Source organism: Harryflintia acetispora, assembly GCA_004340125.1.
GTDB lineage: Bacteria > Bacillota > Clostridia > Oscillospirales > Ruminococcaceae > Harryflintia > Harryflintia acetispora.
In genome coordinates this window covers 53,398-110,147 of sequence record SLUK01000002.1, presented here as the reverse complement: position 1 = coordinate 110,147, position 56,750 = coordinate 53,398, and the positions used below count along the sequence as shown (strand labels likewise).

The following is a 56,750-nucleotide window of genomic DNA, read 5'->3' as shown; positions in this document are numbered from 1 at the left end:
GGGCACGGCCTGGAGCTTGGGCTCGATCAGGCAGTCCAGCGAGATCTCCGCCCCGCGCACCGCCTTCATCAGCGCCGCCTCGAAGGTGTGGGCGATGGCCATCACCTCGCCGGTGGCCTTCATCTGGGTACCGAGGCGCCGGTCGGCGTAGACGAACTTGTCGAACGGCCACTTGGGGAACTTGACCACCACATAGTCGAGCGCCGGCTCGAAGCAGGCGCAGGTCTTTCCGGTGACGGCGTTTTGGATCTCGTCGAGGTTGTAGCCGATAGCGATCTTGGCCGCCACCTTGGCGATCGGGTAGCCGGTCGCCTTGGAGGCCAGGGCCGACGAGCGCGAGACGCGGGGATTGACCTCGATGACCGCGTATTCCATCGACTCCGGATGCAGGGCAAACTGGCAGTTGCAGCCGCCCTCGACCCCCAGCGCGGAGATGATGTGGAGCGCCGCCGAGCGCAGCATCTGGTATTCCTTATCCGCCAGGGTCACCGCCGGGGCGATGACGATACTGTCCCCGGTGTGCACCCCGACGGGGTCGAAGTTCTCCATCGAGCAGACGGTGATCACGCTGCCGCTGCGGTCGCGCATCACCTCGAACTCGATCTCCTTCCAGCCCGAAACACACTTTTCGACCAGCACCTGGCTGATCGGCGAGAGGCGCAGCCCGTTTTGGGCAATCTCCCCCAGCTGCTCCGGATCCTGTGCGATCCCGCCGCCGCTGCCGCCCATGGTAAACGCCGGGCGCACGATCACCGGATAGCCGATCTCCCCGGCAATCCGCAGGGCGTGCTCCAGATCGTGGGCGACCTCGGAGGGGATCACCGGCTCCCCGATCGAGAGCATGGTGTCCCTAAAAAGCTGGCGGTCCTCGGCCCTGTCGATCGTCTCGACCCGCGCGCCCAGCAGCCGCACGCCCTGGGCTTCGAGGAAGCCCTCCTTGGCAAGCTGCATCGAGAGGGTCAGCCCGGTCTGCCCGCCCAAAGTGGACAGGAGGCTGTCCGGACGCTCCTTTAAAATGATCCTCTTGACGGTTTCGACCGTCAGCGGTTCGAGGTAGATTTCGTCGGCCATCTCCCGGTCGGTCATGATGGTGGCGGGATTGGAATTGCACAGCACCACCTGCAGCCCCTCCTCCTTGAGCGCGCGGCAGGCCTGGGTGCCCGCATAGTCGAACTCGGCCGCCTGGCCGATCACGATCGGCCCCGAGCCGATCACCAGCACCTTCTTGATGGCAGGATCGAGCGGCATGTCACTTCACCTCCAATCGTTTGATGAACGCGTCGAATAAAAAACCGGTGTCCAGCGGCCCGCTTGCCGCCTCGGGATGGTACTGCACCGAAAAGGCCGGGATGTCCTGATAGAGGATCCCCTCGCAGGTGCCGTCGTTGGCGTTGCAAAACCAGAGCTTCGCACCCTTCGGCAGGGTGTCGTTTTGTACCGCGTAGCCATGGTTCTGGCTGGTGATATAGACCCGGCCGCTCTGCAGGTCCTTGACCGGCTGGTTGGCGCCCCGGTGCCCGTATTTGAGCTTTTCGGTCCCGGCCCCCCGGCTCAGCGCCAGCAGCTGGTGCCCAAGGCAGATTCCCATCATCGGGAGCTTATGCTCACAGAGCTTCTGCAGCTCCCGGATAGTCCCCGTGTTCTCGGCCGGATCGCCCGGGCCGTTCGAGAGCACCACCCCTTCGGGGCGCAGCGCCAGGATATCCGCCGCCGAGGCCCCGGCCGGGACGTGGACCACCTCGCACCCCCGGCGCAGTAGCTCCCTTGCGATATTCGCCTTGGCGCCGAAGTCCCAGAGCACCACCCGGTATTTCGTCTCCTGCGGGCGCTCGGTGAAGGCGGCCTTCGGCGTGACCGCCGCGACCGCGCCCTCGAGCAGGGCCCCCTGTAAGTCGGACGGGTCGAGCCGCTCTTTGGAAGAGACGAGCTTTGCGTTCATCACCCCGTGCTCGCGGATGATCTTGACAAGCTCCCTGGTGTCGATCCCGCACAGGGCGGGCAGCGAGCACCTCATAAAAAAGGTGTCAAGATCACCCTCGCTGCGGAAGTTGGAGGGATGCTGACACCACTGGCGGACGATATAGGCTTTTGGATGCACTTTTATGCTTTCAAAGTCGGCGGGGATGACGCCGTAGTTCCCGATGAGCGGGAAGGTCTGTACCACAATCTGCCCGTGGTAGCTCGGGTCGGTCAGGGTCTCTAAATACCCGGTCATCCCGGTGGTAAAGACGAGCTCCCCGTTCACGTCCCCCGGAGCGCCGAAGCCGACTCCCTCGAACACCCGTCCGTTTTCCAGCACCAAATATCTCTTTTCACCCGACATAACAGGCTTCCTCCTACTGTTCAAACTGCGTTTTGCTCTGCTCTGCCGCATCCAGCGGGTACCGTCCGGTGAAGCAGCCGTCGCAAAACGGCAGGCTGCACCCACTGCAGGCCGACTTGAGCCCCTCTATGCTAATATACCCAAGGCTGTCGGCTCCCATGCTTGTTGTGATCTCGTCGTGGGAAAGCCGGTTGGCAATCAGGTTCTCCTCGTCCCCGATGTCGGTGCCGAAATAGCAGGTATGGTAAAAGGGCGGGGAGGAAATCCGCAGGTGCACTTCCCTCGCACCCGCCGCCTTGAGGCTGCTCACGATCTTTGCGCCGGTGGTCCCCCGCACGATCGAATCGTCCACCAGTACCACCCGCTTGCCCGCGACGTTCACGCGCAGGGGGCTCAGCTTGAGGCGCACCGCCATGTCCCGCTGCGCCTGGGAGGGGAAGATGAAGCTGCGCCCGATATAGCGGTTCTTGACAAACCCCGGCACGCAGGGCAGCCCGCTCTGGGCGGCGTAGCCCATGGCGGCTTCCAGGCCGCTGTCCGGCACGCCGCAGACGACGTCCGCCTTTGCCGGGTGCTCCCGCGCCAATACCTCTCCCATGCGGTAGCGCGCCTCATAGACGCTCAGCGAGTCGATGACCGAGTCGGTGCGCGCAAAGTAGACATACTCGAACAGGCACATCCCCAGCTTTGTCGGGCCCAGCGCCATCCGGCTGGACATCCGCCCGCGCCCGTCAATGGTGATCAGCTCCCCCGGCTGCACGTCCCGCAGAAAGTCGAACCCCGCGCTGTCCAGCGCACAGCTCTCGCTGGCGACGGCCCAGCCGTGATTGCTCCTCCCCAGGCAGAGCGGGCGAAAGCCGCTCGGGTCGCGCAGCGCGCACAGCCTGTCCCCGCTGCCGAGCACGAGCAGCGTGTAAGCGCCACGCAGCTGCTTTGCCGCTTTCACGATCGCCTCCTCGAAGCCGCCACCCTGCAAAATTTCGTAGGCGATCAAGGAGGAGACCACCTCGCTGTCGGTGGTGGCATTGAAGTCGCATCCCGCACGCCGCAGCTTCTCGCGCAGCGCGGCGGCGTTGATGATGTTGCCGTTGTGGGAGATGGCGATCCGCCCTTTCAGGTACTCGGTGACCACCGGCTGGGTGTTTTCTTTGCGGTTGCCCCCCGTTGTGGAATAGCGCACGTGCCCGATGGCCAAGTGCGCCGCGGGAATCTTATTCAGCACCTGGGGAGTGAACACCTCGCTGACCAGCCCCACATCCTTGTGATAGAGGATGGCCTGGTCCCGCAGCACGGCGATCCCGGCGCCCTCCTGCCCGCGGTGCTGCAGCGCCAGCAGGGCGTTGTAGGTGATTCCGGCCGCCTCGTCGTGGGTGGTGCGTATCCCGAACACCCCGCACTCCTCATGAAGTTTCCTGTCCACACCGGTCCCTCCCTCAGCTCTCATAGGTTTTGAGTATCCGCTCGGAGATCTCCCGCCTGGTCAGGCGCAGGTCCATCGCCTGCTTCTCGATGTAGCGGTGCGCCTGCGGCTCGGTCATGCCCAGGTACCGGATCAGCGCGCACTTGGCCCGGTCCACCAAGCGGATCTCCTCGATCTTTTGCCGCAGCCTGACGTTTTCGCTTTTGAGCCCGAGCATCCTGCGGCGCGTGGCGGCAACCAGCTTGAGAGATTGGTAGAACATCTGGCGGCTGACCGGCTTCGGGATTACGAAGACGCCGCAGTCCTCCACCCTGGCCGAGACCTCGTCGGCCTGCTCGCCGCGAACGATCAGCAGCACCCCGGCGCCGGTACCGGTCGCGGCGCCGACCGCCAGCTCATGCCCGAACTCGTCGGAAAGCGGGGTGTTGATCAGCACCAAATCGAAGTCGCCCCCGAGGAGCAGCCTGCGCGCATCCGCGCCGCTCTGGACGCTGGCGGACACCGCATAGCCCGAGGGGCGCAGCAGCTGGACGAGGGCGCTTTGCGCCTTGCCCCCGGCCGATACGATCAACACGCTGTCCATCCCGTCACCGCCCTTTCCAATCGCCCTATGCCGCCGTCAAATCCGCTCGAAATAGCGCTCCCGCTCGAATTCACGCTTGTCGGGAGCTGCCACGTATTCGGCAAATTCCCGCTCCTTTTGCCCGATATACTGGTGAAACACCTTTTGCGGCAATATCCGTTTTACGAACGCGCTCTCCTTCGCCTCCGCCAGCGCCTCGCCCAAATTGGCCGGCAGGGTGGAAATCCCCGCAAGCTCACGCGGCGAAGCCTCGTAAAGGTTTAAGTTTTTCGGCTCGCAGAGTACCCGCTTTTCCTCGATCCCGTCGAGCCCCGCGTGCAGCAGCAGCGCAAAGGCAAGATAGGGATTGCAGGACGCATCGGCGCTGCGCAGCTCGAGGCGGCTGTACTCCCCGCTGGCCGCCGGAACACGGATCAGCTGAGAACGGTTCTGGTGCGACCAGGTGACGTAGCGCGGCGCCTCGAAGCTGCCGAAGCGGGCATAGGAATTGGTCAGGGGATTTAGGAAGGCCGTGACCTCCCCCACCCGCTCGAGGATTCCCTGCAAAAAACTCTCCGCCTCGCCCGAATGCCCATCGCGCGGGGTGCGGAAGATGTTCAGCCCGTTTTTCTGTAATGACAGGTTGATGTGCAGCCCGCTGCCGCTCCTGTCCGGGAAGGGCTTGGGCAGGAAGGAGGCGTAAAGCCCGTTGCGCGCGGCGATCGCCTTGACCACCGAGCGGAAGGTGATCAGCTCGTCGGCAGCGGTGAGCGCGTCGGAATATTTGAAGTCGATCTCGTTTTGCCCCGGTCCCTGCTCGTGGTGGGAGCTCTCGGGCAAAATCCCCATCTCCTCGAGGGTCAGGCAGATTTCCCGGCGCACGTTCTCCCCCTTGTCCAGGGGGGCCAAATCGAAGTAGCCCGCCCTGTCGTGCGGGATCATGGTCGGACTGCCGTGTTCGTCCATCTCGAAGAGATAGAACTCGCACTCCGCCCCCACCTTGCAGACATAGCCGAGGTCCGCCGCGCGTTTGATTGCCGCCTTTAGCACATCCCGCGTGCTCCCCTCGAAGGGCTCCCCGTCCGGGCGGCGGATGTCGCAGAAGAGCCGCACCACCCGCCCCTGAGCGGGACGCCAGGGCAGCAGCGAGAGGGTAGCCGGGTCGGGCACCAAAAAGAGATCGCTCTCCTCGACGTTCATAAATCCCCGGATGGCCGAGGCATCAAAGGAGATCCCGCTCTCAAAGGCGCGGGGCAGCTCCCCCGGCATGATGGACACATTTTTTTGTATGCCGAAGATGTCGCAGAACGCCAGGCGGATGAACTTGACGTCGTTCTCCCCGACGAACTGCAGCACCTCATTCATGGTGGTTTTCATCGTACTCTCCTTTCGTTGGCCCAATCCCGGGTGTAAAACCGCCGGTAGGGGCCGACCTCCGGCCGCTCCCTTTCGTCTTTCGCGGGCCCCGCCCACACAAATAAAGGGCGCTCATCAAAGGGTACGCCCAGTCCGGCATATCCTTTGATGAACGCCTTTGTTCATGCTGTTATTATACCCGCATGGTGGAGCCTTTGTCAACGTATTTTGCAGGATTTTAATCCAAGCGCTGCAAGATTGTGGAATTTAAATAGTAGAACTCTGGTAACATGTTTTATTTTGCAGCAAGATTTTACAAATGCTGCAAATACACAAAACACATGCTTGACAAGGCCGCCCGTCCGGGACTATAATGGCCGCAGGACGGCAAAGGCGCCGCAGGGATATTCCTGCGGCGCCTTTTCATTTTGCAACCGCGTAAAGGAGGAATCCAAGTATGGCCGACACCCCGCAGATTTTCGGCAGCATGGTCTTTTCGGACAGCGTGATGAAGGAGCGCCTGCCGCGCGAAACCTATCAGGCGCTGCGGCGCACCATGCAGACCGGCAAGAAGCTCGACCCGGCACTCGCCAATGTGGTCGCCAACGCCATGAAGGATTGGGCGGTGGAGAAGGGCGCGACCCATTTCACCCACTGGTTCCAGCCGATGACCGGGATCACCGCCGAGAAGCACGACAGCTTCATCTCCCCCACCGCAGAGGGCAATGTGATCATGGAGTTCTCCGGCAAGGAGCTCGTCAAAGGCGAGCCGGACGCCTCCTCCTTCCCCTCGGGCGGACTGCGCGCCACCTTTGAGGCGCGGGGCTACACCGCCTGGGACCCCACCTCCTATGCGTTCATCAAGGACGGCACCCTGTGCATCCCCACCGTTTTCTATTCCTACGGCGGCGAGGCTCTGGACAAAAAGACCCCCCTGCTACGTTCGATGGAGGTCTTCAGCAAACAGGCCATGCGCATCTTGCGGCTCTTCGGCACCGAGGCGGGCCGGGTCAACACCACCGTCGGGTGCGAGCAGGAATATTTCCTCATCGACCGCGCGCTTTATGAGCAGCGCAAGGACCTGGTCTTCTGCGGGCGCACCCTCTTCGGTGCCAGACCTCCGAAGGGCCAGGAGCTTGAGGACCACTACTTCGGGGCGATCAAGCCGCGGGTCAAGGAGTTCATGCGGGATCTGGACGAAGAGCTCTGGAAGCTCGGCATCTCGGCCAAGACCGAGCACAACGAGGTCGCCCCCGCCCAGCACGAGCTGGCCCCCATCTTCACCACCACCAACATCGCCGCCGACCACAACCAGCTGACCATGGAGATGATGAAGAAGGTCGCCCGCCGCCACGGCATGGCCTGTCTGCTGCATGAAAAGCCCTTCGCCGGGGTCAACGGCTCGGGCAAGCACAACAACTGGTCGATCTGCACCGACACCGGACTCAACCTCCTCGAGCCGGGCGACTCCCCCGGCGAGAACGCGCAGTTTCTGCTTTTCCTGTGCGCCGTCATCAAGGCGGTGGACGAATACCAGGACCTGCTGCGCGTCTCGGTCGCCGGGGCGGGCAACGACCACCGCCTGGGCGCCAGCGAGGCGCCGCCGGCCATCGTGTCGATGTTTTTGGGCGATGAGCTGACCGGGGTGCTCGATTCGATCGAGCAGGGCTCCAGCTGCGACCCCAAGACCAAGGAGGAGCTGCGCGTGGGGGTCCATGTGCTGCCCCGCTTCCCACGGGACGCCACCGACCGCAACCGCACCTCGCCCTTCGCCTTCACCGGCAACAAGTTCGAGTTCCGCATGCTCGGCTCGACCCATTCGATCTCCGGGCCCAACACCGTGCTCAACACCATCGTCGCCGAGGCGCTCTGTCAGTTTGCGGACATCCTTGAAGGGGCCGGGGATTTCCCCTCGGAGCTGCACAACCTCATCCGGGACACCTACCGTCAGCACAAGCGGATCGTCTTCAACGGCAACAACTATTCCGATGAGTGGGCGGCCGAGGCCAAGCGCCGGGGGCTTCTAAACCTCAAGACCACGGTGGACGCGCTGCCCTATTTGGTCACAGAAAAAAATATCGCGCTCTTCCAAAAGCATCATATTTTCAGTGGAGCGGAGATGCATTCCCGCTATGAGATCCTGCTCGAAAACTACTGCAAGACGCTGAACATCGAAGCCCTTGCCATGCTGGATATGGTCAAAAAGGACATTATCCCCGCGGTCTGCGCCTATTCCAAGGACCTGTGCGAGGGAGCCGCGGCCAAAAAGGCACTGGACGCCGACCTTGACTGTGACCTCGAATGGGAGCTTGTTTCGGAGCTCTCGTCACTGGGGAGCGGTTTATACAAAAAGGCCAGGAAGTTGGAAAGCGACCTGCTGGGCGTCAAAAGCCGCGGGGACCTGAAGGCGCAGGCCGACTGCTACAAGGACGTGGTCTTCTGCGACATGCGGGAGCTGCGCGCCGCGGCCGACGAGCTGGAGCTCCTCGTCGGCGAGGGGTACTGGCCCTTCCCGACCTATGGCAGGCTGCTCTTTGGCATCTGAGCCGCCTGCCGCCCCGCTCCGGTCCGCTCAATCAAACCAGCGACATGGCGACGGACATGAAGATGATGGACAGGATGATAGCCACCGGGTTGAGCGTGCTCGCGACCGACGAATTGCTGTCGATCTTGTGCGAATAGATCATGCACAGGTTCGGGATCGGCGCAAAGACGCAGACGGCCAGCACCTGCTTCATCAGGGCGGGGCCGGGCAGGAAATACAGGATGAAGATGAACAGGGCCACGCTGCAGGCCAGCCGCAATCCCAGGATGGAGAGGATGTCCTTGAGATCCTCCTTCTTGATTTGCAGCTCAAACGAGACGCCCAGCATGAGCATCACCAGCGGCGCGTTCGCCTTGCCGACAAAGCCCGCCAGCTCCATCACCGGGGCGGGGAGGGATAGGTGCAGCAGTGAAATAATTGTCATGAACAGGTAAGCGATAAAGGGGACCGAGCTCAGCAGGGAGCGGCAGATTTCACGCAGCTGTGCAAGGATCCCCTTTTTCTGCCCGAAGAGCAGCTTGGCGATGGAGTAGGTCGTCCCCATCGTGAAAAAGGAGTCCGCCGTGTCGAACATGCACAGGTAGGGCACGCCGGCCGGATAGAAGGACTGGAGGAAGGGAATCGCGATCCCGCCGAGGTTGAACCCCGGCGTATTGATGAAATAGATCGCCCGCTCCTGGGGCTTCCTTCCCCGCGAGGCCAGCGCGCCGGCGGCAAGGTTAAACAGGTTGCTGAAAATCCCCAGGAAAAAGGCGACCATGAACCACAGCGTCACCTCCACTCCGGCGTAGCTGCTGACGACCAGCGCGGGCAGGGTGGCGTAAAATATGATGCTTGCAAAGACGCTGCTGTTCTCCCTTTGAAAGATGCCCACCCGTTTGAGCAGGAACCCGAGGCACATCGTCGCCAGATAAATTGCCGCCTGAAGCCAAATATCCATTTTCCATACTCCTCTCCTGAAACAAAAAATCGCGTTACATCCACTGGGTTGTAACGCGATCCTCGCATATTTACTATAGCAAATTGAAGCATCCGGCGCAAGCGGCAAAAGAAAACCAAGATTTTTCGCATTTCAAAAGAGATTGTGTTGAAAATGCCGGGGCGGTGCGTCAGAATTCTTTCTCTCTTTTCCCGACTTCTTGCTTTTGGGGTCCTTTTGGGGGTATAATGCAGTCAACGGGATCAAAGGAGGAGCGGTATGATACTGACGGTGGACATCGGCAACGCCCAGATCAAGGCGGGCGGCTTCATAGGGGAGCGTCTCTCCTTCGTGCTGCGCCTGGATACCGACGAGCGGCGCACGGCCGGGCTCTATGCCGCGCAGCTGCGCGAGCTGCTCTCCCTGTACGGGTTCGGCGGCGTTTCCTTCGAAGGGGCGATCGTCTCCTCGGTGGTGCCGCTGCTGCTTCCGGTACTGGAGGAGGCGCTGCACCTCATCGGCGCGCCGCGGGTGCTCACCGTCGGCCCGGGGATCAAGACCGGGCTCAACCTCAAGATCGACAATCCCGTGGGGACCGGGCCGGACCTGGTCTGCGGCGCCGTGGGGGCGCTGCAGCTGTGTAACCCCCCCTGCGTGATTTTCGATTTCGGCACGGCGACCACCGTGGCCGCCCTGGACGGGAGCGGGGCCCTGGTGGGCAAGGCGATCATGGCCGGGGTGCAGATTTCCCTGGACGCGCTCGCCGAGCGCACCGCCTGTCTGCCCCGGCTGGGGGTGGCCCCTCCCGGCGCACTGCTTGGGAAAAACACCCAGGAGGCCATGCTGGGCGGCGCCGTCTACGGTGCGGCGGCGATGACGGACGGGCTGATCTCGCGCTACCGGGCGATCTATGGCGAAAGCCTGACCTGTATTCTGACAGGCGGGTTATCCGGCCAGATCGTCCCCTGCTGCGAAAGCGAGGTCACGCACGAGCCGAACCTCAATCTCCTGGGGCTGCGGGCCATCTACCTGCGCAACTCCTGACGCTTCCCGTCCCCGCCGGGGGGATTCCCGGCAAAAACATGCGTTGCATCCCGCAACGGCGGGAGCGACAGCAAGGAGGACTTTATGAAAACAAACCAAAGGGTCACCGAGCTCACCCAGACCTCGCTGCTCATCGCGATCATCGCGCTGCTGGCGCTGGTCCCCTTCCTCGGGTACATCCCGGTCGGGCCGATCCGCGCGACGACCATCCATATCCCGGTCATCATCGGGGCGATCCTGCTCGGTCCCAAAAAGGGCGCGCTGCTCGGCTTCTGCTTCGGACTGACCAGTTTCTTGACCAACACCTTCTCCCCCACGCCGCTTTCCTTCGTCTTCTCCCCCTTCGTCCCGGTGCCCGGCTCGGACAGCGGCAGCTTTCTTTCGCTGCTGATCGCCTTCCTGCCGCGCATCCTGATCGGGGTGGTCGCGGGGGCGGTCTTCGGCCTCCTTTGCCGCCATCACAAATCCCAGACGCTCGGCTGCGTGCTCGCGGGCTTTCTCGGGTCGATAACCAACACCATCCTGGTGATGGGGGGGATTTATTTCTTCTTCGGCCCCAGCTATGCGGCGGCCAAGAACATGACCTTCGAGGCGCTGCTCGGCTTCATTGGCGGGGTGATCGCCCTCAACGGGGTGATCGAAGCGCTGGTGGCCTCGGTCCTGGGCGCGGCGGTTGCGCGGCCGCTGCTGAAATACTTAAAGAAGTAACCGCCCTATAGAGAGAAAGCGGGCTGCCGACTCCATCGGCAGCCTGCTTTTTTATACCATTTATCGCCCGCGATAAGCTCTGCGGTAGATCGCCTCGATCTGCTCCAAGGCCACCGGCACCGGGTTGGCGCCGGTGCACCGGTCCTCGAGCGCCGCCCGGCTGAGATCGGGCAGCCCCTCCTCGAACTCCTGCCGCCCGAGCCCCGTCCCGGCGATCCCCTTGGGGAAGGAGAGCGTATCCAGCAGCCCGCGCACCGTGCCGATCAGGTTATATGCGCCGGCTAGCGGATTGGCCGCCGGCAGGCCGAGCATTTTTGCGAGCTCGGCGTACCGCGCCCGCGCGCGCAGGCTCTCGGGGCATTCGTTCCCCATGAGCCCGGCGTTGTAGGAAATCACATCGGGCAGCAGCAGGGCATTGCTGCGCCCGTGGGGGATATGGAACCGCCCGCCCAAGGCGTGGGCCATCCCGTGGTTGAGCCCGAGGCTTGCCTCGTTGAAGGCGATCCCCGCCATGCAGGAGGCGTTGTGCAGCCGCTCGCGGCGGCACTCGTCCTTCCCGTCGCGGTAAAGCTGCGGCAGGTTCTGGCAGACCAGCGTGATCGCCTTCTGCGCCAGCGCATCGGTGAAGTCGGTCGCCTGCGGGGAGACATAGGCCTCCAGCGCGTGGGTGAACACATCCATCCCGGTATCGGCAGTGACCGCCGCCGGCACGCTCAGGGTGAGCGCTGGGTCGAGGATCGCGATATTGGGGAGCATCTCTTCATCCACCAACGGGTATTTGACTGCCTTTCCCGGATCGGACACCACCGAGAAGGCGGTCACCTCGCTGCCGGTCCCGCTGGTCGTGGGGATGGCGACAAAGAACGGGCGCGCCTGCCCGCCGCCGGTATAAATTTTCAGCACCGCCTTGGCGGTATCGATGGCCGAGCCGCCGCCCAGCGCCACCACCAGGTCAGGCAGTACCTCCCCGATCGCCTTGACGCCCTTTGCCACCGCCTGCACCGTCGGATCGGGAACCACCTCAGAAAACACCCGGCAGCTGATCCCCCGCTCCCCGAGCGGGCCGCTCACGAGGTCCGCCATCTTCGAGCGGACCATGAACGGGTCGCAGACCAGGAAGGCCGAGCGCGCCGAAAGGTTTCTCAGTGCTTCGAGCGAGCCCGGTCCGGTATAAACCTTGGTTTTTAGTGAAAATGTGTTCATCTGTCTCCCTCCCAGCCCAAGCCTTCAAGATAGGCGAGCACCTCCCGCACGCCCTCGCCGCTGAGGTTGCTCACCATGAAAACCTGCCCGCAGCCCGCCAGGCCCAGCCACTGCGCGGCCCTCTCCCTGCACGCGGTATCCGGCGCCAGGTCGACTTTCGTCACCAGCCCGATGGCGGGCTTTTGAAACATCGACACGAAGCCCGGGGCAAAGACGCTCTGCTCGTCGGTGGCGGACTGCACCAGCACGATCAGGTCGGCGTCCGCCGCGGTGACTACCAGCGCCCGGTAAAGGCTGCGGTTTTCAATATACTCCCCAGGCGTATCGATCGCGCTGCCCACAACCTGCACCGTCTGGGTCTTTTGGTAGCGCAGCTCCTGCCCCCTCATCGCCTGGCAGAAGCTGGTTTTTCCGCAGCTGGTGCGTCCCACCAGCATGATCCTCGCCTCGCTCATGAGCGGGTGATGGGCGCGTCCGAAAAGCCCAGCGTACCGCAGAGCAGGCCGAGCACCGCGCCGAGGGAGGCCTCGACGCTCTCCACGTCCCCGGTGACCACCAGCGACCCGGAAAACCGGTCCACAAAGGCGATCGCCACGGCGGCCGCCTTGGTCGCCACGTCCGCCGCGATGATGGCCGCCTCGCTGGGCGTGATGGTCAGAATCCCGATGGCTTCGCCGTGCTCCCCCGCGATCCCGAGCTTTTTATACAGGTCCTCGACCGGATGCGCGATCAGGTGCGCCAAGGTGACCTGCTTGCCGGGCACGTATTCCTGGATGACGCGCTGCTTGTTTTCGTCCATCATGAGACCATCCTTCAACATTTTGCCTCCACGCTGTCGATGATCCCGACGATGGCCGCGTCCACCGGGGGCTCGCTTTGCCCCACCGCGCGCCGGGCCGTGCTGCCCGAAACCACCAGTACCCGCTCGCCGATCCCGGCGCCCACCACATCCGCCGCCACCAGCGTCGGGCCCGCAGGCTTGCCGTCCGGGGTCAGCTCCCGTACCACCATCAGCTTGAGCCCGTTTAAGGCCGGCTCCTTCTTGGTCGCCCAGACGTTGCCGATCACCTCGCCGATTATCATCGTCTTCACCCTTCCGTTATTGTTTCATGTTAGACGTACCGCACGTCGATCTTGCGTTCGCGCAGCACATCCCTGGCCGAGGGGGTCAAGAGCGTTCCCTTTTGCAGGGCCAGGGTACGCTCGCCCGCAGCGCAGAGCCGCTTCGCCTCCTCCTCGCAGATCACCTGCCGCCGCGCGGCCGGGGCGGCTTCACGGCATACCGGCTCCGGCAGTTCGGGCGGTTTTACCGGCATTGTCCCGCCGCAAAGCAGCTCGCCCTTGTCCCCGCTTTGGCACAGGCAGGCGTTGGCCTCGTCGAAGTCGATGTGCATGGCGAGCGAAAACTGCCCGCTGACCCGCACCACCACATCCTCAAAGGTGATTGGCCGCGCGGTCATGGCGCGCACCCGCACGCGCTGGTTGTCGTGCACCCCGAAGCGCTGCGCATCCGCGGGGGCCATGTGGATATGGTTTTGCGCCACCATCACCGACTCGGGAGCGAAAACCACGGTGCGCTCGCTCATGATGTGTATCCCGGGACAGCCCGCCGTGTCGCCCGAAAGGCGCACCGGGGCCTGCAGCCCGAGCGCACGCGCATCGGTTTGCGACAGCTCGACCTGGGTGTGCTCCCGCGCGGGGCCAAGCACCGCGACCGCGCGCAGCTCCCCCTTCGGGGTCAGCAAAGTGACCCGCTCGTTACAGAGGAACTGCCCCGGTTGGGAGAGCGGCCGCTTTTCACTTAGGCTGTAGCCCGGACCGAACAGCGCCTCGACGTCCTGCTGCGAGAGGTGGACGTGCCGCGCCGAGATTTCGAGCGGCACCGCGCCAAGGCTCCTGCCGGCATTCCCGGACTGCTGCAAAACCCGCCCGGCCACCTGGGCGGCAATCGCGCGCACCATGCCCTCATCCATTTTCTGTTTCCTCCCCGTACTGCCCCGCCTTCTGGCGGCACATCATGATATAAAAGGCGCTGCTCAGGCGGTTGAGCGCCTGCAGCAGGTCCCCGCGCTGCACCTGTCCCTCTTTACAGAAGGCTGCCACCGCCGCGAGCTCCGCTTCTCTGGCAAGAGCGCGCAACAGGTTGAGCCCCGCGCAGACCCCGCCGAGCCGATGGTCCGGCAGGATATGCCCAAAGCCGAAATACTTCTGCGGATTGTGGGATTGTTCCCGCAGCCCGCCTTCGTCAAGGCCCAGCAGGCGGCCCGCCCCCAGCGGCTTGCCGGTAACCTCACAGGAGAGGACCCGGCGCGTGAAGGCGAGCGCCTCGTCAAGGTCGCGGACCAGCTTTTCCCGGGCGCCGTAGCACGCCTGCAGGCAGATGATCTGCGCTTCGAGGGTATCCAGCTTTCCGCGCAGCACGATCCTGGGATGGGTCTTCTCCACCAGCGTGTTGCCGTAAAGATGGGTCATCTGCTCCGGCTTTTCGCGGTAGACGGTCCCGTCCAGGCCGACATATTTTCCGCCCTGCTGTTCCTTCGCCGGGCGGATATCGGGGTTCTCCGCTTCCCCCTCCACCACCAGCGTCAAGCGCATGTCCTCGATGTAGGCGCGCGCCTGGGGGGTGACATAGTCCTCTTTTTTGACATGGATTTCAGACAGATGGTCCCGAAAGATCATCTGCCGGATGGTGTCCTCCCGGTAAACAGCCATGAAGATGTTACTTCACGGCCGGCAGGATCGCCTCGACCTCATTGTGCGGGCGCGGGATCACATGCACCGAAACCAGCTCCCCGACCTTCGAGGCCGCAGCAGCGCCCGCGTCGGTCGCCGCCTTCACGGCCCCGACGTCCCCGCGCACCATCACGGTCACCAGTCCGCCGCCCACATGCTCCTTGCCGATTAAAGTGACGTTCGCCGCCTTCACCATCGCGTCCGCCGCCTCGATCGAAGCGACCAATCCCTTGGTCTCGATCATTCCCAGTGCCTGTAAATTAGCCATTGTATTTTACCCCTTTCAAAGTAACCGTTTTATTTCGCCGCCGGTACCTGCGGCAGGATCGCCTCGACCTCGCCGTGCGGGCGCGGGATCACATGCACCGAAACAAGCTCCCCGACCTTCGAGGCCGCCGCCGCGCCCGCGTCGGTCGCCGCCTTCACGGCCCCGACATCCCCGCGCACCATCACGGTCACGAGTCCGCCGCCCACATGCTCCTTGCCGATTAGAGTGACGTTCGCCGCCTTCACCATCGCGTCCGCCGCCTCGATTGAAGCGACCAAACCCTTGGTCTCGATCATGCCCAATGCCTGTAAATTGACTGCCATCTGTATTCCTCCCAAAGTAATTTATGATTTATAGCTGATAACCCTGCGCCTGCAGGTTTTTGATGACTTCCTTGGTGATCCGCGCGATGTCCGCCTCGCTCATCTGAGGCGGTGCGCTTCTTTGCGCCGCCGCGGGGGCGGCGGACCGCAGGTCCTCCAGCTCCCGCACGCCCCAGGCGACCCGCCGGATGTTTAAGAGGTTCATCGGCCCCACGTTGTCCGACGTTGCGCTCCCCCCGACGGCCCCGCACCCGAGGGTGAGCGCCGGGGCCAGATTGGTGGTGGCCCCCACGCCGCCGAGCGCCCCGGGGGTATTGACCAACAGGCGGGAGATTGGCTTCTTGAGCGCGAACTCGCGGATGACCTCCTCATTTTCCGAGTGGATGGTCATGGTGTGGCCCACCCCCTCGTTCTCGAGGATTTCAATGCACCGCTCGCAGGCGCGCTCCCAGTTTTCCTCGGTGTAAAAGGCCAAAATCGGGCAGAGCTTCTCGCGCGAATAGGGGTTGCGCGGCGACACGGTGCTCTGCTCGCTGATCAGCACCCGCGTGCCCAGCGGCACCGTGATGCCCGCCATCTTGGCGATGGTCGTCGCGCTCTTGCCCACGATGGCCGGGTTCATGGTGTTGTTCGGGCGCATGATCAGCCGCTCGACCCGCTGCGACTGCTCGGCGTCCATGAACCAGGCGCCCTGGTCTTTGAGCTCGGCGACCACCCGCTCCTTGATGCAGCCCTCGGTCACGACCGACTGCTCAGACGCGCAGATGGTGCCGTTGTCGAAGGTCTTGCTGTCCAGAATGCGCTTGACCGCCTTTTTAATATCGGCGCTGCGCTCGATGTAGGCCGGGCCGTTGCCCGGGCCCACCCCGATGGCGGGATTGCCCGAGGAATAGGCCGCCTTGACCATCGCCCCGCCGCCGGTGGCCAGGATCACCCCGGTAAATTTATGGCGCATGAGCTCGTTCGTCGCCTGCATGGTACAGGTCTCGATACAGCCGATCAGCCCGTCGGGCGCGCCGGCCGCCTTCGCCGCCTGACGCATGACCGCCACCGTCTCCTTGATGCACCCCTGGGCGTTCGGATGGGGGCTCAAAACGATCGCGTTGCCCGCCTTGAGCGAGATGATGGTTTTGAACATCGCCGTCGAGGTGGGGTTGGTGGAGGGGATCAGCGCCGCGACCACCCCGACCGGGACGGCCACCTCGATCAGCCCCCGCGCTTTGTCCTCGCTCACGATTCCGACGGTCTTCATGTCCTTGATGTAGTCCCAGACGGTCCGGCTGCCAAGCAGGTTTTTGAGCACCTTGTCCTCAGCGATCCCGAACCCGGTCTCTTCGACCGCCATCTCGGCGAGCCGCCCGGCGTTTTGCTCGCAGGCCAAAACGATCTGCTCCACCAGACGGTCGATCTGCCGCTGGTCCCAGCCGGCAAGGTCGCGCTGCGCCTGGCGGGCGGCGATCATCAGCTCGCGCACCTCCTGGATGGATTGTAAATCGCGGTCCAGCTTCAACGGGCCCCCTCCTCTCTCTCACTCGGGCGGGCGGCCACCGCGCAGACCATCTGCGCGAAGGCGTTGCAGGCCGCCTTGCAGGCCGCCTGCTCGCCGGTGAGCAGCCCGCCGGCAAAGTTGGTTTCGGTCGGCGGGCCGTAAAAGAGCCGCAGCTCCACGTCCGCCGCCTTGAGCGCCGCATCCAGCGCGCAGACCGCCTCGGCGGGCGGGGCGATGAGATAGGCCAGCGCCTCGCCCTCGGGAATCTGCGCCTCCCTCGAAAGATAGCTTCCGGTGCGGGAGATGCAGTGCGCAAAGTAGATCACCGAATCGTCGTCGTTCGCGCTGTAGAAGGCGGCGTCGCGCTCGATAAAGCTCAGCGCCGCTTCGATCCCGCTGCGGGTTTCCTCCGGGTCCTCGCCCGCCAGGATCCCGATGAACTCCCCCGCCAGCGCGGTGGAGGCGTTCCTGGCCCCCGCGTACATGCTGCGCGCGTAGACCACCGTGACCCTCGCCTTCTTGGTCGCCTCGTCCAGCGCGGCATAGGAGACGTCGTCGCTGTCGGTGGTGATGATCCCGAGCGAACGGCAGCCCTCCGGCACGCCCAGCGCCTGCAGCAGCGCCCCGTCGGCGTTGGGCAGGAAGCGGGTGCTGAGCACCGTGGTTTTAATCTTATCGCCTGTCATCTTCTGAACATTCCTTTCCACCAAACGCTATAGTTGCAGCTCGACGCCGCTCTTTTTTCGTTCCAGCATGGTTTTGATCAGCCCCGCGATGTGCGCGCCTGCCTCCACCGCCGGGATGCCGCCTTTATGGATATTGGAAACCACCGTGCGGCGCGCCTCGGGCATGCCGACCGTGGCCTTATAGGCGATATAAGCGCTCATGCTGTCCGCCGTCGCCAGGCCCGGCCGCTCGCCGATCAGCACGCAGGTGACCTCGGCGCCCAGCGCCTCGCTGACGGCGTCCATCGCCGGAACCCGGCCGAAGCGCACGAAGAAGGGCGTCCCGGCCGTGATCCCATAGTCGCGCAGCGCGTCGAGGAGGGAGGGAAGGATGTCCCTGGCATTCGCATCCACCGCCTGGCTGCTCAGCCCGTCCGAGAGGTAAATCTGTACCTGCGGGGCCTGCCGGCACTTCGCCTTCAGCTCATTTGTCGTCTCGGGAGAAAACCGCCGCCCAAGGTCGGGGCGGGTGAGGTGCTCGTTGCGGTCCTGGCAGAGCGTTTGCACCGAAAAGAGCCCCAGCTCCCCGAGCAGCGCCGGGTCCACGTCCCGAAAGACCGCGTCCCGCGCCACCGCATGGTCGGCGCGCAGGGTCAGCATGGTGTCGGTGCGAAGCCGGGGCCCCGCCTTGCCCACCCCGATCCGCGCCGGGGTGCGCCTTTTCATCCCCGCGAGCGCCTCGGGGTTTTGGGGATTTTGCAGCGTCGGCACCGCCTTGTGCGCAGCGCTGGTCAAGTCCACCATCGCAGCGCTGGTCAAGTCCACCATCGCGTCGCTGGTCAGATCCACCAATGCGCCGCCGCTCAAATCCCGCAAAGCCTCCTGCGCGGGAGGAGCGGCCTGCGACGGCCCCTTCGCGGGGGACGCGGAAACCTGCGCCGCGTCGGATGGCGGAAGATTCTCCAGCTCCTTCATCACGGCCCTGGTGATCATCTCCAAAATGTCCTCCATCAGCGCGCGCCCCCTTTCATGGTAAAGATGGTCGGATCGCCCGCGTCGGGGGTAAGCCTCCCGTTTTCCATGATCCCCATGCGCTCGAGCCAGCACTCGAATTCCTTGATGGGGCGCAGGCCGAGGATTTCCCGCACCGCCGCCGCATCCTGGTAGGAGTTGGACTGGTAATTGAGCATCACATCATCGCTCGCCGGCACCCCGATGACATAGGTGCACCCGGCGCTGGCGAGCAGCACGGTGAGGTTTTCGATGTCGTTTTGATCGGCCATCATATGATTGGTATAGCAGCAGTCGCACCCCATGGGAATCCCGGTGAGCTTGCCCATGAAGTGGTCCTCCAGCCCCGCGCGGATGACCTGCTTGCTGTCGTAGAGATATTCCGGCCCGATGAAGCCGACCACCGTGTTGACCATGAAGGGATGAAACGCCTTGGCAAAGCCGTAGCAGCGCGCCTCCATGGTGACCTGGTCGGTGCCGTAGTGCGCGTCGGAGCTGAGCTCCGACCCCTGCCCGGTCTCGAAGTAGAGCACGTTCGGTCCGGTGCCGGTGCCTCTTGTTTTCATCAGCTCCTGCGCCTCTTTGACCGTCTCGATTCCGAAGCCGAAGGCCTCGTTCCCCTTCTGGCTGCCGGCGATGGACTGGAAGATCATGTCCGCCGGGGCGCCCGAGCGGATCGCCTCGATCTGGGTGGTAATATGCGCGAGCACGCAGGTCTGGGTGGGAATCTGCCACTCATTCTTAATTTCGTCGAAGCGCTTGAGGATTTGTGCCGCGCTCGCTGCGGTGTCGTTGACCGGGTTGAGCCCGATCACCGCGTCCCCCACCCCGTAGCTGAGCCCCTCGTAGAGCGAGGCGGTGATCCCCTCGACGTTGTCGGTGGTGTGGTTGGGCTGCAGCCTCGTGGACAGGGTGCCGCGCACCCCCATGGTGGTGTTGCAGTGGGTGTGGATGCGGATCTTGTTGGCGGCGTAGATCAGATCGAGGTTGCTCATCAGCTTCGCTACCCCGGCGATCATCTCGCTGGTCAATCCCCGGCTGATCCGCTTGATGTCCTCCTCGCTTGTGCGGTAGTCGAGCAGCCATTCGCGCAGCTCGCCCACCGACCAGCCCCGGATCGAATTATAAATGGGCTCGTTCACCCCGTCCTGGATCAGCCTCGTCACATCGTCGATCTCATAATCCACAGCCGGGCTGTTGCGCAGATCGCTCAAAAGAAGGTTGCTCAAAACCTCCTTGGCGGCGACCCGTTCGCTGTCGCTCCCGGCGGCCAGCCCCGCCAGCACGTCGCCGCTCTTCTGCTCGTTGGCCTTGGCCAGGACCTCCTTGACCGTCTTAAACTCGTAGGTCCTGCCCGCCAGCGTCGTTTTCAGTCTCAAACTTTTTCCTCCTCCGTCAGCCGTAGATCAGCGTCTTGCAGACGACCGGAACGGCCATCCCGTCCATCAGCGGCTTCCCAATATCCAGGTAATCCCCTTCCCCGGCCTGCACGCTGTCGATCGAAACCACCGGCCTTTGGCCCTTTAGCAGGCGCCAAAGTGCAAGCCCCAGGGATTTTGAAAAGTCGTATCGCGTCAATACCAGCAGCGGCTGGCCCGGCGGCAGCTCTTCGGCCGCCCCGGCCAGGGCGCCCGCCAGGGCGCCCACCTCGCGGTAGCTGGGGTTCTGCGTCTGCCGCAGGCAGAAAAACAGGTTGTCCGCGTCGCTCTGCTGCAAAAACCAGCACGCCTGCTCCCGCAGCGCGCCGCACTCCCCGGCAAGGCATGACCGTTCTGTCCCGGGATCCAGCGCCAGCACCGGCACGTTCTTGAGCGGGAAAAGCCCCTCGCCGCTGTAGAAGATGGTGCTGCCGCTGAGCGTGGTGGTGTAGCTCCCGGCCCCGACCACCGTCGCCCGGATGGTCTCGAGCGGGGGCACCACGTTGCAGCACCGGAACCATCCGCTCTGGCGGATGCTGTCGGCCAGCAGCAGCCCGATGTCGCCGTAGCGGCGCCAATCCTTTGCCGGGTGATAGATATAATCCGCGACACCGCCTGAAAAGGACAGCGCGTCAATTTTTTGCTTTAAAGAAAACGCGCTGCTCCCCGCCGTTTGCAGCGGCGGGAGCCGGTCCGTCACCGGCAGCAGCCCCAGCGCCTCGCCGAGCAGCGAGGCCATCCGGTCGGTGAGGGCGCGCAGCCCCTCCTCGCCGGCGGGCGCTCCAAGCGGGAGGGAAAACCCAAGCTCCTCGAGCAGCGGCCGCAGCCGCTCGCTGACATAGGTGATTGCGCCCGCCTCGTCGGTCCTCACCAGCCGTCCGCCGACGTCATAGCACCCCTTGGCACAGAGCTCCCCGCAGCAAAACGCCGCCAGGTTGCTCGTCCCACCGCCGACGTCGAGATTGACGGCGGTGCAGCCGCGCTGCTGCGAGAGCTGCTGCGCCCCGGCGCCCTTGGCCGCGATGATCGACTCGAGGTCGGGGCCCGCGGTGGCGACCACGAAATCCCCGCAAAACTCCCCGAGCGAGGCGGCGAGAGCGGCGGCGTTCTCCTTTCGCGCGGACTCCCCGGTGATGATAACCGCCCCGGTGCTTACCTCGGCGGGGGTGATCCCGGCCTTGGCGTATTCCCCGGCGACGATCTCTCTCACCCGCCCGGCGTCGATATGGCTTTCGTCCAGCAGCGGGGTTACGTGGATCCCGCCGCGGTAGACGATTTTTTTGTCGATGATCGAGAGCGCGGGCACCGTGAAGCCCGAGGCGGTGTTGCGCACGAGCAGGGAAGAAAAGATCACGCTGGTGGTGGAGGTGCCCACGTCGATCCCCACGCTGAGCAATTCACTGTCCAACCGCTTCCCTCCCCGCCCGCATACAAAAAATGCTTAAACAACAAGAAGTTATTGTTTAAGCGTCGTTGCTCCTTATAAAGATAAAATTACCTGTCCCTTATCTTACACCATTTCGCCCCAAAAAACAAGTTTCCCCGTCTCCTTTTCCCGCCTTCTTGCCAAGGGGCGCAAAAGAAGGTACAATACCAGCATATTGTATCAGGACGAAAGCCGGGCCCCTCCGGCTTTAGGAAAAGGAAGGATGATCAACATGAAGGCAGTGATCCAGCGGGTGCGCAGCGCAAAGGTGACGATCGATGGGGAGGTTTCGGGCGAGATCGGGCAGGGATTTTTGGTGCTGCTCGGGGTATCGGGAACAGACACCGAACGCGAATGCGACTACCTGGCCGCGAAGGTCCTTGGGCTGCGGGTCTTCGAGGACCAGGAAGAAAAAATGAATCTCGCTCTCCAGGACGTTGGCGGGCAGGTGCTGGTGGTTTCGCAGTTCACCCTCTACGGTGACTGCAAAAAGGGCAACCGTCCCTCCTTCATCGGGGCGGCGCGGCCCGAGCGGGCCATCCCGCTCTATGAGCGGTTTGTGGAAACCGTGCGGCGTGCGGGGATCGAAACCGCCACCGGGCGCTTCGGGGCGGACATGCTGGTCGCCCTGGAAAACGACGGGCCGGTCACCATCCTGATGGACACCGACGAGATCATGCCGAAAAAGAATTGATAATCGTAAGTGGGGGGCCTGCATAGGCCCCTCCCACTTGTCCTTTACGGTTCCCCGAACACCCTGAGATGCGGATAAGCAATCGTCCCCCGCCCGTTGACCGTATCGCTTTTGATCTCCCACACGTCGGACGGCAGCCCGAGCGTCTGAAGGTTGCCAAAACTGCCGAGCGCCGTTCCCTTAGTGCCGGACGGGGTGGTGGACGGGCCGGCCGCACTGACCGAACGGTAGGCGCCGACGGCATAGGCGGGCGTTCCCGACAGGAACCAGCAGTTCGTGGGGCGGAAGGTGCTGCTGTAAGCCACCCCGGCGATCCCGCCGCTACCATAATTGCCGCTGGACTCGTCGGCAGAAATACTGCTCAGGATGGTGAAGCAGTTGGTGAAGACCGACGGGGTACCCGACTGCCCGAAGCCCAACAGCCCGCCGGCGGCGCTGGAGGAAGTGACCGTCCCGCCCACCGCGTAGCAGTCGGTCATGCGCAGCGAAGCCGAGGCCGACGCGTGCAGGTAGCTCACCATCGCCGAGGGCATGGCGCCCTTCGTACTGCTGCCTCCCATTGCGCTGCCGTTGCGGGTATAGCAGCGGGTAATAGTCGCAGGCCCGGAGCAAAGGCCGATCAGGGGGGCCGCCAGCTCTCCCTTGACCGAATAATCCTCGATCCCGAGATTCTGGATGGTGACCTTCCCGGTCTCGCCGAACAGGCCGCTGGCCGTCATCGAACGGTCGCTCCCGGTGACCGGGCCGGTATTCAGGTTCGAGATCACATGCCCGCCGCCGTCGTAGACGCCCCCAAAGCGTCCGCTGGCCGAGCCGATGGGGGTGAAGGTCCCGGTCAGGGCGATGTCCTGCGTCTGGATAAACTGGGAGGAGAGATGCGCGTTCACATGCTGCAGCTGCCCGGGCGTTGCGACCCGAAAGAGGCTTTGCGCGCTGCCGTCCCCGGCATAGTAGGCCCCCGCCGTCCCGGCGGGGCAGCCGCAGCTGGGCGCTGTCTCAAAGGTCTTGACCGCCGCCGCCTCCCGGTCCAGCCCCGCGCGCCCGGGTGCAACGTGCGCCGTGACCGCCAGCGTCCAGGTGTCCGGCCCGGCGGGATCGTAGCGCAGCGGCAGATGGATCACCACCTGCGAGGCCGGCGTGACCGTCACCTTCGCCGTCACCTCGGGCGCGCCGGCGGCGGCAGGGCCCTCATAGAGCGCGAAGGTGTAGTCCTGCGTCCGCGGCGAACGGGTGAAGGGGACGTCCACCCCGTAGTCGCAGCTGTAACCGTCCTGCACCGCGACCGTGACCCCCGCGGCCGCAAAGACCGCCGCGCCCGCCGGCAGGGCGCATGGAAAAGAGCAGAGCAGGCAGAGGCTCAGGAACACTGCCGGGATTTTGTTTTTCATCGGTTGCCCTCCCTTTGACCGCCAGTAACGATTTCTAACGGTCCCCATCCGCCGGGGAAAGGATAAATTGGCGGCAAATCCCTTGCAAAACATCCCAGAAGAGGATATAATTAGAAAAAATTCTCCTCTTTTTCCGGCTTGTGGGAAAAGGTGGAGCTCCGAAAGCAAAAAACGGACCGTTAGAAATCGTTTCTAACGGTCCGTTTCAATTTTAATCGATTCTTTTTACAGGCAATCCCAGTCGCCGGCTAGAGCACCGGCAGCTCAAACCAGAAGGTGCTCCCCTTGCCGGGCGTGCTCTCCACCCCGTAGTCGGCGTGGTGCAGCTCCAATATTCCCCGCACGATCGAGAGCCCCAGCCCGCTGCCGACGGCGGCGCGCTTATGGGCCTTGTCCACCTTGTAGTACCGGTCCCAGATCAGCGGCAGCTCGTCAGCCGCGATCCCCGCGCCGTTGTCGATCACCTCGAGGCGCACCCTGCCCTCATGAACGGTCTGGCGCACGGTGATGGACTTGTCCTCGCCGGTATAGTTGATGGCGTTGTTGATGAGGTTGTAAATCACCTGCGAGAGGCGTACCTCGTCGGCGTTCACCATCACTTCCGCACCGTAGTCGAAGCGGATCTGATAGCCCTCCTGCCCGGTCAGCTTGCCGTACCGCCCGATGATCTCGCGCACCAGCGCGGTCAGACTGAACTCGCCCGGGGCCAGCTCCTGGGTGCCGGACTGGAACTTGGAGATGTCCAGCACGTCGCTGACCAGGGTGCTCAGGCGGTTGGCCTCGTCGATGATGATCTGCACATTCTCCGGGGTATTCTCCCCCGGCAGGTCGCGCATCACCTCGGCATAGCCGGTGATCATGGTCAAAGGGGTGCGCAGGTCGTGCGAGATGTTGGCGATCAGCTCGCGGCGCAGCTGCTCGACCTTGGAAAGCTCCTTGGCGGCGTAGTTGAGGGTATCGCTCAGCTCGCTGACCTCGCGGTAGCCCCGCCCGCCAAAGCGGGTGTCGTAGCGGCCACGGGCCAGCTCCTTGGCGCTGTCGTTGATGGAGATGATGGGCTCTGCGACCCGCCGGGAGAGCAGCAGCGCGATAAAGAGCGAGAGCACGAGCAGGATGACCGTGATATAGCCGAGCTGGACGCGCAGGGTCTCCACCGTCGCGTTGATCGGGGAGATGACCGAATTTAACAGGATGATCGCGTCGGTGCCGTCCGCGAAGGTGACGATCTCGGCGTGGATCATGCTGCGCATGACGACCTCCCGCTTCTTTTTATAGCCCCGGCGGTCCTTCTCCCAGTTCTCTTCCCCGCCGTCCCCGTCCTGCTTGTCGCGCATGGCCTCGTGCGGAGGAAGGACGAAATCGGTCGAAAAAGTCTCAAAGGCCGTCCCGCCGTTCCCCTCGGCCTTCTCGAAGCACTGCTCCACGAGCGCCTGGGCCGGGAGCTTGTGGATCATGCAGTCCGGGCGGATGTCCACCGAATAGAGCTCCTCCCCCTGTGTGGAGAGGATCCTCACACAGATGTCGTCCCGGTTGGCGATCCCCTCGAGGTAGGATTGCAGGTCGCTGTCGTTAATGTTTTTAGCTATACTCTCCGAGGCGCTTTTGATCGCCCGGGTTTTGATCGCCTGGTAGAAGCTGTCCAGAAAAACGATCTGGAAGAGCCAGAGCAGCACCAGCAGCGCCCCGACAAAGGCGCTGAGATAGGCGAACACCTTCCATTTAATGCTGAGCTCTTTTCGCTTATTCTTCAAAACGGTATCCCACCCCTCGCAGCGTGACGATATGGCCGCTGTAGCCGCCGAGTGTGCGGCGCAGCAGCTTGATGTGGGTGTCGAGCGTGCGGTCGTCCCCATAGAAATCATAGCCCCACACGTCGCTGATCAGCTTTTCGCGCGTCAGGGCGATCCCGCGGTTCTTGACCATGTAAAAGAGCAGGTCATATTCCTTGGGGGACATGTCTACACGCTCCGAGTCGATGGTCACCACCCGCCCGGTAAAGTCCACCGTCAGCCCGCCGATCGAAACGATTTCCCGCTGCGGCTCCCCGTCCCCCCGCGCGCTGCGCTTTAGGATGGCCGAAACGCGCATCATCAGCTCCTTGGGCGAAAAGGGCTTGACCACATAGTCGTCCACCCCCAGCTCGAAGCCGTGGATTTTGTCGTATTCCTCACCGCGCGCCGAGAGCATCAGCACCGGGGTGTCGCAGAACTTGCGGATCTCCCGGCAGGCAGAAAAGCCGTCGAGCTCGGGCATCATCACGTCCATGATGATGATGTCGAACGCTTCGCTGCGGCAGACCTCCACCGCCTCCATCCCGTCCTGTGCCTCGCTGACCTCGTGCCCCTCGAACACCGCGTATTTTTTGATCATGGTACGAATTTTCTCTTCGTCGTCCACCACCAGGATCCTGTACATGTCATCCCTCCGCCACAACTCTGTCCTTTTCTGATGATACCATAATTCATTATAAAAAGCGACTGTGACGGATTTGTGATGAAACCGTGAAAACTGGCCAAAAAACCGCGGCGCGCTTCTGGCGCGGATTGACAAGGGTGCAGCGCGATGCTATACTGTCCCTGAACTGAATAGCGGGAATGGGCCATGGAAGCTGGGTGAGAATCCCACGCAAGGCCGTTGCTGTATTTCGCCGTCGTTTCCGGCATGCGCCACTGAAATCTTTTTGGGAAGGCGCCGGTCACGGCATCCGATTATGGATGCAAGCGATAAGCCAGAATACTTGCCTGTTCCCGGCCGCGCAAAGCGGCACGTGCAGCCCTGCGGACACCGGGGTCCTGGACATATGTGAGGCATACCGAGGGTATGTCTTCTATCTGTGCTCAGACCAAGCGCCTGCGGGGGATCCGCGGGCGCTTTTTATTGCCCTTTCGCGGGCCGTCTGTCCGGCCCGCCGGCAAATAGGCTAAGGAGCTTGAAAGAAAGGAACGAATAGAAAATGAAGAAGAACGTCAAAAAGATCGCCGCTTTGATCCTGGCCCTTTCCATGTCCCTGCTGGCCATGGCGGGCTGCTCCGGCACCCAAGCGGATTCCTCAAGTGAAAGCGGGGCTCCCGAGGCGGGCCCGGCCGCCGGGAGCGAGGAGGAGAGCTCCTCCACCGCCGAATCCTCCGCCGCTGCGGACAAGGCCCTGCTGGTGGTCAGCTTCGGCACCAGCTACAACGACAACCGCGACCTGACCATCGGCGGGGTCGAAAACGCGCTGCAACAGGCGTTCCCCGAATATGAGGTGCGCCGCGCGTTCACCAGCCAGATCATCATCGACAAGCTGAAGGAGCGCGACGGCCTGTCCATCGACAATGTGACCGAGGCGATGGACCGCCTGGTCGCCGACGGCGTTCGGGAGGTCGTGGTGCAGCCCACCCATGTGATGAGCGGCTATGAATACGACGACGTCGTCGCCGAGGTCACCCCCTATCAGGACAAGTTTGATTCCCTCAAAGTCGGCCGGCCGCTGCTGGATGCCGACGCGGACTACGACGAGCTTGCCGCCGCCATCACCGCTGCGACGAAGGAGTATGACGCCGAGGGCACCGCCATCGTGTTCATGGGCCACGGCACCGAGCACGAGGCCAACGCCGCCTATGCGAAGCTCCAGGAGCACATAAGCGCCGCCGGCCACGGCAATTACTTTATCGGCACGGTCGAGGCCACGCCTTCTCTTGACGACGTTCTGGCGCTCGTCAAAGACTCCGGCGCCGGCAAGATCGTCCTCCTGCCGCTGATGATCGTTGCGGGCGACCACGCCAACAACGACATGGCGGGCGATGAGGAGGGCTCCTGGAAAAATGTCTTCGAGCAGGAGGGCTTCGAGGTCGAGTGCGTCCTCAAGGGCCTCGGCCAGTACGAGTCGGTTCAGAAGATGTTCGTTACGCACGCAAAGGCGCTGATTGCAAAGTAACCGCCGGCGCCCGGGCACCCCGCGAACGGCTTTGACAACCGCGCCGCGACGGGGTAAAATACAAACAACGATATTTGAACATTTTTCGGCAAATTGCCGCCTTATAAGGAGAACGTCTGCATGAAAAAAAGTCATATCCTGCTGGCCGCCCTGCTGGCTTGTATCCTCGCCGCCGGGTGCTCCCCCAAGACCCCGGCCCCCGAGGGCGCGCCGAGCGCGCCGGTTTCGAGCGCAGAGAGCGCCAATGAGAGCGGGGCGGACGCCTCCTCAGAGAGCGAGAGCCAGCCCGCCGAAGAGGAAAAACCGGAGCCGGTCTACGCCAGCCAGATCAAAGAGGGTACATACAAAATCGAGGTCTCGTCCAGCTCGTCGATGTTCCGCATCGTCGATGCGCAGCTCACCGTGGCAGGCGCAGAGATGTCGGCCCTGCTGACCCTCAGCGGCACCGGCTATGAAAAGCTCTACCCCGGCACCGCCGAGCAGGCGCTCGCCGACACGGACGAGAAGTGCATCTACTTCGTGGAAAACGAGGAGGGCAAGTACACCTATCAAGTGCCGGTCCCGGCGCTGAACGTGGAAGTCGACTGCGCCGCATGGAGTATCCGCAAGGAGCAGTGGTACGACCGCACCCTGGTGTTCCAGTCCTATTTGATCCCACAGGAGGCGGTTTCCGAAAGCGTCTCCTGCCCCACTCTTCCGGATGGGCAGTACACGGTACAGGTAACCCTTGCGGGCGGTACCGGCCGCACGTCGGTGGAGTCCCCGGCCGCCCTCCGCATCGAAGGCGGCAAGGCGGTCGCCACCCTCGTGTGGAGCAGCCCCTACTATGAATTCATGAAGGTGGACGGCACCACTTATAACCCCTTGGGCGAGGGTGGGAATTCCACCTTCGAGATCCCCGTCACGCTGGACGAGGATATGGCGGTCAGCGCCCAGACCGTCGCCATGAGCCAGCCGCACGAGATCGAATACACCCTGCACTTCGATTCGGCGACCCTGGAGCCGGCGGCGCAGTGATGAAAAGGATACGGTTTCTTGCCCTCGCGCTTGCCGCCGCGCTGGCATTTTCCCCGCTCGGCGGCTGCGCGTCCAGCTCCCCGGGCGGGCCGGCCGCGGGGCAGGACGGCGCCTGGCGACCCGAGCGCAGCATGGAATTGCAGTACGCCAAAAACTTTGCCGTGGACTACTACCGCGGCGGGTACGCCCTGATCTCGATCTCGGACGGGAGCCGGTACTTGGTCGTTCCGCAGGGACAGCAGGTCCCCGAGGAGATCGGGGAAGATGTCGTCGTTTTACAGCAGCCGGTGGAAAACCTCTATCTCGTCGCCACCTCGACAATGTGCCTCTTCGACGCGCTGGACTCCCTGCAAAGCATCCGCCTGTCCGGGAGCCGGGCCGAGGACTGGTACATCGAAAACGCGAAGGAAGCCATGGAACGCGGGGAGATCCTCTATGCGGGCAAATACAACGCCCCGGACTACGAACTGATCCTCTCGAATTCCTGTTCTTTGGCGATCGAGAACACCATGATCAACCACTCTCCCGAGGTGAAGGAGAAGCTCGAGGAGCTCGGCGTGCCGGTGCTCGTCGAGCAGTCGAGCTTTGAAAGCCACCCCCTCGGGCGCACCGAATGGATCAAGCTCTACGGCGTGCTGCTGGGCAAGGAAGAGGAGGCCCAGCGGCTCTTTGATACGCAGGCGGCCTATCTTGAGGAGCTGGCAAGCGAGGAGAACACCGGCAAGACGGTGGCCTTTTTCTACATCAGCTCGTCCGGCTACGCCGTGGCGCGCAAGTCGGGCGACTATGTGACCAAGATGATCGAACTGGCCGGCGGCAACTATATCTTTGAGAACCTGGGCGACCCCGAAAAGGCCACCAGCACGGTCACGCTGGAAATGGAGCAGTTCTACGCGACGGCCAAGGACGCGGACTACATCATCTACAACAGCACCATCGGCGGGGAGCTCTCCTCCCTCGACGAGCTGACCGCCAAATGCGGCCTGCTCGCCGACTTTAGGGCCGTGCAAAACGGCAACGTCTGGTGTACCGACAAGAACCTGTTCCAGGAGACGACCCAGCTCGGTTTGATGATTTCGGACATTCATCAGATGCTCGTTCAGGGGGACGACGGCCCGGGCGAGCTGCACTATATGTATAAGCTAAGGTGACGGCGCCAAGGGCGCGCCGCGGGGGAAAGGATATGGAAATGAGGGGAGAACGCGCAAAAAGGCAGCTGCGCTACTGCGTTGTGGTGGCGCTCTTCCTGCTTCTCTTCGCCGCGCTGGTGCTGATGAACATCCAGCTCGGCAGCGTGAGGCTGGGAACGCGTGAAATCGCCGACATCCTCTTTTTCGGGGGCGGCAGTGAAACCGGCCGGGGGATCATCTGGAAGGTGCGCCTGCCGCGCGCATGCGCCGCCGTCATCCTGGGCGGGGCGCTCGCGCTGTCGGGCTTTCTGCTGCAAACCTTTTTTAACAACCCCATCGCCGGACCCTATGTGCTGGGCATCTCGTCGGGCGCCAAGCTGACCGTCGCCATCTTCATGGTGGCGGCGCTCAGCCGTCACCAAACCGTCAGCTCCGCCTCCATGATCGCGGTGGCCTTCGTCGGGGCCATGCTCTCGATGGGCTTCGTGCTGCTGATGGCGCGTACCGTGCAGCGCGCGTCGATGCTGATTGTCAGCGGGGTGATGATCGGCTATATCTGCTCGGCGATCACCGATTTCATCGTCACCTTCGCGGACGATGCGAGTATAATCAACCTGCACAACTGGTCCAAGGGCAGCTTTTCGGGTGCCTCGTGGGAGGACGTGCGGGTCATGACGGCGGTGGTGCTCATCACCTCGGCAGTGGTTTTTTTGATGTCCAAGCCCATCGGCGCTTACCAGCTGGGCGAGGGCTATGCGCAGAACATGGGGGTCAACATCAAGGTGTTCCGGGTGGTGCTGGTGGTGCTCTCGAGCGTGCTGAGCGCCTGTGTGACCGCCTTTGCCGGGCCGATCTCCTTTGTTGGGATCGCCGTGCCGCACCTGGTCAAGTCGTTTTTAAAGACCTCGAAGCCGCTGATCGTAATCCCGGTCTGCTTTCTGGGCGGGGCAATCTTCTGCCTGGGGTGCGACTTGATCGCCAGGACCGTTTTCGCGCCGATGGAGCTGAGCATCAGCTCGGTGACCGCGGTGATCGGCGCGCCCATCGTGATCGGGATCCTGCTGAGAAAGAAGGTGCGCGGCTGATGGCGGACTACTTTTTTAAAACCAAGGGTCTCACCGTCGGCTACGGCGGCGTGCCCCTGATCCGCGACATCGGGATACAGCTGCAAAAGGGGCAGATCCTGACCCTGATCGGGCCGAACGGCTCGGGCAAATCGACGGTGCTCAAAAGCATTGCGAAATATCTGAAAACCATCTGCGGCACGGTCTACATCGGCGAGGACACGATCGACGGCATGAGCAGCCTCGCCCTCGCAAAGCAGGTGGCCGTCGTGCTGACCGAAAGGCTCAAGACCGAGCTGATGACCTGCGGGGACGTCGTCGCCACCGGGCGCTACCCCTATACCGGGATGCTCGGCATCCTCTCCGCGCAGGACCGTGAGCAGGTGCAGGGCGCAATGGAGCTGGTAGGGATTTGGGAGCTGCGCGAGCGCGATTTCACCGAGATCAGCGACGGGCAGCGCCAGCGGGTGCTGCTGGCGCGGGCGATCTGCCAGCAGCCCCAGATCATTGTGCTCGACGAGCCGACCTCCTATCTCGACGTGCGCTACAAGCTCGAGCTGCTGGGGATTCTGCGGCTGATGAGCAGGGAGCGGGGCATCACCGTCATCATGTCTCTGCACGAGCTCGACTTGGCGCAGCGGATCTCCGACCTGGTGATGTGCCTGAGGGGCGAATACGTCGTTCAGATCGGCCCGCCGGAGGAGATTTTTTGCCGGGAGCTCATCTGCAAGCTGTATGATCTCAGCAACGGCAGCTACAATCCCCTCTTCGGCAGCTTCGAGATGGAGCGCTCCCCCGGCGAGGCGGCGGTGTTCGTGATCGCGGGGGGCGGCACGGGGATTCCCGCCTACCGGGCGCTGCACAAAAGCGGCATCCCCTTTGCCACCGGGATCCTGCACGAAAACGACGTCGATTACCAGCTGGCCCGCGACCTGGCAAACGAGGTGGTCTATGCCCCCGCCTTCGAGCGGATCGGCAAGGCGGCCTACGCCCGGGCGCTGCAGCGGATGAAAGCCTGCGGCACGGTGCTCTGCTGCCTGAAGAGCTACGGCGAAATGAACCAAAAAAACCGGGAGCTCTTCGAGGAGGCCGGGCGGCTCGGGCTGCGGATTATCGAAAGCGCGCAGGAGCTGTGACGCTGCCAAAGAGAAAACCAAAAATCCCGTATCTTCCTGCGGTTTCGGAGAAAACTAAGACTGCAATCAATGGGAAAGGAAGATCGAGATTGAAACAAGCGGACAAGCAAAACAAGAAAAACGCCGGCGCCCATGCGCAGCCCACCCGGCAGGCGCTGCGGCTGACGAACCTCAGCGACGAGCGCACCGACCCGCTCGGCAGCTACACCGGCCAGCCGGCAAATCCCAACGAGGTACCGGTCCAGGACGCGGACGATCTATAAAAGCGGCCCTGTGAGCCTTTGGCTCACGGGGCCGCTTCTTATTTGCCGAGCAACCGGTTCAGGGTCTCCCAAAGTACTTTTAGATCGATCGGCTTTGCCACATGCTCGTTCATCCCGGCCTCCAGCGCCGCCTGGATGTCCTCGGTAAAGGCGTTGGCGGTCATGGCGATGATCGGGATGGTTTTGGCGTCGGGGCGCTCCAGCGCGCGGATGGCGCGCGTGGCCTCGTAGCCGTTCATCACGGGCATCTGGATGTCCATGAGCACCGCGTCGTAGGTCCCCGATCCGGCCTCGGCAAAGGCGCGCACCGCCTGCATGCCGTCGGTTTTCACAACGCATTGTCCCCCATACATCTGCAGCAGCTCGCAGAGGATTTCGGAATTGATGGCGTTGTCCTCGGCGACCAGGAAACGGCGCCCGTCGAGCGCCCGCTCCCGCCTCATGTTTTCGGCTCCCATCTCGATTTGGGGCGCGGCGCACGGCGCCTGGGCGGCCGCCTCGCACTCCAGCTCCACAAAGAAGGTGGTGCCCTTGTGCAGCTCGCTCTCCACCGAGATCCGGCCGCCCATCAGGTCGACGAGGCCCTTGGTGATGCTCAGCCCCAGCCCGGTGCCCTCGACGCGCTGGGTGTTGCCATTGCGGGTAAAGGGCTCGAAAATGTGCTCCAAGAACTCCTCGGACATGCCGATCCCGGTGTCGCGCACGGTGAAGCGGTAGCGCACGTTCCCCTCCCCCCGCTCGGGCGGGAGCTCCTCCACCGCGAAATACACCTCCCCGCCCTCCGGGGTAAATTTGACCGCGTTGCCTATGATATTGATCAGGATCTGGTTGATCCGCAGCGGGTCCCCGTAAAAATACGGGTGGCGCAGCTCGGGGATGCTCACCCCAAAGCGCAGCCCGGCGGACAGCGCCTGCGACGAGAGCATGGCGCAAAGCTGCTCCGCCAGCTCGGGCAGGGAAACATGCATATGGTTTAAAGTGATCTTGGAGCGCTCGATCTTGTTCATATCCAGGATGTCGTTGATCAGGCTGAGCAGGTGCCGCGAGGAATAAGAAATCTTGCGCAGGCAATCCTCCACCCGCCCCTGCTCCCCGATGTGGGCGATGGCCAGGGAGGTCATGCCCATGATCGCGTTCATCGGCGTGCGGATGTCGTGGCTCATCGAGGAGAGAAAATCGCTCTTGGCGCGGTTCGCTTCCTCGGCGAGGGCCAGCGCCTTCTGAAGGGCCTGTTTGCTGCGGCGCTCGGCGGCCAGCATATCCGTCACGTCCGCGCGCACCATGCAGACCGTCTTGTGGTCCCGGTCCCCCCACAGCACATTTACCTGCTTATACCGCAGCCCCTCCTCCCCGTGGTAGGGGAAGGCGACGTCGTAGCCCGAAGGCTTCTCCTCAAGCCGCCGGATCATGGTTTTGAGCTGGAACTGCTCCCCGATCTCTTCCCTTCCCTCGCCGCCGGTGTAGTAGCCCACGATCCGCTCCAGAGAGCTGCCATAATCCTCCACCTCGAAGGGCGGCAGGTTTTCCAGCACCGTCTGGCGGGTGTACATGGTCATGCGCCCCTGGTCCAGGTTGATGAACCCCAGCAGCTCGAAGGTATAGGCGATAACGTTGAGCAGCCCCTGCTGCTCGCGCACCGAATCGGTGATGTCGGTCCTGGCCAGGCAGATGCGCCCCAGACGCAGGTCGGTGGCCGAAACCGTCAGGTTCTTGGTCAGGATGTCCCCCTTCTCCTGGATGGAATAGGCGAAGGAATAGGACCCCCGGCTGCCGAGCCGCCCGATCACATACTGCGGGTCGAGCATTTCCTGCACATGCTGCTTGTCCTTGGGCAGCACCTGGTGCTGCAGCATATATTCGATGTGCTCGGAGTGGCAGCCCTGCCGCACGGGGACGTCCCCGCGGGTGGTGTCCCCGGTGAGGATGGTGTAGCAGTCCCTTCGCAGGTCGACATCCGCCACCAGGTCGTAGCTGGCGACAGAAAGCTGATGGAGGATCCGGTCCGAGATGGTCTGCTCGGTGATGTCGGTCACCGTCAATATCCCGGTCACGTCGCCGGTGTCGGGGGTCTCCACCAGGTTGACCTTAAAGCGCGCATAGCGCCCCAGCTTTTCGTAGGGCAGCTGGATGAAGCAGTCCCGGATCAGCTCGGTATCCCCCCTTTGATAGGCCTCCAGGGAGGGGGCGTTGAGATAAGTCTCTAAAAATTCCCGCCGCTCGCCGGGATCGGGCAGCAAATCCGAAAGGCCGGTAAAGAACTCCTCGCGCACCGTGCCGAAGGTGCGGAGCAGGCCGGAATGGGTGTGGTCGATGATCTCCAAAATCTGGTTTCGGGTGATGTTGCAGTGGCCGACCACCAGGGCGTTGGGCCCCGGCATGCGGTAGTGCTGGAGGATCAGGTCGTTGTACTGCTGCCGCAGCTGCTCTTTCTCCTCGAGCTCGCGGGTCATGTCGTGGTAGACCGCGTAGACCCGGCTCTCCCCGCCCTCGCTCTGAATGATCGAAAGGGTGTTTTTCACCCAGACATAGCTGCCGTCGCCCTTCTTGAGCCGGTAAATGATCTCGCAGCGGCTCTCGCCGCCGGCGATATAGGCGGCCATCTGCCCGTTCACACTCTCCCGATCGTCCGGGTGCACCCCGGCCATGGCGTCCTGCCGGTAGAGGTCCCAGGCTTCTGGCAGCGTCATGCCGGTCAGCGCGGCAAAGCCGTCGGACAGGAATTCCGGCACCGGGCGGCCGTCGCGCTCATAGCGTATTACGGCGATCCCGCCCGCGAGATGCTTGACCACCGTCTGGAAATACTGCTCCAGGCGCTCCCGCTCCTTTTGCGCCTGTACATCCTCGGTGACGTCCTGGACGTACTTGACGTAGGCCGGTATCCCGTTCCAGTCGATCTCGCGAAAGCGGGTGCTGAAATACCGCCCCTCGACCCCGAGCGCCATCTCGTGCTCTTTCCCGTCCGGGGCGTGGCTTTTGAGGGTACAGAACTCACAGGGCGCCGTTTTGCCGTGCAGCGCCGCGTAGCACTTTTTCCCGACCTGGGTTTCCTCCCTGCCGAAGAGGCGCTTCGACTCGTTGGAATAAAGCAGGTCGTAGTTTTCCTTGTCGATGACGTAGATCCCGTCCGCCGTCTCGTTGGCTATACTCTTAAACAGCCGCGATTCCGCGGAGGACATGCTGGTGAACACCGCGTAAAAGCGGGGATTCTCGGACAGCGGGCCCATGCGCCGGCCGTTGAGGTGGATCCAGATCAGGCTTCCGTCCTTGTGGCGCATGCGGTAGGAGATGTCCAGCACGCCGCCGCTCTCCAGAGCGGCCTTCGCCGCCGCGCGCACCCTTTTTTGATCCGCCTCGTAGACGGTGTTGAGCGCGTCATCCCCCACCAGCCCGCCAAATTCTTCCCGCGTATGACCTGAGAGCGCCATCACCCCGTCCGAATAATAGGTCGGGACAAAGCGGGAGCCTTCGACCCGGTAGCTGGCGATCCCGCCGGGGATGGAGCCCAGCAGATGGTCCATCTCCAGCTGCGCGTTTTTGAGGTCGGTGATGTTGTGGAACACGCAGTAGAGCAGCGGGCAGCCGTCCTCCTCGCCGATCCACTTGGCCTGGACGCGCACCCATACGAGCTGCCCGTTGCGGTGCTGCTTGCGGAACTCGAGCCTGGCGCCCTGATGGGTCCTGATGATCTCCCCGGCCCTTTCAAGGACGGCGGGGACATCCTCCCAATAGATCATCTCGGCCGCGTCCCGCCGGATCAGCTCCCGGTACTCCTCCACCGAGTATCCGGTCAGCTCGGGCACGCCGTCGGAAAAATAGGCCGTCTCAAAGATGTCGCTCACCTTATAGATGGCGATCCCGCCCGGGATCGTATTGATGATCTCCTGCATCTTTTCGCTGGTGGCGCCGAGCTCCTGCTCCAGGCGCTTTTGTTCGCTGACATCGGTATAGACGCAGTAGAGGAGCTTGCCTCCCTGCGGCTGGGACTTGACCGACCCGTCCAGGCGGATCCAGCGGTACTCCCCCGCCCTGTCGTTCCACAGCCGGTAGGTATGCTGCATGACGCCGCCGCACTCCAGCGCCCGCTTCACCTTTTCCTTGAGGAGCCCGAGGTCCTGCTCGTGCACCCCCAGATAGCTCGTCTCCCGCTCCACCTGGCTGACGTGCTCCTCGGAATAGCCCATGATCTCGTAAAAAGCCGGGTTATGGAAGACCGGCGAAATCTTTTTGCCGTCGGCCAGATAGACGCAAAGGCCGCACGGGACGCTGCTGAAGGTGCGCAGCAGCTCCTCGCGCAGGGCGCTGGAACGCTCCTCCTCCCGCTGCCGGTCGGTGACGTCCAGGATATATTCGATGTGCGCCGGCTGCCCGGCCCAGTCGATGAGCTTGCCGCTGAGCTGGTAGGCCCGCCCGTTGAGCGGGTGGTGATAGATGCGCTCGAGCAGCTCGCAGCTGCTCATCTGCCCGGCATGGCAAAAGGGGCATGGCTCCTGAAAGCCCGCCGCCCTGTAGCAGGTGAGCTTCCCGCCGTCCCCATCGAGCTGCAGGGATTCCTTTGCCAGGCGGTTACAGTAGAGCAGTTCCCGGCTCTCCAGGGCGCTGACCAGGATGGCCACCGGCGCGTTGTCCAGAACCTGTGCCATCTGTTCGGTGGAAGGACGGCCCGTTTGCTCCATGCTCCTCACCCTTCCTTCAAATTGTCCAGCAGCTCCCGCGCCCTTTGAAACTGCGCGAGGATCTCTTCATGCATAGACTTGTAGTCGCGCTCCTCCCGGGAGCGCAGCGGCTCGACGATTTCGCAGACGGCCCTATAGAGCGGCTCCAGCCCCAGGTTCCCCGTCACGCCCTTGAGCGTGTGAGCCGCCTCGAAGGCGCCGGTAATATCCCCCGCCGCGAGCGCGTCGCCAAGCCTCTGCAGATTGTCGTCCGCGAACAGCATGCCAAAAAGCCGCAGATAAAGCGCCTCATTGCCCATAAACCGTTCCATGGTAACGTCATAGTTTGCGCCGTACGCCTCAAAGCACTCCCTGAAACTGCTCATTTTCCTCTTCCTCTCTTTTGCAAATGAAGTCATACAGCGTCTGATAGAGCCGTCCCGGGTCGATCGGCTTTGCCAGGTGCGCGTTCATCCCGGCCGCCTTGCTCTTGTCGATGTCATCGTCAAAGGCGTTGGCCGTCATCGCGATGATGGGGATCGTCTTGGCGTCGGCATTGCTCAGGTGGCGGATGTTGGAAGCGGCGGTCAGGCCGTCCATCAGGGGCATGCGGATGTCCATGAGGATCGCGTCGTAATACCCCCGCGCGGACTTGCTGAACAGCTCCATTGCCCGCAGCCCGTTTTCCGCCGCCTCCACCTTGAAGCCCTTGCTCTCGAGCAGCAGCACCGCTACCTCGGTGTTGAGCAGGTTGTCCTCGGCCAGCAGCACCCGTTTGCCGGTGAAGTCGTAGCCCGCGTGCTCCTCGGGCCTTGCCGCCTCCTCCTTTTCGCCCAGGGCCTTTGAGAAGGCGGAGACCAGGGAGGACTTGAACATCGGCTTGCTCATCAACAGGTTTACCCCCGCGAGCTTGGCCTCGTGCTCGATGGAAATCCAGTCGTAGGCGGTCATGATGATGATGGTGACCTGTTCTCCCACGATGGCCCGTATACGCCTCGCAGTCTCGATCCCGTCCATATCGGGCATCTTCCAGTCGATCAGGATCATATCGTAATATTTCTCACCGGCCCAAAGCCTGCGTACTTGCTCGACGGCCTTGTGCCCGCTGTCCACCCATTCGGCCTTGACCCCCATCTCGAGCAGGGTGACGACGGCGCTCTCACAGACGGCCACGTCGTCGTCGACCACCAGGGTTTTGAGGTGGGAGAAGTTGTAGCTGTGCTTCTTTTGATGGTGCGGCTTCTCCTCCCCGCTGAGGCCCAGCTTCACATCCACGGTGAATTCGGTGCCGATCCCCTTGATCGAGCGCACGTCGATCCTGCCGCCCATCATGTCCACGATGTTTTTCGCGATCGCCAGCCCCAGCCCGGTGCCGCCGAACAGGGCGGTGGTCCCGGCCGACTCCTGGGAGAAGGCCTCGAAGATATGGGGCAGGAACTCCTCGTCCATGCCGATCCCCGTGTCGTTGACCACGAAGCGCAGCGTGGCGCTGCCCTTCCCCCGCCGGTGCTGGGAGACCGAGAAGGTCACCTTTCCCCCCTCGCCGGTGAATTTGATGGCGTTGCTTAAAACGTTGATCAGCACCTGCTGCAGCTTCATGGCGTCGCCGATATAGTAGTCGTCGAGCAGCGGGTCCACCACGCACTCGTAATCCAATTCCTTGGCGCTCGCCTGGGCATGGCAGATGGAATTGAGCCCATTCAGGAATTCCTCGGTCGGGATCTTCTCGTTTTTAAGCAGCATCTTCCCGCTCTCGATCCGGCTCATATCCAAGATGTCATTGATCAGCGAGAGCAAAAAGCGCGAAGAAATCCCGATTTTGGAGATGCAGTCCGCCACCTGCTCGTCGTCCCCGATGGCCTGCGCGGCAATGGTGCTCATCCCGATGATGGCGTTCATCGGGGTGCGGATCTCATGGCTCATGCGGGAGAGGAAGTCGCTCTTTGCGGCGTTGGCCTGCTTGGCCGCGATCAGCGCGGTGGCGAGCTCCTCCTTCTGGCGCTGCTCCTGGCGGACCACGTCGGTCACGTCGGTGCGCGTCAGGCAGACGCGCCCGAGCTCCCGGCTGATGTAAAAGACCTGGAAGCGCTTGACCTGCGCGTCGCCCGCCTCATTTTTCATCTCCGCCACGAAGGAATAGGACTCCCGCTGCTCCAGCTGCTCCCTGACGTAGCCGTAATCCAGGTTTTTGAGGTAGACCTCCCTGGCCGACTCATCCATGAACCGTCCGGCGAGCGCACGGATCTCCTTTTGAAATTCGCCCGTATACGGGATGCGGTTGCGGCTGCCGTTGAAGAAGAGCATCCGGTACGCGTCGCGCAGGATGTCGACCTCCGTCACGCTGTCGTAGTCGTGCGCCGCGATCCGTTTGAGCAGCTCCTCCTGCAGCTTCTGCTCGGTGACGTCCATGGTGTAGAAAAAGGCCACGACGTCCCCGCTCTCCGGGTCCCGGCAGGAGCGCAGCCCGGTGTTGCTCCAGAAGAGCTGATCGTCCCCCGACCTGCGCAAAAACTCGAACCGGTAGTCCACCTTCCCGACGTCGAAGTCGGAAAGCACCTTCTCCCGCGCGAGGGTTCGGCGGATTCCCTCCCCGCAGGCCGGGTCCAGCGCGGAGGAAGCCATATTCTCGATGGCCTGGTCATAGGTCCCCTTCGTCTGCCCGACGGGCAGGCTGGCGTTTGAAAGATGGCTCTCCACCCTGTTTTGGGTGACGTTGACCCGCCCCTGCACGCTGCCCTCGGCCGCCGCATGCTCGGTGAAATAGGCCAGCTCCTGGTCGTAGAGCTCCCGCATGCGTTCCTGCAGCTTCTTCTCCTCGGTGGCGTCCACGCACACGCAGTAAAAATACCGCTCGCCCGACTGCTCGGTGAGCAGCTGCGCCTTGACCGAGCCCCACTTGACCCTGCCGCCTTGGCAGATCAGGCGGTGCTCCGTATGTATGTTGTTCCCATCCCTGAGCTGCTCGGCCAGCCGCCGGAAAAGCCAGGGCAGGTCCTCGGAAAAGATCACGGCGGACATCCGGTTGCCCATGACCGCGAACTCCTCCCGGGTGTAGCCCAAAAACTCGAACAGGCCATCGTTGGCGCTGATGACGGAAAGGTGCTCGTCGTACCGGCAGCGGAAGACCGCGCCGGGGATATTGTTATAGAGATGCAGGACCTCCTCCTGCGCCTCCCGCTGGGGCGTGATGTCCACGCAGACCGAGGCGATGGCCGGCCTCCCGTCCTCCGCCGTCAGCCTGCGCCCGAGGTCATGGACCCAGATGTAGGAGCCGTCCCGCTTTTTCATCCGGTACTCCACGACGTATTCGCCCTTCTCCTCCAGCTGGCCGGCCACGCTCCCGTCTACCATCTCCCGGTCCTGCGGGTGCATGCAGTTGGAGATCATGCCGCCGATATCAGAAACGAACTGCTCCTCACTCTCGTACCCAAGGTAGCGCAGCATCTGCTGGTTGATAAAATAGAAGGGGAAGCCCTCCTCGATGTAGCCGCCCATCATCCCGCCGAGCAGGGAATCGTTGATCAGCTCCTGGCGTTGGCGGGCGATATTCTCCATCACCAGCGCCTTTGGATAATGCTCGTCCCCCTGCTGGCTGCCGCTCGGCTCGGCGAAGTGCAGGCTTTTGATCTGCCACCTGCCCCGCCCGTCCTCCAAAAGGGTCATGAAACAGCGCAGATGCCAGGAATAGAGCGGGTTTTTAAGCGTCATTTGCCAGGACATGCTGTACAGGCTTTCCGCCAGCTCCTGCTCCTGGATCAGGCCCAGCTCGCAGGCAAACGGCTCGGGTATCTCCGCGATGTCCTGCCGCAGGTACTGCTCCATCTGCTTCGTCCCTACGGCAAACTCGTTTTCGCCGGTGCCGACGAAATGCACGTCGTCCGACAAAAAAGCCATCGTCCCCGCGACGTCGCGCTCCTCGAACCAGGCCCGGCAGAGGGCGCGCACCGTTCCTTCGAGCGTCATTTGATCTCTCATCCGTCCTATCCTTTCCACAGGCAGCAGCCGCCTTTGTTATCGCTCTTGGCGCGGTAGAGGGCCTCGTCCGCCCTGGCGATGACATCGGCCAGCGGCTCCTGTGCGTGGCAGACGGCGATTCCCGCGGAGCACGCCGCGGGCACCCGGTCCGTGCGGCAGCTCTCCCGAAATACCCGGCAGATTTCCTCTCCCTTGGCGAGAGCGGCCTGCTCGTCCCCCATACGCTGCATAATGACGATGAATTCGTCCCCGCCGTAGCGGGCCAGCAGGTCGCTCTTGCGGGTATGGCGGCTCAGCAGCGCGCCGAACCTTTGGATCAGGCCGTCCCCCTCGAGATGCCCCAGGGTGTCGTTGATCTGCTTGAGATTGTCCAGATCGAACAGGTAGACCGCCACCGGCAGGTCCTCCTCCCGGATGGGATCGCACGCCGCGCTCAGCCCGCGGCGGTTGAGCAGCCCGGTCAAATAGTCCCGGTAGGCCTCCTTTTCGAGCGCGCGCTCCCGCTGCGCCGAGGAACGTATCCCGACAGTGCGCATGACGCGCCGCCAAAGGCTCTTCTGCGAATAGGGCTTGCAGACGAAATCGTCGGCCCCAAGCTCCAGCGCGCGCTCCTCCAGCTGCTCGCTGGGCGGCGAGGTCGCGATCACCGGGATGTTCCAGATGTCCCGCATCCCCACAAGCTGGTCCAGCACGTTGAAGCCGGCGCAGTCCGGCAGGGTCAGGCTGAGCACCACCGCAGCGACTCTGTGCTCGTTGCCGTCGAGGGCGGCGAGCGCCGACGCGCCGTCGGGCGCGCCCACCACCTGGTAGCGGCTGCCGAAGGTCTGCTGCGCCTGGACGCGGTAGCTTTCTTCCTCGTCGGCGACCAGCAGGAGCGGCCTTTGCTGGGCCCTAAGCTTTGCGCGGTGGGGCGCCTTCTCTTTGGAAGCCTTGGCCGCCTCCAGAAGCAGGACCTCAAACTCGGCCTTTGGCATCGGCCTTGCGAAGTAGTAGCCCTGGACGTAGTCGCCGCCTATTTCGCGCAGCCGCTCGAGCTGCGTCTTGGTCTCCACCCCCTCGGCCACGACGCTCAGGTTCATCCAGCGCGCAAGGTCCATGATGAAGCGCAGGATCCCCTGGTCGGCGGGCTTGGCGGTCTCGCTCTGGATAAAGTTCATATCCAGCTTGAGGATGTCCAGCGGCATCTTATTGAGCATATTGAGGGAGGAGTACCCGCTGCCGAAATCGTCCATCTCGATGACGAAGCCCAATTCGCGCAGGCGGTTGACCGTGGCGATGATCTGGCCCGGGTTTTCGGTGTAGGCGCTCTCGGTGATTTCCAGATGGAGCCGGGAGGGCGGGAGCTTATATTTCTGGATCAAATGGATCAGGATGTCGGGCAGGTCCGCCTGGTAGACGTCGGCCCTGGAAACGTTGACGGAAACCGGAAGCGGCTCATAGCCCTTTTCCTCCCACTCCCGCAGCATGGCGCAGACCTTTTCCCAGACGTATTGGTCCAGCCTGGTGATGAAGCCGTTGCGCTCAAACAGCGGGATGAACTCCCCCGGATGCTGGAACCCCCACTGCGGATGGTTCCAGCGCACCAGCGCCTCGGCGCCGGCGAGGCCGCCGTCCTTTATGCTGTATTTCGGCTGCAGGTAGACGACAAACTGCTCCTGGGCCAGCGCGGCCTCCATTCCCTCGGTGATCGTCTGCTCGCGCAGCAGCTTGCCGCGCAGCTCGTCGTCGTAGGTGGCGAAGTATTTGCCGTACTGGCCCTTTATGCTGCGCGCCGCCAAAAGCGCACGATCGCACATCTGCTCGACCGGGACCGTTCTGTCGACGATGTTGTATATCCCCCATTTGACCACGACGTTCTTCGCATTGGGCAGCGCGTTGATCAGCGCGTTTGCCTCGACGAACAGTTTGTCGTTATATTCCCAGTGGCGCTCCAGCAGGCAGGCGAAGTGGTCGGCGCCGAAGCGCCCGCAAATCCCCTTGCCGCTTACAAACTTCGTGTACAGGTCGGCCACGCCGCAGAGCAGACGGTCCCCCGCCGGCACGCCGAAGATGTCGTTGACCAGCTTGAAGTTTTCAATGTCCGAGCAGACGATGTCAAATTCCCGCTCGGGGCTTTGCTGCAGGGTCTCCTTCACGCGCTGGTAAAAAAACTCCTTGCTGTAGAGCCCTGTCAGCCGGTCGTATTGGAACTGGTTGATCATGGCGGCGGTCTCCCGCAGGTTGATCAGGCTGGCGACCCGGTGCAGGATGATCTGCGGCTTATAGGGCTTGGCCACAAAATCGTTGGCGCCGTAGGAGAGCGCCGTGACCTCGTCGGATTCGCTGCCGCTCTGGGTCGTGACGATGACCGGAATGCCGGAATAGGCGGGGTCCGCCTTGATAATTGAGAGGAAGGTATAGCCATCCATCACCGGCATAATGATATCCAGTAGGATCAGGGAGATTTCGTCCTTATGCTCTTTAAGCAGGGACAGGGCCTCCTGCCCGTTTTCCGCCTCCAGGATCCTGTATTCCGCAAACAGGATTCCGCTGAGCACTGTGCGGTTTATTTGGTTGTCTTCCACAACCAGAATCAGCTTCTGTGGCATCCTTTAACATCCCTCAAATCCCGCACAACCGTTAGCTGGCCGACCCCTCGATTATGGCGCTAACAAGCCCGTCGATATATTATTGATATTGCTCTAACTTTACCATAAAAGCAAGTTGATAACAATAGCGCGCACGGGATGGTTTTTAAGAAAACCACATCTATAGTAATTTAATTAATGCAATTTTTGAAGCTTTAATCCAATTGTTTCATACAGTTCTTGGACTCTCGCACATCGTTTTCTCATTAATATTACTTCTGCTTCAGTACATTGCAGCCATTTAAACTTTTCTATTTGGGATAAGATAGTAATAACCTCTTTTTCTGTCCTGTTCAAATAAGAAATCACATTGTCATTCTCTACAGATGTAATCTCTCCTGTAGCATCAGAAACGATATTCTGAGTTGCTATAGCCTTTTTATCCAACTTTTCATTTACAAATTCTCCATTTTCTGAAACCAGTCGATATGTACCTCTACCTTCTCGACGAATTCTCGAGTCCTTTTCCTTTAATTGATATATAGTAGAACGGATTATCGTACTATTAGGAGATATATTAATACCAGATTCTTTTAGTCTTTCTCTTACTTCTGCAACCGTAAGTATCCCTTGAGAATCAAACAGTTCTTGTATTGTTTTTATCACACTTGCTCTTAATGACATCCTTCTCCGCCTCCATCTTTCATGATATCTTCGGGAAGTACTTCTAATGCAGTTGCTAACTTGCTAAGAGTTGAAATACCTATGTTCTTTACCCGTCCACATTCAATACGATGTATCTGACTTTTACTAACGCCTGACTTCTCTGCTAATTTATCTTGTGACATTTCTTTTCTTTGCCTTAGACGTGCAATTTCCAGTCCCATGTCTTTACCAGTCGTACTAATATCCATTTATATCTTCCTTTCCTCTGCTTTCTTTTAAAACACTATATCATACAATATACATAGTGCCAATGTCTTAAATGACACAAAATTATTATTATAGAGGAAAAGTCATAAAATTAGAAGGGCATTGTCATATTAATAGATTTATGCCTGATCTTTTCGGTCTATTGTTAGGCACAATATTAGGAAGTTAAAACTATCCAGTTTGTTGGGCTTACTGATAGCTAATATATTTTAGGGCTGTATTTTTCAATTATTTGAAGTTAAATTTAAGAAGTATCCCTAGCTACTAAAATTTTGCTTCCTACTCTGGCGTCACAAGACTGCTTAAATAAAGAAAGCTTGCTAGATTAATAATCTAGCAAGCTTTCATGGTTGCGGAGGCAGGATTTGAACCTACGACCTTCGGGTTATGAGTTCAAATTAAAGCATTTCACAATTTTTTATAAAGTGGAGGAAAGTCTCTTTTCATGCGGGATGAGAGAGAGTTGCTTTTTATTTCTTTCCGCATTTTTTAACACCTTTTTATAATTTTGTTGAATTTTTATTGAATTTTAAAGACGATTGGGGTCCCTCCTCAACCGCCTTCAAAATGCTTTTTATACTTTTCCGAGGAAAAGCACGGTTTTTATGAAGCTCGACAGATACTTTTCTAGAAAACAAAAGTCAAATGGATTTAAGCTTTAAAATGTGCTTTACAATTTTTAACATCTCCTGTTTTTCTTCTGTAGACAGACCATTAAGTTCAAAGAGAATGTTGTTCACAATTTCATCTGTGGCAGTTGTTTCAATTGCTTGGTCGCAAAATAGCTCGGACAAGGTTAAGCCGAAAGCCCCAGAAATTTTTTCTATTAATTTTATCGTCGGGTTCTTTTCATCTCTTTCAATCTGTCCCAAATAGGCCGTGGTTATCTCGGCTCTTAAGGCCAGCTGCTCTTGAGACAGGTTGCGTTCTGCCCTTAAGTACCTTATGCGATTTCCTATACTATAGTTTTCCATGTAATAATCACCTATAATTATTATAAAGCAGTTGCATTTATCTATTCAAAGTGATATAGTATTTTATAAATATAATTACTATAGTTTGTTTTGAAAAGGATATTATGAAAAAAATAGCAAAAAAATCACAAAAAAAAATCTTAATAAAGACTTTAAGTATCTTTGCAATCGTGAGTTTCTGTTTACTACTTCTGCTAATAATAATTATCAGTATAGAGAGCGGTGAAGATGATCATTATTTGGTATTCAGTGAATTAGGTGGAAGTAACTACAATGAAGAGATCGCACTTACAGAGCAAAGCAGCTCTGAACCTATTCTTACCTTTGAATTGGTTGCAGGAGAAGCCGGAGAGTATGGAAAGCTCGTTACCTATAACAAGGGAACGGAATTTGAAAAAACATTTTATGCCTATTATGTTCCTGCCAGTGTTTACACCGTTACAAATGTGGGAGAATATATGGGACAAATATGCATATACAGTGGTGAAACTTACATTACCGAGGAAGGATGGGAAGAGCCTGCCGAATCCTTTGGAGTCGAATTATTAGATGTTGATGAAACTACTACAATCACAGTGAAAGATGGTCAATATATAGAGATACAGGCTCCGGACGAGTTTTGTTTTAAAGCACAATAAATTGTATTGTCACAAAAACAGCAGGCAGATTGATCGATAAAATCAGTTTATCTGCTGTCCTTTTTTACTCTTTTATAGAAAGCCTGATATTTGTCTCAACAATAAAATTTTTCCTAAAAAAACTTTCGCAGTACCTCTCTGCAATTGTTATATAGCCCTGCTTTTGCAATTCCGCATTCAGCTGTTATATAAAACCGCGTGTTATCTCCCAAAATGTCGCTTCCCTGTTTCTATGTTTCTTTTTCGCTGGCAGGCATTATATTGAAAACAATATTGCAATCCTGCTCCGCTGGCTCGTTGTCCCTTGGCCGCTCTCCTACAATATCCCGAATGGCGTTGAAGGCCGCTGTATTCCCCTGTAAGGCGCTTTTCATCTGTGCGGCCACAAGTGCCATAGCAACCGTACAACCCACTTCTGACAGCTTGTAGGCCCTTAGTCCTGCCATTATCTCTTTATCAGCAGGCATTGTCAGTAAAATGGTTGCCGCCTCTCTCAGCACTTTTTTGTGAGCCTTAGCCTGATTGCTTGCCACCGCCCCCTTTTGTGCAATCTCTTTGCGCTCTCTTTGTGTACGCTTGTTCAACGGCTTTAAATTCTGCTCATTCGCCATTTTTAGCCTCCTTTTCTATACCTCCACAATAGTAAACCTCTCATATCATATTAGTCCGTTGCATATAGCCTCTGTTCAGACAAACCCTGATTTTAAGGCGTTTTATCCGGCTTTGGCAATCTCTTTTTCTTGTAAAACAGGGGAGGGATACTCCCCCGCTTCTATAAATCCATCTAGGGCCTTTTTCATTGTTTCAACAATCGTTTCGATCTCTGTTTTTTCTATAAATAAGATTCTGTTGTTGCGCCTAAAATACTTTAACCACTCTGTAAACTTCCCGCTATGTATCTTGCTGTATAAGCCTTTGACAATCTCCCTTGTAAACAGGTCATTGCTATAGCGGCGTACAAATTCGCTTAAATTCTTCGTTTGCGTCGTATTGCCGCTACCGCTTTCAGTTTGCCACAATTCATAAAGGGCGCTGACACGTTGCCTCTCGACGACTTCTATGCCATACAGCAAGCCGCTTATTAGACTGCGTAGCTGCTCAAGCACACTATACACATCTTTGCCGTTGATATTCTTATACCGAAATTCAAAACGGCTGTACGGGTGCTTGTTATCGCTTTCGAGGGCCTTATTATATATCTGCAACTCAAAGGCGTTCCTCCCATCCCTTTTTATCGTCAACGCCCTTTTGCGTTTAGTGTTTACATCTTGAATGTCGATCGCGTTTTTTATGCCCGTTATCGCAGAAACTAATGAAATGATGTAAAGGCTGTATTTATAGATATCGTCATATTTTAATGTCGTGTCAAATGCGATATCCAGCCTATCAAACTGCCATTCGGAAATGCCCAGATTAGCTTGTATGCGTTCTATAGCGCTTAGGAACCTTACAAGGCTGCTTATCTCTACTCCGAATGCTTTATTGACGTTTAGCGGGTACAGATAGCCTCTGTCGGTTTGTCTTGCTTTCGGTTTAATGATATAGGGCTTTTTGTTGACGGCCTCAATCGGCAAGGGCATTTCAGAGGACAGCATTTGACAGGTGTGCACGATCACCCGAAAGGTAAAGGCAATATTGCTGTCGCTCATTCGTTTAGGCCCCTTTGCGTAGACACCCCTTAGATTTAAGATACCGCCGCAATTCCTTTACCGTTGTAAAAGACTGTATTGCTCTACTATTCTGGGTGGCGAAAAAGCGTACTGCTTCGTTGTCATTGCTCGACAAATAATAGCCGTTCTCTGTGTTTGATAAAATATAATTATCAATTCCTTCCTCTGCATGCCAATCACGCCTAAAGTGTTGTACTTCCGCTTTTAACCGCCGCTGGCTATCCTCCGATGTGTTCCGTCCCATAGCAGCGAGAATCCCTGCCGCCTTTATCCCGCTTGGTGCGCCGATATGTTTGTTGTCTCTCAAAAATTCCACGATATAATTACTCATTCGTGCCGCCTCCTAAAGAGTTTAGCTGCTTCACCAGCAGGTCATAGTTTACAAGGGCTTTGTTCCCGGCATAGATAGCGGGTAGCTTTCCTTGCTTGCACAACAGTCGCAAAGCGTGTTCGGGTAATAGTCCTGTCGCAGCAATCTGCTTGATTGTCATCATCTTCGGATTGTCAGCCATTCTCTTTCACCTTCTTCTCAAACTTTGCTTCCGCTCTCTTTTCCCAATAGCGCATGTTGATCGCTCTCACCTTGTCCTTGTTTTCCGCGCGCCACCTTCTAAAGTAGGCGTTGCGTTCCTCCTTTGCCAGCTTTTCAATATCGTCCATCTGCAATTCCTCCAATAATTTTTGTTTTTCTATTGATCTGCTCCTGTCTTCGTAGTATGATGAACCTACAAGAAGATAATAATAAATTGTACCAATATTTAAAATGTGTAGAAAATATTATTTTAAACTTTCTGTTTGGAAAATGGTAGAAAATAGTCGACCATTAGGAGGAATAAAAAATGAAACAAAAAAGTACCGCCATTAGCGATACCCAATCAGAGAAAATTGCTATCAGATTAAAGGCCTTGCGAGAAGAAAAGGGAGTATCACACGAAACACTTTCAAAGGCAACCGGGATTAGCAAGGACGCTCTGATAAAGTATGAAAAAGCGGTGCAGCCCCATAGCAGTTTTGGAGCCAACAGGGGTATGAGTATAGATTTTGCTGTAGCTTTAGCTCGTTACTATGACGTATCAACAGACTACTTGCTCTGCAATACTGATATAAGGTCCCCGGACACGACGGTTGGCGATATATGCACGAAAACAGGGTTGAGTGAAGCGGCAATATATTCTCTTGTAAACCTAAAGAAAATGCGCTTACAAGAACTTAATTCCGACCGTTCTCTCTATAGTAACGACGGAAATACGGCTATATATAGAATGATGAACGCTTTAAATGCCTTGCTTGAAAAAGACAATGGCAACGACATTTTAGGCTGTATTGGGGACTATCTGTATAACACACATATTGACGGATACGAGGAAGATTCGGATGGTATTAGGCGGATATTACCCGCCGAAGAATTAAACGATACGGACTTGTATTTGAAGATCATGCCGCGAATTAAAGTCTTCCAGAAAGAATTAGAACAGGAAACAGCAAAGGAGAGCGGTAAGAATGGCTAATATCCAAGAGCGGCGGAACAAGGAAGGAAAACTTATTTCCTTTTCCATTCGTGTACACCGTGGGCGCGGGCCGGACGGCAAACAATTGAAACCGTATACGACCACTTTTGAAGTGCAACCGACATGGAAAGAGGAAACGGCACGTAAAAAAGCGGAGGCGTTCGCAAGCGTATTCGAAAAGGAATGCCGGGAAGGAATCAGGGCGGATAACCGCCAGCGCTTTGATGGGTATTGCGATTACGTCATCAAGCTCAAAGAGCAACGAGGGGCTAAGCACTCCACAATTGTCAGGTACAGAGAGCTAGCAAAGCGGATATACCCCCATATCGGACATATAAAACTGTGCGACTTGCGGGTAGACCATCTTAACGAGCTGTACACGGCACTGGCGACCGAAGGAGAAAATAAAAAAACAGGCGGTAAACTGTCCGCTAAAACAATAACGGAACATCACCGCCTGATTTCCACCGTATTGGAACAAGCCTTCAAGGAGCGGCTGATTGTGTTCAATGTCGCAAGACAAGCCGTACTGCCCCGAATCGAGAAAAAGGAAATGAATCACTTCCAACCAGAGCAAATAGAGGCCATCCGGGAAGTCCTTGAAAATGAACCGCTTAAATGGAAAACGCTTGTAGACCTATTGATTATGACAGGGGCTCGACGTGGGGAAATCCTTGGCCTAAAATGGGAATCGGTGGACTTTGAAAAAAACCAGATACATATCTGCAACAACGTCTTATATTCCGCCGACAGGGGTATCTATGAAGATACCCCAAAAACAGAGAAATCAAAAAGATACATTACGCTGCCAAAGGCCATCATGGCAGAATTGTGGGAATATCGGAAGGAACAGCGGAAGGAGTTTCTAAAAGCGGGAATCCCCGATCGGGCGGATGGCTTTGTGTTTGCGCAGTCAACGGGAGAAGCCATGCACCCCGACAGTGTGACGGACTACCTGAAGAAGCTCGAAAAGAAATACCATCTGCCGCACCTCAACGCTCACGCTTTCCGGCATACTATGGCAAGCCTGCTATACTTTAACGGGGTGGATAGCGTTTCGATTTCAAACAGGCTAGGGCATGCGCAAGTCAGCACGACGGCCAACATCTACGCGCATGTTATCGAAGAAGCAGAACAACGAAGCGCGGATATTTTGTCCGATATTTTTATGAAAAAGGCATGATTTGCAGATTAAGTTGAATTATTGTTGTATTTTTCGTCTGTTTTGCAGCAAAAAAAAACCCCGTATCAGCCGACTTTGGCTTAAATACGGGGTTTCTTAATGGTTGCGGAGGCAGGATTTGAACCTACGACCTTCGGGTTATGAGCCCGACGAGCTACCGAACTGCTCCACTCCGCGATATCTGCCTCTTTTTGAGTGCTTAGTTATTATAGCATATCTGATTTTATATTGCAAGGGGGTATTAAAAAAATTTTACAGGGTGTATAACTCCCGTCAAATCGAATGTTGCGCGAGCCTTTTTAATACGGTATAATAAGCTCATATCATCTGCCAAAATTTGTAACAGATGACGTAAAAAGGAAGAATGGGGGACTTCTATTATGTCCATGCACGAAATCGAAAGCCTGGTGGAGTACAGCGTTCTGGCGGTGGCCGCCGCCGATCCCGTTCCGAAGGAGGCGCGGGATATCGTCCACAGTCTGTACCTTTTGCAGGATCAGTTCGACTGCGGCTATACCCTGCTGCGTACGCAGCAGGAACTGGAAAAGCTAAAATACCTCTTTATGCTGCCGCCGGAAAACCTGCCGGAACCGGAACGCGGTGAAGCCATGGCTTTGCGCGGCGAAGGAGGTTTTTTCGGCAAGCCGTCTACTTATTATTATCAGAAAGCGGGCCGCGCCTGCGTGACGGCCGGAAGCCCGCTTTGGGAAAAGCTCTGCCAAAACGGCACCATTACGGGCGAGGGGGCGCGCCCGGTACATGAACTGCCGCTGCTGGAGCTGGCCCATCTGACGGTTCCCCTGCTGCGCTTTCTGGATCAGGAAATCCGTGTGCAGGCGCAGGGGCTGTGGTATACCCTCTTCCCCGTCTTCTCCCTGATCATGCTGGACGAAGAGGACGATGAAACCTTAAAACAGGTGCTCGCGCTGCGCGATCTGCTGGCGACGCCCGAAGCCTTTTCGTTCTGTGAAGAGTCTCCTGATATCGAGGATGAGATGGATGCCGAATGGTTCGCCCCTTATCTGGAATGGCGGCAATCGGGCGGCGTGGCCAACGATCAAGAGCGCCGGGAGAAAATCATGCAGCTGCTTGGGCAACAGGACTTTCGCGCGGCCTGCGCGTTGGCCGACGGCCTGCCGGACGATCAGGAGCGCCTCTACTTTCGCGCGGTCATTTCGCTCAAATATTACCAATCACCCGTCCTCGCCGGCGGGAAACGCCCTCCCGACACCGACGCCTTCGGGCTGCTTTCCCTGCCCGGGACCCGGGAGGCGCTCGCCTCGCTGATTGGAAAGCTCCCGGGGCAGGATTGGGGACTGGGCCTGAGCCTGGCCTGCTGCGACTTCCTGCTGGACGGGGACTACGAAAAGGCATTTGGGGTGATGGCCCGTGCTTTTGAAAAGGAGCTTTATAAGGTGCTGGAGACAAAGACGGACGAACGTGACCGCCAGTTTTTTAGCGCACTGTACGCGCTGACGTTCTACCAGGCGGTCGACCTGAACCTGCCGGCGCAAAAAGATGAGAAGCGCCGGCTGATGAAAGCCAGGGCCGGCACGCTTCTCTCCTTGCCCGAAGCGAAGGAGGCCTTTCTCGGGTTGCGGGGCAAAAAGCCGGAATCGGACTGGAGCTGCCTGTATAACTGCGCCATCTGCTGCATTTTGATGGGGGATGGTGCCGAAGCGCGGACGTATTTCGAGCAAGCCGCTCAGCTCAATCCCAATAATCCCGCGATCCCCATGGCGCTGGATCAGCTTGACCAGACCATGCAAGGGCGCTCCCCCTGGGAAGAGGACTAAGCCGCGCCGGAAGCGCGCGCAAGAAAGTGCTGGGAAACGGCATGAATACCGGCTTTTTGCAGCAGTCATAAATTTGGTCACAATTTTGGTTAGATATTTTCTGTTTTGTGACTGCCGTATGACCCATCCATGGCATACTGGTATCATCAGGTAAAGAGTTACAGTATTTTATGGATATAGGGTGGGATTCATAATGAAGAAAAACAATCGCAGAATCGCCGAGGCTACCGCTTCCCTGCTGCTTTGCATGGCGATCCTCCTCACCGGCGTGAGAGCCGAGAACCTTCAGGGCGCGCGCAAGGTGATACGTACCGCGGCCGCTCCCGCTTCCAAACACGTTTCCCTTCCCACCGAGGAACTGTCCGAGGAGCGCATCCCGCTGGCCAGCCCCGAGGAAGTATTCGGCCAGAACGCCTCTTCTTCCGCTCCGGTCGTTACGATCCCCGAGACCGCCGTCCCGGCTGCCGCGTCCATCACCACCCAGGATGATACCGGCGATGACGATTCTGCCGCGGCCAGCGCGCCGAAGGCCTCCAGCCGTACTTCCAAGCCGAGCTCCTACTGGGGCGAGACCACCCCCTCCCGCAAGTCCTCCGGCAACAGCTCCAACACCACCGGCACCGGTGATCTCAGCGGCAATGATGACAACGCCAATGACGGCAATAATGAAGACAGCAAGCCCGTGCCCCCCGTGGCCAAGCCGGACGGCAACGACGACAACAAACCGGGCGACAACGACAATAAAGAAGACGACAAAAACGACGAGAAGGATCCCACCATCGGCGACACCGGTTCGGAGAACGATCCCGGCACGGATGACAACGACCCCAGCACCGGCGACAACGACAAAGACCCCGATACCGGCGACAACGACAAAGACCCCGATACCGGAGACAAGGACCCGGGTGCCGATCTGACCAGCACCGTGGCCATCAAATGGCTCGGCAACACAAACGACCTGCTCGGCGAGTTCTATGCGCTGGACTCCGCCAAGGAAAAGCAGGAGCTGCTGGGTATTAAAGACAACAATTTCTCCAACGACAGCTTCCGCAGAAAGCTGCACCGCGAAAACGGCGACAGCTGGGAGAAGCTCGAGAGCGAGATCGTCGCCGCCACCCAGTATCAGCAGGGCAGGACCATGTACGTGCAGCCCTACCTGATCAACCGCAAGGGCAGCCAGTTCGACGTTGTGATCTATGCCAACACCTCCACGGACGCCATCGGCCAGTGGACCACCAACCTGATCTACGACTCCGACAGCGAAATCTGGTATGAATACGTCAAAAAGCACCCCTACAACAACAGCCGCGAGGCCTATAAGCTCAACTATGCCAACAACATGAGCTGGAGCGAGCTGAGGGACGAGATCCTCAGCGATGAAAACTGGGTCGCCATCGACGGCTCCGCCGCCCAGCCCGCCGTGCTCTCCATGAGCCGCTCGATCGTCGCTTTGAACGCCACCCCCATCGACCAAGAGGAGATCACCATCGGCGCCTCTGAAGAGGCCGGGGAGATGGAGGAAACCATCGACGAAGTTGAGGAAGAGACCGAGTCTGAAACCGAAGAGGAAGAAGACGAGGATTCCGAGGACGAGGACGAAGCGCATAAAATCGGCTCAATCGTCGCCATCCCCGAGGAAGAGACCGGGTCCCCTGTGATCGAGAAAGAAGAGGCTACAGAGCTGGAAGACGAGCAGACCGAGGAAGAGGAAGCGACCGATGAGCCGGAGGAGACCTCCAGCGAGGAGGACGCCCCCTCTGACGAGACCGAAGAATAAAGATTTCAAGACTGCCCGGCAGCGCTGCTGCCGGGCAGTCTTTTCGTTTGCCGCCGCATGGCGTCAGGTAGCTTTTTGGGCAAAAAGACATTTCCTTCCTGTGCAAAATCAGGGCAAAAGCGACAAAAAGTCATATCCAGTTTACAAAATATTAAAATTTACCTTGTATTTCGCCGCCTGTTCCCCTATAATCATAACGTAACAGCAAAATAAATCAGGCGCTCACTCGTATGGATTCGCAGAGAGGGTCCGCTGGCTTTTGGCAGCTGGAATTCCTCTGCACGACGGGGCCCGGCGGTATCCTGCCAAAACCGGGCTTCTCCAATCATGGAGGGAACGGTCTTTTTTATTTTGCAGGGGAAAAAGAAAATCGGAGTAGAAAGAGGAGGAGTCTAAAAACATGCTCGAACGTTTCTTTGGTCTTAAGGAGCACGGCACCACGGTGAGAACCGAGATCATCGCCGGTATCACCACCTTCGTCACCATGGCCTACATCATCTTCGTCAACCCGAATATGCTCTCCACCGGTGCGGCGGCAACCGGATCGGACCAGCAGGCGGTCTTCAACGGCGTCTTCTTCGCCACCTGCCTTTCCGCCTTCATCGGCACCGCGCTGATGGGCCTGCTCGCACGGGTCCCCTTCGCGCAGGCGCCCGGCATGGGGCTCAACGCCTTCTTCACCTTCACCGTCATGATCGGGATGCAGATCGCCTATCCCCAGGCGCTGGCCATCGTGTTCATCTCGGGCTGCCTGTTCATCATCATCACCGTCTTCGGCCTGCGTGAAGCGATCATCCGCGCCATCCCGAAGAACATCCGGATCGCCATCAGCGCCGGTATCGGCCTGTTCCTGGCCTTCGTCGGACTGCAGGGCGCGGGGCTGGTCGCCAACAGCGATTCCACCCTGGTCAATCTGGTCGACTTCTCCAAGATGAGCGACCCCGAAATGCGCACCACCGTCATCGGCGCGATCATCGCCTTCCTGGGGATCGTGATCATCGCGGCCCTCTCCAAGCTGAACGTCAAGGGCTCGATCCTCATCGGGATCGTGGTCTGCACCATCCTGGGCATCCCCTTCGGGATCACCCAGCTGCCCGAAAACTTCACCATGAATTTCGGCCAGCAGTTCCATGACTTCACCACCACCTCCTTCCTGGCGCTCGACTTCGGTGGCCTGTTCGCCAACACCACCAGCGTGATCGAGGGGATCTTCACCATCACCATGATCGTCATCTCCTTCTCGCTGGTTGACATGTTCGACACCATCGGCACCCTGCTGGGCACCGCCCGCAAGGCCGGCATGCTGGATGACAACGGCCAGATGCCCCGCATGAAGCAGGCCCTGCTCTGCGACGCGATCGCCACCACCTCGGGCGCCCTGCTCGGTACCTCCACCGTCACCACCTACGTCGAGTCCACCGCCGGCGTCGCCGAGGGCGGACGCACGGGGCTGACCGCCTGCACCACCGCGGTGCTCTTCCTGGTGGCCTGCATCTTCGCCCCGGTGGTCGGGATCATCCCGGGAGTCGCCACCGCTCCGGCGCTCATCTACGTCGGCGGCCTGATGATCTCCTCCATCAAGGATTTGGAGACCGAAGACATGTCCGAGGCCATCCCGGCCTTCCTGTGCATAGCGCTCATGCCGCTGACCTACTCCATCGCCAACGGCATCGCCTTCGCGCTGATCTCCTACGTGCTGATCAAGCTGATCTCCGGCCAGTTCAAGGACATCCGCGTCATCACCGTGGTGCTCAGCGTGCTCTTCGTCATCCGCTACCTGCTCATGTCCCTGTAAGGACGGCAAAACGTAACTTTGGCAGCCCGGGCCGTTGGCCCGGGCTGCTTTTTATTGCGTGGGCGCATTTAACGAACCCATGCATATCCGCTTTCTCACCGAAAGGGCCGCGGGAAATTCCCGCGGCCCTTTCGGTTTTGGGGGCTCAGTGCCCCCGGTGTTTTTCTTTTTTGCGTTCCTTGCGAAGCTCGTACTGGCGCTGCCTGTCTTCCTCGCGCCGGCGCTTGCCGTTTTCTTTGCGCTGCCGGACGCTCTCCTCGTGCAGCAGGGCTAGCGCCTGCTGCGCCTTGGTGCCGCTGCCGGAGCGTGCCAGCTGGCGCGCGGCCTCACGCTGGGCACGCTTGGGATTTCCCGCGCGGGCCCCCTCCTCCCCCGCCGCGACGGGCGGACTGAAGCGAAGGGAGCGCCAGCCGCGCAGGAAATGCTCGTACACCGTGTAGTCCTTCGGCTCAGCGCCGAAGACCACCCGCGCCGCGGTGAGCCGTCCCTCCTGCCGGCGCTCGAACACGCCGACCCAGAACGGGTCCTCGAAATAGACTGTCAGCCGTACCTGCAACCTCATATTCAGTTCCTCCTATATGATTCCTACAGAGAACGGACAACCCTAGGAGGCAGGTTACTGACCGCTATTGCGGCGCCGGACTACCAACCGGCTTACGTGTTTTTATCTCTGCTGTTCCATTCTATCCCTTTTGTCCGCCTGTTTCAAGCGTCTGTTTCTCACCTTTCGTTCACAGTTCTGCCCGTCTTCACAAATCCTTCTCTAAAAGTTCAAAGAGAATTTCGATTTGCGCGGCGGCCTCTTTCGCGATATAATAACTACTGACCTGCCTGCAACGGACAATTATGTGAATTCTTATGTCCGTGACGCCTGGCGCTCGCCCTGTCCGGGCGAAGGCTCGCGCTCCGCTGGCCACACATAGATGGGAAGTGTTAACTTGAAGGAAAGGATGCCCAGGAAGCCAAAATTTCATGAGGCGCTGATCACCGTCGGCTGCCTCGCCGTCATCATGTTTTTTGCCATCGTCGTCTTCGACGCCTCGCCGCATATCCCCATGCTGCTCGGCTGCGCCATCGCGGGGCTGGTCGCGCTGAAGGCCGGCGGCTTTCGCTGGGAGGAGATCCAGGAGGGGATGCTCGGCGGGATCACCCAGGCCCTCGAATCGCTGATCATCCTCATGCTCATCGGGGTGCTCATCGGCGTCTGGATCGAGGCGGGCGTGGTCCCGGCAATGATTTATTACGGGCTGCGGCTCCTCTC

Annotated in this window: 52 protein-coding genes, 1 tRNA gene and 1 riboswitch (2 of these 54 only partly in view); of the genes, 17 read left to right on the top strand and 36 right to left on the bottom strand. The window is 59.7% G+C overall.

Annotated elements, in window-relative coordinates:
* The 5 genes in view from carB to EDD78_RS03155 are tightly spaced (at most 36 nt apart) and all read right to left on the bottom strand, a layout consistent with a single transcriptional unit that may run on beyond the window.
* Positions 1–1,248: the beginning of a carbamoyl-phosphate synthase large subunit gene (gene carB, locus EDD78_RS03175; RefSeq protein ID WP_132083935.1), read on the bottom strand. Its footprint begins 2,793 nt before the window's first position; 1,248 of the gene's 4,041 nt are visible here — the first part of the coding sequence; its start codon is at positions 1,246–1,248; its stop codon lies beyond the left edge, outside the window.
* Between the two features lies 1 nt (position 1,249).
* Positions 1,250–2,323 (bottom strand): carbamoyl phosphate synthase small subunit, encoded by a 1,074-nt coding sequence (locus EDD78_RS03170; protein ID WP_132083934.1) that lies wholly within the window; start codon positions 2,321–2,323, stop codon positions 1,250–1,252.
* A gap of 13 nt (positions 2,324–2,336) precedes the next feature.
* Positions 2,337–3,743, bottom strand: coding sequence for an amidophosphoribosyltransferase (purF, locus tag EDD78_RS03165; RefSeq protein WP_132083933.1), 1,407 nt, complete (start codon positions 3,741–3,743; stop codon positions 2,337–2,339).
* A 13-nt stretch (positions 3,744–3,756) separates the two neighbouring features.
* On the bottom strand, positions 3,757–4,326 hold the full coding sequence (locus tag EDD78_RS03160) for an ANTAR domain-containing response regulator (protein WP_132083932.1): 570 nt from the start codon (positions 4,324–4,326) through the stop codon (positions 3,757–3,759).
* Between the two features lie 36 nt (positions 4,327–4,362).
* Complete coding sequence (locus tag EDD78_RS03155; RefSeq protein WP_079699482.1) at positions 4,363–5,682, bottom strand: glutamine synthetase family protein; 1,320 nt, start codon at positions 5,680–5,682, stop codon at positions 4,363–4,365.
* 436 nt (positions 5,683–6,118) lie between these two features.
* Between EDD78_RS03155 and EDD78_RS03150 the strand changes: the two genes are divergently transcribed.
* A complete protein-coding gene (locus tag EDD78_RS03150; RefSeq protein ID WP_132083931.1) occupies positions 6,119–8,206 on the top strand; it encodes a glutamine synthetase III family protein in 2,088 nt (695 codons plus the stop codon).
* A 31-nt stretch (positions 8,207–8,237) separates the two neighbouring features.
* On the opposite strand, the gene EDD78_RS03145 is transcribed toward EDD78_RS03150, so the two are convergent.
* Positions 8,238–9,146: an AEC family transporter gene (locus EDD78_RS03145; RefSeq protein WP_132083930.1), complete on the bottom strand. Its 909-nt coding sequence runs from the start codon at positions 9,144–9,146 to the stop codon at positions 8,238–8,240.
* 258 nt (positions 9,147–9,404) lie between these two features.
* On the opposite strand from EDD78_RS03145, the gene EDD78_RS03140 reads away from it, so the two are divergent.
* Complete coding sequence (locus tag EDD78_RS03140; RefSeq protein ID WP_132083929.1) at positions 9,405–10,169, top strand: type III pantothenate kinase; 765 nt, start codon at positions 9,405–9,407, stop codon at positions 10,167–10,169.
* Between the two features lie 84 nt (positions 10,170–10,253).
* Complete coding sequence (locus tag EDD78_RS03135) at positions 10,254–10,877, top strand: ECF transporter S component (protein ID WP_132083928.1); 624 nt, start codon at positions 10,254–10,256, stop codon at positions 10,875–10,877.
* 60 nt (positions 10,878–10,937) lie between these two features.
* Here the strand turns inward: EDD78_RS03135 and EDD78_RS03130 are convergent, their stop codons facing one another.
* Genes EDD78_RS03130 through EDD78_RS03070 form a run of 13 tightly spaced genes read right to left on the bottom strand, consistent with a single transcriptional unit; the run spans position 10,938 to position 21,395 of the window.
* Positions 10,938–12,080 (bottom strand): 1-propanol dehydrogenase PduQ, encoded by a 1,143-nt coding sequence (locus tag EDD78_RS03130; protein ID WP_132083927.1) that lies wholly within the window; start codon positions 12,078–12,080, stop codon positions 10,938–10,940.
* On the bottom strand, positions 12,077–12,517 hold the full coding sequence (locus EDD78_RS03125; protein WP_286170686.1) for a EutP/PduV family microcompartment system protein: 441 nt from the start codon (positions 12,515–12,517) through the stop codon (positions 12,077–12,079). Before EDD78_RS03125 ends, EDD78_RS03130 begins: the two co-directional genes overlap by 4 nt.
* A gap of 14 nt (positions 12,518–12,531) precedes the next feature.
* On the bottom strand, positions 12,532–12,882 hold the full coding sequence (locus tag EDD78_RS03120) for a BMC domain-containing protein (protein WP_132084119.1): 351 nt from the start codon (positions 12,880–12,882) through the stop codon (positions 12,532–12,534).
* An 11-nt stretch (positions 12,883–12,893) separates the two neighbouring features.
* Entirely contained in the window at positions 12,894–13,163 is a 270-nt protein-coding gene (locus EDD78_RS03115) for a EutN/CcmL family microcompartment protein (protein ID WP_079699490.1), read from the bottom strand.
* A gap of 29 nt (positions 13,164–13,192) precedes the next feature.
* Positions 13,193–14,053: a phosphate propanoyltransferase gene (gene pduL, locus EDD78_RS03110; protein ID WP_242942175.1), complete on the bottom strand. Its 861-nt coding sequence runs from the start codon at positions 14,051–14,053 to the stop codon at positions 13,193–13,195.
* Positions 14,046–14,792, bottom strand: coding sequence for a cobalamin adenosyltransferase (locus EDD78_RS03105; protein WP_132083925.1), 747 nt, complete (start codon positions 14,790–14,792; stop codon positions 14,046–14,048). Before EDD78_RS03105 ends, pduL begins: the two co-directional genes overlap by 8 nt.
* Positions 14,793–14,799: 7 nt before the next feature.
* The gene (locus EDD78_RS03100; protein WP_079699492.1) at positions 14,800–15,081 is read right to left on the bottom strand and encodes a BMC domain-containing protein; all 282 of its coding nucleotides are present in this window, start codon (positions 15,079–15,081) and stop codon (positions 14,800–14,802) included.
* A 29-nt stretch (positions 15,082–15,110) separates the two neighbouring features.
* Positions 15,111–15,404 (bottom strand): ethanolamine utilization microcompartment protein EutM, encoded by a 294-nt coding sequence (gene eutM, locus EDD78_RS03095; protein ID WP_079699493.1) that lies wholly within the window; start codon positions 15,402–15,404, stop codon positions 15,111–15,113.
* Positions 15,405–15,432: 28 nt separating this feature from the next.
* Positions 15,433–16,914 carry an acetaldehyde dehydrogenase (acetylating) gene (locus EDD78_RS03090; RefSeq protein ID WP_207668645.1) on the bottom strand — a complete coding sequence of 494 codons (1,482 nt, stop codon included), beginning with the start codon at positions 16,912–16,914 and terminating at the stop codon, positions 15,433–15,435.
* On the bottom strand, positions 16,911–17,579 hold the full coding sequence (eutL, locus tag EDD78_RS03085) for an ethanolamine utilization microcompartment protein EutL (protein ID WP_079699494.1): 669 nt from the start codon (positions 17,577–17,579) through the stop codon (positions 16,911–16,913). The genes EDD78_RS03090 and eutL overlap by 4 nt, the downstream gene beginning before the upstream one ends.
* Before the next feature lie 27 nt (positions 17,580–17,606).
* The gene (eutC, locus tag EDD78_RS03080; RefSeq protein ID WP_286170684.1) at positions 17,607–18,569 is read right to left on the bottom strand and encodes an ethanolamine ammonia-lyase subunit EutC; all 963 of its coding nucleotides are present in this window, start codon (positions 18,567–18,569) and stop codon (positions 17,607–17,609) included.
* Positions 18,569–19,948, bottom strand: a complete 1,380-nt coding sequence (locus EDD78_RS03075; RefSeq protein WP_132083924.1) for an ethanolamine ammonia-lyase subunit EutB — start codon at positions 19,946–19,948, stop codon at positions 18,569–18,571. The genes eutC and EDD78_RS03075 overlap by 1 nt, the downstream gene beginning before the upstream one ends.
* A gap of 16 nt (positions 19,949–19,964) precedes the next feature.
* Positions 19,965–21,395, bottom strand: coding sequence for an ethanolamine ammonia-lyase reactivating factor EutA (locus EDD78_RS03070; protein WP_132083923.1), 1,431 nt, complete (start codon positions 21,393–21,395; stop codon positions 19,965–19,967).
* Positions 21,396–21,645: 250 nt separating this feature from the next.
* Between EDD78_RS03070 and dtd the strand changes: the two genes are divergently transcribed.
* Positions 21,646–22,107 (top strand): D-aminoacyl-tRNA deacylase, encoded by a 462-nt coding sequence (gene dtd, locus EDD78_RS03065; RefSeq protein ID WP_132083922.1) that lies wholly within the window; start codon positions 21,646–21,648, stop codon positions 22,105–22,107.
* A gap of 44 nt (positions 22,108–22,151) precedes the next feature.
* Here dtd and EDD78_RS03060 read toward each other — a convergent pair whose 3' ends face one another.
* The 3 genes from EDD78_RS03060 to EDD78_RS03050 form a co-directional block, all read right to left on the bottom strand.
* Positions 22,152–23,495 carry a hypothetical protein gene (locus EDD78_RS03060; RefSeq protein WP_132083921.1) on the bottom strand — a complete coding sequence of 448 codons (1,344 nt, stop codon included), beginning with the start codon at positions 23,493–23,495 and terminating at the stop codon, positions 22,152–22,154.
* 248 nt (positions 23,496–23,743) lie between these two features.
* On the bottom strand, positions 23,744–25,246 hold the full coding sequence (locus EDD78_RS03055; protein ID WP_286170681.1) for a sensor histidine kinase: 1,503 nt from the start codon (positions 25,244–25,246) through the stop codon (positions 23,744–23,746).
* The gene (locus tag EDD78_RS03050; RefSeq protein ID WP_079699499.1) at positions 25,236–25,910 is read right to left on the bottom strand and encodes a response regulator transcription factor; all 675 of its coding nucleotides are present in this window, start codon (positions 25,908–25,910) and stop codon (positions 25,236–25,238) included. The genes EDD78_RS03055 and EDD78_RS03050 overlap by 11 nt, the downstream gene beginning before the upstream one ends.
* Before the next feature lie 164 nt (positions 25,911–26,074).
* Positions 26,075–26,254, top strand: a riboswitch (cobalamin riboswitch).
* A 194-nt stretch (positions 26,255–26,448) separates the two neighbouring features.
* On the opposite strand from EDD78_RS03050, the gene EDD78_RS03045 reads away from it, so the two are divergent.
* The 6 genes from EDD78_RS03045 to EDD78_RS13920 all read left to right on the top strand — a co-directional run bounded on the left by EDD78_RS03045 (position 26,449) and on the right by EDD78_RS13920 (position 32,021).
* Positions 26,449–27,411: a sirohydrochlorin cobaltochelatase gene (locus EDD78_RS03045; RefSeq protein ID WP_132083919.1), complete on the top strand. Its 963-nt coding sequence runs from the start codon at positions 26,449–26,451 to the stop codon at positions 27,409–27,411.
* Between the two features lie 120 nt (positions 27,412–27,531).
* On the top strand, positions 27,532–28,428 hold the full coding sequence (locus EDD78_RS03040) for a hypothetical protein (RefSeq protein ID WP_079699501.1): 897 nt from the start codon (positions 27,532–27,534) through the stop codon (positions 28,426–28,428).
* On the top strand, positions 28,428–29,579 hold the full coding sequence (locus EDD78_RS03035) for an ABC transporter substrate-binding protein (RefSeq protein ID WP_132083918.1): 1,152 nt from the start codon (positions 28,428–28,430) through the stop codon (positions 29,577–29,579). The genes EDD78_RS03040 and EDD78_RS03035 overlap by 1 nt, the downstream gene beginning before the upstream one ends.
* Before the next feature lie 32 nt (positions 29,580–29,611).
* A complete protein-coding gene (locus EDD78_RS03030; protein ID WP_132083917.1) occupies positions 29,612–30,643 on the top strand; it encodes a FecCD family ABC transporter permease in 1,032 nt (343 codons plus the stop codon).
* Positions 30,643–31,758 (top strand): ABC transporter ATP-binding protein, encoded by a 1,116-nt coding sequence (locus tag EDD78_RS03025; protein WP_132083916.1) that lies wholly within the window; start codon positions 30,643–30,645, stop codon positions 31,756–31,758. Before EDD78_RS03030 ends, EDD78_RS03025 begins: the two co-directional genes overlap by 1 nt.
* A gap of 89 nt (positions 31,759–31,847) precedes the next feature.
* Complete coding sequence (locus EDD78_RS13920; protein ID WP_165873090.1) at positions 31,848–32,021, top strand: hypothetical protein; 174 nt, start codon at positions 31,848–31,850, stop codon at positions 32,019–32,021.
* A 38-nt stretch (positions 32,022–32,059) separates the two neighbouring features.
* On the opposite strand, the gene EDD78_RS03020 is transcribed toward EDD78_RS13920, so the two are convergent.
* From EDD78_RS03020 to EDD78_RS02990, 7 genes are all read right to left on the bottom strand, one after another.
* On the bottom strand, positions 32,060–36,694 hold the full coding sequence (locus EDD78_RS03020; RefSeq protein ID WP_132083915.1) for a PAS domain-containing protein: 4,635 nt from the start codon (positions 36,692–36,694) through the stop codon (positions 32,060–32,062).
* A gap of 5 nt (positions 36,695–36,699) precedes the next feature.
* On the bottom strand, positions 36,700–37,059 hold the full coding sequence (locus tag EDD78_RS03015; protein ID WP_079699506.1) for an Hpt domain-containing protein: 360 nt from the start codon (positions 37,057–37,059) through the stop codon (positions 36,700–36,702).
* The gene (locus EDD78_RS03010; RefSeq protein ID WP_132083914.1) at positions 37,034–40,648 is read right to left on the bottom strand and encodes a response regulator; all 3,615 of its coding nucleotides are present in this window, start codon (positions 40,646–40,648) and stop codon (positions 37,034–37,036) included. The genes EDD78_RS03015 and EDD78_RS03010 overlap by 26 nt, the downstream gene beginning before the upstream one ends.
* Positions 40,649–40,653: 5 nt before the next feature.
* On the bottom strand, positions 40,654–43,236 hold the full coding sequence (locus EDD78_RS03005) for an EAL domain-containing protein (protein WP_132083913.1): 2,583 nt from the start codon (positions 43,234–43,236) through the stop codon (positions 40,654–40,656).
* Between the two features lie 174 nt (positions 43,237–43,410).
* Positions 43,411–43,899: a hypothetical protein gene (locus tag EDD78_RS03000; protein ID WP_132083912.1), complete on the bottom strand. Its 489-nt coding sequence runs from the start codon at positions 43,897–43,899 to the stop codon at positions 43,411–43,413.
* Positions 43,890–44,129, bottom strand: coding sequence for a helix-turn-helix domain-containing protein (locus tag EDD78_RS02995; protein WP_207668644.1), 240 nt, complete (start codon positions 44,127–44,129; stop codon positions 43,890–43,892). Before EDD78_RS02995 ends, EDD78_RS03000 begins: the two co-directional genes overlap by 10 nt.
* 660 nt (positions 44,130–44,789) lie before the next feature.
* Complete coding sequence (locus EDD78_RS02990) at positions 44,790–45,122, bottom strand: helix-turn-helix domain-containing protein (RefSeq protein ID WP_132083911.1); 333 nt, start codon at positions 45,120–45,122, stop codon at positions 44,790–44,792.
* 104 nt (positions 45,123–45,226) lie between these two features.
* Between EDD78_RS02990 and EDD78_RS02985 the strand changes: the two genes are divergently transcribed.
* Complete coding sequence (locus tag EDD78_RS02985) at positions 45,227–45,760, top strand: hypothetical protein (protein WP_132083910.1); 534 nt, start codon at positions 45,227–45,229, stop codon at positions 45,758–45,760.
* 230 nt (positions 45,761–45,990) lie between these two features.
* On the opposite strand, the gene EDD78_RS02980 is transcribed toward EDD78_RS02985, so the two are convergent.
* From EDD78_RS02980 to EDD78_RS13915, 5 genes are all read right to left on the bottom strand, one after another.
* The gene (locus EDD78_RS02980) at positions 45,991–46,371 is read right to left on the bottom strand and encodes a hypothetical protein (RefSeq protein ID WP_132083909.1); all 381 of its coding nucleotides are present in this window, start codon (positions 46,369–46,371) and stop codon (positions 45,991–45,993) included.
* 102 nt (positions 46,372–46,473) lie between these two features.
* Entirely contained in the window at positions 46,474–47,409 is a 936-nt protein-coding gene (locus EDD78_RS02975; protein WP_132083908.1) for a hypothetical protein, read from the bottom strand.
* Positions 47,410–47,413: 4 nt separating this feature from the next.
* The gene (locus EDD78_RS02970) at positions 47,414–47,761 is read right to left on the bottom strand and encodes a hypothetical protein (protein WP_132083907.1); all 348 of its coding nucleotides are present in this window, start codon (positions 47,759–47,761) and stop codon (positions 47,414–47,416) included.
* Positions 47,754–47,942, bottom strand: a complete 189-nt coding sequence (locus EDD78_RS02965) for a hypothetical protein (protein ID WP_132083906.1) — start codon at positions 47,940–47,942, stop codon at positions 47,754–47,756. Before EDD78_RS02965 ends, EDD78_RS02970 begins: the two co-directional genes overlap by 8 nt.
* Positions 47,935–48,090, bottom strand: a complete 156-nt coding sequence (locus EDD78_RS13915; RefSeq protein ID WP_165873080.1) for a hypothetical protein — start codon at positions 48,088–48,090, stop codon at positions 47,935–47,937. The genes EDD78_RS02965 and EDD78_RS13915 overlap by 8 nt, the downstream gene beginning before the upstream one ends.
* A gap of 179 nt (positions 48,091–48,269) precedes the next feature.
* Here EDD78_RS13915 and EDD78_RS02960 point away from each other — a divergent pair, with 179 nt between their 5' ends.
* Both EDD78_RS02960 and EDD78_RS02955 read left to right on the top strand, forming a co-directional pair.
* Positions 48,270–48,938, top strand: coding sequence for a helix-turn-helix domain-containing protein (locus tag EDD78_RS02960; protein WP_132083905.1), 669 nt, complete (start codon positions 48,270–48,272; stop codon positions 48,936–48,938).
* The gene (locus EDD78_RS02955; RefSeq protein WP_132083904.1) at positions 48,931–50,121 is read left to right on the top strand and encodes a tyrosine-type recombinase/integrase; all 1,191 of its coding nucleotides are present in this window, start codon (positions 48,931–48,933) and stop codon (positions 50,119–50,121) included. The genes EDD78_RS02960 and EDD78_RS02955 overlap by 8 nt, the downstream gene beginning before the upstream one ends.
* A gap of 100 nt (positions 50,122–50,221) precedes the next feature.
* Here EDD78_RS02955 and EDD78_RS02950 read toward each other — a convergent pair.
* Positions 50,222–50,298 (bottom strand) — tRNA-Met (locus EDD78_RS02950).
* A gap of 203 nt (positions 50,299–50,501) precedes the next feature.
* On the opposite strand from EDD78_RS02950, the gene EDD78_RS02945 reads away from it, so the two are divergent.
* From EDD78_RS02945 to EDD78_RS02935, 3 genes are all read left to right on the top strand, one after another.
* Entirely contained in the window at positions 50,502–51,917 is a 1,416-nt protein-coding gene (locus EDD78_RS02945) for a tetratricopeptide repeat protein (protein ID WP_132083903.1), read from the top strand.
* Positions 51,918–52,110: 193 nt separating this feature from the next.
* On the top strand, positions 52,111–53,694 hold the full coding sequence (locus tag EDD78_RS02940; protein WP_132083902.1) for a hypothetical protein: 1,584 nt from the start codon (positions 52,111–52,113) through the stop codon (positions 53,692–53,694).
* Between the two features lie 400 nt (positions 53,695–54,094).
* Positions 54,095–55,489 (top strand): NCS2 family permease, encoded by a 1,395-nt coding sequence (locus tag EDD78_RS02935; RefSeq protein WP_132083901.1) that lies wholly within the window; start codon positions 54,095–54,097, stop codon positions 55,487–55,489.
* A 145-nt stretch (positions 55,490–55,634) separates the two neighbouring features.
* On the opposite strand, the gene EDD78_RS02930 is transcribed toward EDD78_RS02935, so the two are convergent.
* Complete coding sequence (locus tag EDD78_RS02930) at positions 55,635–56,051, bottom strand: YjdF family protein (protein ID WP_079699529.1); 417 nt, start codon at positions 56,049–56,051, stop codon at positions 55,635–55,637.
* Positions 56,052–56,427: 376 nt separating this feature from the next.
* Here EDD78_RS02930 and nhaC point away from each other — a divergent pair, with 376 nt between their 5' ends.
* Positions 56,428–56,750 carry the beginning of a Na+/H+ antiporter NhaC gene (gene nhaC / locus EDD78_RS02925; protein ID WP_286170677.1) on the top strand. It continues 1,096 nt past the right edge of the window, so the window shows 323 of its 1,419 coding nt (coding positions 1–323); its start codon is at positions 56,428–56,430; its stop codon lies off the right edge, out of view.

Excerpts from the sequence above, each read along its gene's own strand:
- EDD78_RS03150 (WP_132083931.1), top strand. The coding sequence starts at position 6,119 with ATGGCCGACACCCCGCAGATTTTCGGCAGCATGGTCTTTTCGGACAGC.
- EDD78_RS03050 (WP_079699499.1), bottom strand. The coding sequence starts at position 25,910 with ATGTACAGGATCCTGGTGGTGGACGACGAAGAGAAAATTCGTACCATG.
- EDD78_RS03010 (WP_132083914.1), bottom strand. The coding sequence starts at position 40,648 with ATGAGAGATCAAATGACGCTCGAAGGAACGGTGCGCGCCCTCTGCCGG.
- EDD78_RS03005 (WP_132083913.1), bottom strand. The coding sequence starts at position 43,236 with ATGCCACAGAAGCTGATTCTGGTTGTGGAAGACAACCAAATAAACCGC.
- EDD78_RS03120 (WP_132084119.1), bottom strand. The coding sequence starts at position 12,882 with ATGATGGACGAAAACAAGCAGCGCGTCATCCAGGAATACGTGCCCGGC.
- EDD78_RS03135 (WP_132083928.1), top strand. The coding sequence starts at position 10,254 with ATGAAAACAAACCAAAGGGTCACCGAGCTCACCCAGACCTCGCTGCTC.
- EDD78_RS02980 (WP_132083909.1), bottom strand. The coding sequence starts at position 46,371 with ATGGCGAATGAGCAGAATTTAAAGCCGTTGAACAAGCGTACACAAAGA.
- EDD78_RS03040 (WP_079699501.1), top strand. The coding sequence starts at position 27,532 with ATGAAAAAAAGTCATATCCTGCTGGCCGCCCTGCTGGCTTGTATCCTC.
- eutC (WP_286170684.1), bottom strand. The coding sequence starts at position 18,569 with ATGGAGGACATTTTGGAGATGATCACCAGGGCCGTGATGAAGGAGCTG.
- EDD78_RS03045 (WP_132083919.1), top strand. The coding sequence starts at position 26,449 with ATGAAGAAGAACGTCAAAAAGATCGCCGCTTTGATCCTGGCCCTTTCC.
- EDD78_RS03100 (WP_079699492.1), bottom strand. The coding sequence starts at position 15,081 with ATGGCTAATTTACAGGCACTGGGAATGATCGAGACCAAGGGATTGGTC.
- dtd (WP_132083922.1), top strand. The coding sequence starts at position 21,646 with ATGAAGGCAGTGATCCAGCGGGTGCGCAGCGCAAAGGTGACGATCGAT.
- EDD78_RS02940 (WP_132083902.1), top strand. The coding sequence starts at position 52,111 with ATGAAGAAAAACAATCGCAGAATCGCCGAGGCTACCGCTTCCCTGCTG.
- EDD78_RS03115 (WP_079699490.1), bottom strand. The coding sequence starts at position 13,163 with ATGATAATCGGCGAGGTGATCGGCAACGTCTGGGCGACCAAGAAGGAG.
- pduL (WP_242942175.1), bottom strand. The coding sequence starts at position 14,053 with ATGGATGAGGGCATGGTGCGCGCGATTGCCGCCCAGGTGGCCGGGCGG.
- EDD78_RS03160 (WP_132083932.1), bottom strand. The coding sequence starts at position 4,326 with ATGGACAGCGTGTTGATCGTATCGGCCGGGGGCAAGGCGCAAAGCGCC.
- EDD78_RS02945 (WP_132083903.1), top strand. The coding sequence starts at position 50,502 with ATGTCCATGCACGAAATCGAAAGCCTGGTGGAGTACAGCGTTCTGGCG.
- EDD78_RS03170 (WP_132083934.1), bottom strand. The coding sequence starts at position 2,323 with ATGTCGGGTGAAAAGAGATATTTGGTGCTGGAAAACGGACGGGTGTTC.
- eutM (WP_079699493.1), bottom strand. The coding sequence starts at position 15,404 with ATGGCAGTCAATTTACAGGCATTGGGCATGATCGAGACCAAGGGTTTG.
- EDD78_RS03015 (WP_079699506.1), bottom strand. The coding sequence starts at position 37,059 with ATGAGCAGTTTCAGGGAGTGCTTTGAGGCGTACGGCGCAAACTATGAC.
- EDD78_RS02995 (WP_207668644.1), bottom strand. The coding sequence starts at position 44,129 with ATGGATATTAGTACGACTGGTAAAGACATGGGACTGGAAATTGCACGT.
- EDD78_RS03035 (WP_132083918.1), top strand. The coding sequence starts at position 28,428 with ATGAAAAGGATACGGTTTCTTGCCCTCGCGCTTGCCGCCGCGCTGGCA.
- EDD78_RS03060 (WP_132083921.1), bottom strand. The coding sequence starts at position 23,495 with ATGAAAAACAAAATCCCGGCAGTGTTCCTGAGCCTCTGCCTGCTCTGC.
- EDD78_RS02985 (WP_132083910.1), top strand. The coding sequence starts at position 45,227 with ATGAAAAAAATAGCAAAAAAATCACAAAAAAAAATCTTAATAAAGACT.
- EDD78_RS13915 (WP_165873080.1), bottom strand. The coding sequence starts at position 48,090 with ATGGACGATATTGAAAAGCTGGCAAAGGAGGAACGCAACGCCTACTTT.
- EDD78_RS03020 (WP_132083915.1), bottom strand. The coding sequence starts at position 36,694 with ATGGAGCAAACGGGCCGTCCTTCCACCGAACAGATGGCACAGGTTCTG.
- EDD78_RS02965 (WP_132083906.1), bottom strand. The coding sequence starts at position 47,942 with ATGGCTGACAATCCGAAGATGATGACAATCAAGCAGATTGCTGCGACA.
- EDD78_RS02955 (WP_132083904.1), top strand. The coding sequence starts at position 48,931 with ATGGCTAATATCCAAGAGCGGCGGAACAAGGAAGGAAAACTTATTTCC.
- EDD78_RS03140 (WP_132083929.1), top strand. The coding sequence starts at position 9,405 with ATGATACTGACGGTGGACATCGGCAACGCCCAGATCAAGGCGGGCGGC.
- EDD78_RS03030 (WP_132083917.1), top strand. The coding sequence starts at position 29,612 with ATGGAAATGAGGGGAGAACGCGCAAAAAGGCAGCTGCGCTACTGCGTT.
- EDD78_RS02930 (WP_079699529.1), bottom strand. The coding sequence starts at position 56,051 with ATGAGGTTGCAGGTACGGCTGACAGTCTATTTCGAGGACCCGTTCTGG.
- EDD78_RS03130 (WP_132083927.1), bottom strand. The coding sequence starts at position 12,080 with ATGAACACATTTTCACTAAAAACCAAGGTTTATACCGGACCGGGCTCG.
- EDD78_RS02970 (WP_132083907.1), bottom strand. The coding sequence starts at position 47,761 with ATGAGTAATTATATCGTGGAATTTTTGAGAGACAACAAACATATCGGC.
- eutL (WP_079699494.1), bottom strand. The coding sequence starts at position 17,579 with ATGACAGGCGATAAGATTAAAACCACGGTGCTCAGCACCCGCTTCCTG.
- EDD78_RS02975 (WP_132083908.1), bottom strand. The coding sequence starts at position 47,409 with ATGAGCGACAGCAATATTGCCTTTACCTTTCGGGTGATCGTGCACACC.
- EDD78_RS03000 (WP_132083912.1), bottom strand. The coding sequence starts at position 43,899 with ATGTCATTAAGAGCAAGTGTGATAAAAACAATACAAGAACTGTTTGAT.
- EDD78_RS02935 (WP_132083901.1), top strand. The coding sequence starts at position 54,095 with ATGCTCGAACGTTTCTTTGGTCTTAAGGAGCACGGCACCACGGTGAGA.
- EDD78_RS03025 (WP_132083916.1), top strand. The coding sequence starts at position 30,643 with ATGGCGGACTACTTTTTTAAAACCAAGGGTCTCACCGTCGGCTACGGC.
- EDD78_RS03125 (WP_286170686.1), bottom strand. The coding sequence starts at position 12,517 with ATGCTGGTGGGACGCACCAGCTGCGGAAAAACCAGCTTCTGCCAGGCG.
- EDD78_RS03105 (WP_132083925.1), bottom strand. The coding sequence starts at position 14,792 with ATGGCTGTTTACCGGGAGGACACCATCCGGCAGATGATCTTTCGGGAC.
- EDD78_RS03145 (WP_132083930.1), bottom strand. The coding sequence starts at position 9,146 with ATGGATATTTGGCTTCAGGCGGCAATTTATCTGGCGACGATGTGCCTC.
- EDD78_RS02960 (WP_132083905.1), top strand. The coding sequence starts at position 48,270 with ATGAAACAAAAAAGTACCGCCATTAGCGATACCCAATCAGAGAAAATT.
- EDD78_RS03155 (WP_079699482.1), bottom strand. The coding sequence starts at position 5,682 with ATGAAAACCACCATGAATGAGGTGCTGCAGTTCGTCGGGGAGAACGAC.
- EDD78_RS02990 (WP_132083911.1), bottom strand. The coding sequence starts at position 45,122 with ATGGAAAACTATAGTATAGGAAATCGCATAAGGTACTTAAGGGCAGAA.